Here is a 56,675-nt window from a genome sequence, read left to right on the forward strand (position 1 = left end):
ATGCCGATTCGTAGGGGAGCATCTTCAGATGCTCCCTCTTGTCGGGAGGGTCTGAAGACCCTCCCCTACGCATAATGACCAACATAAACCTTTCAAAAATGGCAAAAGTCGAGCTAAGTCTTTACAACAGTGTGGGCTGGTATCGGACGAACCGCCCCACGCCGAGCTGGACCATCGTCATTGGCACCCGGTCGAGGTTGAAGTGCACAGTGAGAATCACTGGATCGGACGGTTGAAGCGGGCAACGGTCCCATCGACTGCGCTTTATCTCAAGCAATGCTTGAATTCTCGCTCGCGGGCGTTCCGGTGAATCCGGGCGGAATCGAGTCGTGCGCTGCGCCGCTGCCTCGAAATCAGGGGGGGGGGGTGCGGCTGCTTCTTTCCGAAGTCACGGCGTTCGCCCCATGCTTGCGAGGGCTGTTTGTTCCGGCGGTGTTTGGCTTCCCAGAACCTGGCTGAGCGTTTCAGTGAGGTCTATCGGGGAGAACGGTTTGGCAAGAATCATGTTCGTGAGGCTGGATAGAAATCCCCTCGTTTCATCAGACACAATGTCCCCGGTGGAGAAAATAACGCGATCTCTAAGCTTCGGCCGGTGGGTGGCGATCCACGCGTAGATTTCCACACCCCCGACACTGCCCGGCATGGTTAGGTCCGTAATCACCGCATCGAAATCTTTCGAATCCAGCGCGACCAGAGCGGCTTGGCCATCCGAGGCCGTTACCACTTCGTGCTGGTCCTTCAAAATGCGTTTCGTGATCTGCAGGATCATGGTCTCATTGTCCACAACGAGGATGTGGCCCCGTCGGGTCACCTTGGCCGGCTTGGGCTGCTTGGGCTTGGCCTGCGTCATGGTTATGGATTCCACCGACGGCAGCCAAATGCTGATCCGTGCGCCTCCCTCCGCGCGATTGGCGGCGATCATCGTGCCTTCGTGCTCCTTGATGATTCCGTAGCTGACACTGAGCCCGAGCCCCGTTCCGGAGCCCACGGGCTTGGTTGTGTAAAAGGGTTCGAAAGCTCTGGACAGATCCTTGAACCCCGGCCCGTCGTCCTCAAAATCGATTCGGATCCTGCCGTCCTCTGCCTTCGTTCGTATCGCTAGAGTTCCCCCCTTGTTCTTTTCCCGCATCGCGTCGTAGGCATTGCCGATCAGGTTCAGGAAAACCTGAGATATCTGGCAGGGATCTCCCGCCGTGGTGGGGAGAGAAGCATCGTACTCGGGAAGGAGTTTCACGTCGTGGACCGCAAACTCGTATTGGCGGAGCGTGAGGGTTTGGTCGAGAAGCTGGTTCATGTCGACGGGAGTTTTCCTGGGCGGCTCATTGCGCACGAAGCGCAGCAGGTTCTGCACGATCCTCCGACAGCGATGGGCGGCTTGGAGGATGCTGTCCAGCATGTCGTGTGCATCTTCAATCGAGTCAGTCTTCATGAGCAGTTCCGCATTCCCCAGGATGACGGTGAGCGGATTGTTGAGCTCATGGGCCGTGCCGGACATCAGCTCTCCCACGGCAGAGAGTTTCTCGGCTTGTCGCAGTTGCTCCTCAACCTCCTTGCGGCGGGTCACGTCGATGACGAGGAGGAGGAGGCGCTCCTCCTCTGCACTCGAAACAGCGACCGCACACACTTCCATGGGGTAGCCCCGGTACTTGCACAATTGGTATTTCACGGTCTCCCGAGACCGGGCTGCATCGGTGATGAAACCGACGACCGACGCCCCTTCAGCGCCCGGGAACACTTCCCGGATGTTCTTTCCGAAGAGAAAGTCCTTGGCATGCCCGAAGAGTTCACGGAAGGAAGAGCTTGTGGAAACGACGCGCAAGTCCGCATCGAGTACGACCAGCGCGAAAGGGATGGACGTCATGATGTCGCACGTGAGTTGTTTGGCCCTCAGGATCTCGGCTTCACGGCTTCGAGTACGGTTGGTCACAGCCGATATTCTCAATGGGTCCATTTGGGAAGTGTCCGTCTCACCTCGGACGCAGCTCAGGGTGAGCCTCCGGAGGAGGTTGTGTCGGCACAATCAGCTCGCGCATCATCCCATACTTTGACATCGTCTCCACGCTCGCGATGGCCGCGCGTAGCGATACGGCAATCAGAGGGACACCGGCAAGGGAAACGATTAAATCGGCATTGAGAAGGAGCCCCTTGTCCAGGACCCTGTCCAGAAGGTCTATGAGGGTTGCTTGTTCGGCACGAGTAGGTTCCATGCCAATCTCATAGGTTGACAAAACTGTAAGGAGGCCACGGTCCCGTAAAGCGGAGAAAGAACCCCTCGATCCTGCCGATCTTCTCGAGTTCATTTCCCAGGCCCGAGGCGTCTCCCTTCGGCATGAGGCAGGAAAAGTTGGCCAGCATCTGGCGGGGAGGCTGCTCCCTCCTTGCCTTTTCGACCTGGACCTCAAGCGAACACGCCTTGATCCTTTGATAGAATTCCTTGAAATAGATGTCCGCTCCTGCCTCCAGTCTCCTGCGCACAAGGCCCTCAAGTTTTTGCTTCAAGAGATAGGCCGCGCCGGGAGTTTTCCCCTGAATCTCCTGTTCAAGCTTTTGGATCTCCGCGTCGTTCTTTGTCAATCTCGGCCCCACGATCATTGGATCCCAGGAGACTTGGACCCCGTACTCGGCCTTTCCTCTAAGCTTCGCCATCTTTCCCCTGAGGGATTCCGCCTCCAACGCCAACCATTCCCGCAGGTTCTCCTCGGCCGATTTCCCGTCCTTTGGAACAACGACCGCCCCAAAGCTGGAGGGAACCACCGCGCTGCATTTCTCCCACATGGACTCAACCACCGTCTGATGCACCATGACCCACTCGGAAACGCGCCTCGCATCCTCCGTTGGAAGGGGCGCGTCACACTCCTGTACGATGGCCGAAAGGCCTTGAGCGGAAAGAGAGAAAACGGAACCTCCCTCGATTCCCTTGAGGCCCGGGTCGATCTCCTGCGACCCTTCGGCCACACAGTAGACATAGAGTCCTTTTTCACCCCGCACCAATCCTCTCGGCGGCGATTCGATCGCCAACACGTGGAGCCGACAGGCGACTTCGTCGCCCCTGTGTTCGCATGCCGGAGCGCCTTGTTCGGGATTGGTGCGGGGTTCACCCATGGGCCGGACTCCCTTCCTGCATCGAGACACGGCCGGGGTCCGAAACGGTGTGGATCATCCGTGCCACAATGTCGTCCAATCCATCCCGGACGGATCGCACCGCTTCGGAAACCCCCTGTTCCTCCTTGATCGAGTCGATGGCGCGGTCAAGCTCGATCAGGGCGTTGCCCAACCTCTCGATCTCCCGGTCCGTCAGATGCCCTGCATCCATCCGTTTCACCGCTTGGATCTTGAGCGTGTCACGGACCACTTCGACCACCGCAAGAACAAGACCCAGGAGCCCATGTTTGAGCTCCTGATCGTCCATCTCGATCTTCACCCCCCACCTCCCCGGATCTCAAATTTGAAATTTGAAATCTCAAATTGCGTGGAAAGGTGGCGGGGGGTCATGTCTTGACCCGCCCGAATCTCCGCTCAATTTTCTTCCGAATCTCCTTGATCCGGGGACCGAAGGTTCCGGATTTTTCTGCTTTCTTGAAAAAGCCGTGGAATCCGGGGATGATCTTGTCCACGGCGCCGAGGATCTGATCGGAGACTCGTTCCGGTGCGCCCTTTTTTCCTTCTTCCTTCATAAGTCCTCCTTCTCATTTCACCGCTTCCACGGGGGTCCCCATGCGCATATCCGAAGGGAAGGCGAGCCCCCACTTCGCCGCCGTCTCGAATGAGGCCAGTGCGGCCCGGAGCTTGATGGAGAGGAGTTCCGTCTTACATAGAGAAATGACGATATCGGCATTGATCACCAGCCCCTTGTCCAGAACCCGCTCGACCACGTCCGCGAGACTCTCGCCGTGCGTTGCATGTTGGACCGGCATCTCCAGCTCCTTCCCGGAAACCTAGATTTCCTCACGCTCTTCGGTCGCGTAGCTCCGTTCCCTTGAGGCGCTCAGAGCGAAACCCACAACCGCAAGCCCTTCATCAAGCTGAATGCTGTAGATATTCCTGTCGAAGATCACGGGGTAGCCCAGTTTCTGCAAGTACTTGTTTTGCTCCGTCACCTCGACCCTTCCTTCCCAACCCTCCTCCGATCTTGAGAGCTTGATGAGCCGGAATTCCTCCCTTTCTTTTCCAAGCTCCGTGACAAGGAATTCCACCACTTTTTCCTGGACCTCATGTATCCCCGGCATGTCAATCACCTTCTTCCCGTTTCTGTATCTCGGCCAGCCGCTCCAGGAGCTCCTTCTCCCTCGCGTTGTATTCCTCCTCTCCAATTTCCTCCATGTCGAGCTTTGCTTGGAGCGTCACGAGCTCTTCCTGGATCCTGTCCGGATCGTAAAGCTCCTTGTCGGCGAGATCTCGGAGCTTTTCGCCGACCCACGTGATCCCTTTGATGGGGGCGAGGAGGAGATCATCCAGGAGAAACATGTGCAACGTCCTCCAGGGCTTGTCCAGGATCCCTCTGCCATCGGATGGCGATTTCTACGAAATTGAACGGTGGAATAGGACCGAGGTACTTGAAATGCAGCGCGTCTCCATACTTCATCTCCAGTACCTCAACCTTTCCATCAAAAGCCTCCCGTTTTTCTTTTTCCACGAGAAACGCGGCGTTCAGGATCATCGCATCCCCGAGGGTCTTGTTTTGTTTCCTCTCCGCGGCGAGGGGCGAGAGCGCATCCATCAGCGCCCGGCCGACCGCCTCGTTTTTTGCCCGAGCCGCTTCCTGCACCAAGTGGCCGATGTCGATCAGGGCCATCCTCCTCGCTTCCTCGGGCAGGGAAGAAATCCACTCCTTCTTGTGTCGGATCTTCTCATCGTTCGCGCCGATCTCTCGATAAACCCCGTCCAGATCCTTCCACCGTACTCGAAGCCCAACCTCCTCCTTGCCGGCTATCCGGGTGAAGCCTTCTTCAAATTCCCCCACCTTGGCGCGCAGAACCTCTTCGATGATCCTGTCTTGATCCTCCGCAAGGGTGGCGAACTTGACCGGCAGGAGCCGGTGAGTCTGCATCACCCTTTCATTCACGAGCTGATGGGCCATAAGAAAATCACGGACGAGGCGGTACTTTCTCATCGGTTCCTCGGAGACGACGGCGGCAAAATCGCCGTCAGCCACCACAAAGACGGGCCTCGTCCCCTGAATCCCGAGGCAATCCCACTTCATTTCCCCCCTGTTCTCAATGATACAATACATCCACAGGCCCATCCGTTCCGTCATCGTCTTCCCCCATTCCAGTGCATTTGCACATTTACAAAACTGAACGGAGGCATGGGTCCTACGTATTTCACCGCCAACCTCCCGCCATGTTCCTCGCTGATCCGTTCTATCCGGGCATCGAACTCCTGAACCCAGTCCCGGTCCAGCAGGAACACAGCGTTCACGACCATGTTGTCCGTCCTCGATTCGTCTTCTTTGCATTCGACCGAGACCTTTTTGAGGGGCCGCAGGTACTCCCCTCCCTCCACTGCCTTCTTTTCCTCCAAGGCCATCTCCACTAATTGACCCGCATGGGTCAGCGCCTGCTTGCTCCCGCCGGCCGCTCTTGCCTTGAGTTCCCGGATCTTCCGGTTTTCCCCGACAATCTCCTCGTATATCCCTTTCATGCCCTTCCAGAGGATCCGGATGCCGACTTCCACCTTTCCATCCATGTCTCTGAGGAGGTTTCTCAGCTCTCTGTTTCGATCTTCGAGAAGGGCCAGGATCTCGTCGGTGGATTTCGCAACCGTGCAAAACCGCATCGGAAGGATCGTGAATCGCTTCGCCACGGTCTCGATGACCCGGACATGGTTGCTCACATTTTCCCTCGAAATCGCGGGACGATCGGATGATACATTGCTGAGGACCGCGGCAAGCCCACCGGCGCCGACGGTAACCACCTCATCCTGCGTCCCGCCGATTCCGATGGGCCCGAAGTTCATCGCCTCTTCTGTGGCGATGATCCCATAGATGTACTTTCCCTCGTTGTTCACGGGGCCACGCCCCCCCTTTGGGCGTCCAACACTTGGAGGCGAACATGGTGTTCCACGGCTTCTTTTTCCAGGGACCGCGGCCCGTCCTTGCAGTAATCGCCGACGGACTGATAGGCCCTGTTCAGACGTTCGAAAAACACGGGTGAAAGATCGGGATGGGTGTCCGGGTGACACTGTCTGGAAAGCTCCTTGTACGTCCTCTTGACTCCGCTCAGTTCAGCCGTCCCATTCAGATGGAGGATTCCCGCGGCCTCCTGAATCTTTGCGGGATCGAACCTCTTGATCGTCACGGTCCCGAAGCTATATGGCGGGAGGGGACCGATGCACTTGAAGTGGAGTCTACGGAAGATCGCGTCCATCCCTCCCAAGGCCCGGTCGAAGTCCTCCATCCGGTTTCGTCGAACAAGAAAAGAGGCGTTGAAAACCATTGCGTCGTCCAGCACGTCGTGTTCTACGATACCCTCCGCGATGGTCCCCAGCGCCGACGTAAGTTGCCCGCGCCACACCTTCGCTCGCCTTCTCAGGGCTTGCTGAAGGAGCATGCCGATTGCAGCCCGGTCGACGAACTCCCCTCGGGCCATTTTCCCCTTATAGGTGACGATCTGAGGGTCTTCATCCGAAATCTCGCGAAGGATCTCGGGAACCACCCACGTGGCGACGAGGTTGATTTCCGAACAGCCCTCCAGACGGTTGATGAGGTCGCGCAGAAAGGGTCCGCCGTCGGAGAAGATCCGTTCAAGTTCGGAATCGTCCTTCAGCACCGTTCCGAACTTGAACGGAAGGATGAAGAATCTTTTCATCACCTCCTCGATCGTCGCCTGATGGGCGAGAAGAAAACGCACCAGCGCTTCCTTCGGTACTTGGGAGAATTCACGGAGAGGGGCCGGCCCGACCACCGCGGCAAGCTCCCCATGAGGGATGGTCTTGACGCGTCCTCTTTCTCCCCCGATCGCTTCAAACCCGATCGGCCCAAAGTCCATCGCCTCCCGGTGAGGAATGACTCCGTATAGATAAAGACTCATGCGGCGGCCTCCTTCTTCTGCATGTGGAGCGATTCCGTCATGACCCGTTCGATGGTTTCCTTCCGCAGGACGCACCTGTCCGCCATCTCGTTGGCTTTCTCTCCGTAACGTTCGATGAACTCCCGAACCGCCAGAGTCAGGGCCTGCCGGCAGATCGATTCGATGTCCGCCCCGCTTCGGCCTTCGCAGGCTCTCGCCAGTTCCTTCGGGGCGACCGCCTTTTCCACCGGGCGTCCGCGCAAGTGGATTCGGAAGATTTCCTCCCGTGTTGTCACGTCCGGAAGATCCACCTCGATCACGTGATCGAAGCGCCCCGGTCTGATCAGCGCAGGGTCGATCAGATCGCGCCGATTGGTTGCTCCGAGAACCACGACCCCGCGGAGTTTTTCAAGACCGTCGATCTCGGTCAGGAACTGGCTGATGGTCCTGGCCATGACCCCGGAGTCTCCCTCACCCGCGTCCCTCCTCGGGGTCATCGAATCGATCTCGTCAAAGAAAAGGATACAGGGTGCGGCCGCCTTCGCCTTTTTGAAAACTTCCCGAACCCCTTTCTCGGTCTCCCCAACCCACTTCGAAACAAGCTCCGGACCCTTGATGGAAATGAAATTCACCTCTGACTCCGTCGCGACGGCCCTCGCGATGAGAGTCTTCCCCGTGCCCGGGGGGCCCGCGAGAAGAATCCCCTGGGTGGGTTTCAGACCGACTGTTTCAAGAAGCCTGCCATATCGGAGAGGCCATTCCACCGTTTCCCTCAGAATCTTCTTGGTGTCCTCCAGCCCTCCCACCTCCGACCAACGGACGTTCGGAGACTCGATCGACACCTCGCGGATCGCCGACGGCTCCACCTCGTTCATCGCCTGCATGAAGTGGCCCTGGGTCACCTCCAGCGTCTCGATGGCTTCATGGGGAACCTCGTCCAACGTAACCTCACCCCGCTCCATCGACTCGCGAAGACAAGTCATCGCCGCCTCTCGGGCGAGCGCCTCAAGGTCGGCGCCGACGTAGCCGTGCGTAATGCCGGCCAACTTCTCCAAACTCACGTCCTTCGCCAGGGGCATGCCCCGTGTGTGGATCTCCAGGATCTTGAGCCGCCCGTTTCGCTCGGGGATTCCGATCGGGATCTCCCGGTCGAAACGGCCCGGACGTCTCAAAGCCGGGTCCAGAAGCTCCGGCATGTTCGTGGCGCCGATGACGATCAACTGACCGCGGTCTTTCAACCCATCCATGAGGGAAAGAAGCGTGGCCACGATTCTCTTCTCGACCTCCCCTTGAACATTCGCTCTCTTGGGCGCAACGGAATCAATCTCATCGATGAAGATAATGGAGGGGGACTGCCTCGATGCCTCGTCAAAGATCCTGCGGAGGTGGGCTTCGCTCTCGCCGTAGAATTTGTGGACGATCTCGGGTCCGTTGACCGCAAAGAAGTTCGCCTCCGCTTCATGAGCCACCGCGCGGGCAATCAGCGTTTTTCCCGTTCCCGGCGGACCGTAGAGAAGAACCCCCTTGGGCGGATTGATTCCGAGACGGTCAAAGATCTCCGGGAACTTCAGCGGGAGTTCGATCATCTCCCGGACGCGCTGGATCTCCCGGTTCAACCCGCCGATGTCCTCGTACGAGACGAATGGGCTTTTCGCCTCGCCCTTCTCCTGCGACTCCTCGATCCGGATCGTCGTCTGAGGCGTGATCAACACCAACCCCGTCGGCGAGGTCTGGACCACCGCATAGTCCCGGGTCCGGGTGCCGAACAACGTGACCCGCACCTTGTCCCCGGCCATTACGGGAAGACCCTCCACCGTCCGCCCGAGGGACCGTGTCTCGCCGGACCTGTTGACGGGACTGGCCGGCATGGCCCCGCCGGAAATGATCTTGAGATCGATCAACCTGGCGGGACAGGAGACGGCCGGCGTGAGCTTGACCTTCTCGTCGATGCCGACCTTCGCGTTTTCTCGTATGATCCCGTCAATCTGGACCAAGCCCTTCCCCCGGTGTTCGGCAAATGTGGGCATGACTTTTGCCCCGGTCGCTCTTTTCCCCTCAACAAGGAGGATGTCGCCGATCTTGACTCCCAGTTTCTCCATCTCCTCCGGGTCCATCCGGGCAATGCCTCTGCCAACGTCCTTCGGATGGGCCTCGGAAGCCCGCTGGAAGACCGACGGCACGGTCGAACCGGCTGTTTCCTTCCTGGCCGGCATCATCTCATTTTGCTTTCTTGAGCTTGACCTCAAGAACGCCGTTCGTGTAGCTCCGCTCGATGCTCTTGGGGTCAACCTTGGCCGGGAGGAGGACCTCTTTGGAGTACGTCCGCTTCCCGGAGGTCGTGATCTGGATGACATCGTCACCCTGGACCTCGACGGACACATCCGCGTCGCCCACGCCGGGAAGCTCGGCCACAAGTCGGATAAATCCTTCCTCATCGAAGAGATCGATGAGCGGCTCTCTTGCCTCTTCGACAACCGGCCCCTTCGATCGAGCCCGCGCCTTCACTTTGCCGATGTCCCCAAAGGGTTGAACGACAGGCCGCGAACCTCCCCCGGGTCCCGCCATGGTCCGGATGGAAAAGCCATAGACCCCGGTGACGTCCTTGTTTCCCTTGACGGAAAACTCGCCCGTCCTCTTGATTTCCCCCCCCTCCCGGGTCACCTTGTCTGCAAGATCAACCAGGGTGGAAAGCCCCTTGAAGAATCCTCCCAGGAGTCCTCTGCCGCCGATCTCGACGTCCACCTCCGGTTTCCTTCCGGCCTCCTTCTTTTCCTTCCCAGGATTAGGCACGGGGCTGTTCCTCAAAACTTGAGGGAAACCGTGTTGACACGGCGGCCGTTGTCGTGACTCCGTTTGGACACCCTCCCCATTCTCCGGGCGCGGGGTCCTACGAGACCGGAGTACTTCCTCTCCGTATCTCCGATATCCCTCTCGATCCCCTGGAGTTGATCCTTGATCTGCGCAAGTTGAGCCTCGAGGGAACGCATCTTCTTGATCATGCTCTCGCGCCTCACGGTCAATATGTAGAGGCGGTTTGCCTGTTGGGCAACACCTCCCCCGATCGCAAAATGGGCGATGGCTGAAACCCCACGGGTTGCGGTGGACCCTCTCGGGGGTCCTGCGGGTATGGACATCTTATCCCTCCTCCGACGGCCCGGCTCCATTGCCGGCGTATTTCTTGATCGCTTTTTTCACCACTTCCGCCACCTTCGCGGAGGTGGCCAAGCTCCCTATCCGCGACGTCTCCGATGTCAGAACGTCCAGACAAATCCTGGAAAAAAGCGGGTCCGCGGACTTGACGCGGGCCCCACTCCCATACTCGCGCACCGTCCTGGCAATCATGATGCAGGCGCGAATCGTGGGCGTGAATTCGTACTGCCCGTGTTCCCTCAGGTAACGCACGATTCTCACCACCTTTGTGGCTTCACCCACAGGTAGACCCGACTTCCTGGCGGTGATGAACCGCTCCGTCTCCTCGTCCAGCGACTGCAAGTCGAGGGTCACCATCCGGTCCCGCAGGGCGTCCTGGGAGCGGTGAACACCGGCATACTCCTCGGGATTCGATGTGAAGATCGCGCGGAAATCCGGATGGACCTTGAGGTAGCCGGTCCGTTCTCCCTCGCGGTTCAAAGGGAGATCGAGGATCCCCTCTTGAAGGACGGAAAGGAGGACGTTGTTCGCCTCCGGCCGGGAGCGGGTGAATTCGTCATAGATCAGGCTGTAGCCGTTCTCGACGGCGACCGTCAGCCGGTTGTCAACCCACCGCTTCGAGCTCTCCTCTTCGATCTTCAGGACGGAGGAAATGAAATTGTCCCGGACCTTTTTCATATGATAGCCGGTTTCTGCACCGACCAAGTCCGAGGTCGTGAACTCCTCGTCCCCATGGATCATGAGGACGGGCCGGCCTATCAGTTCAGCCAATCGGAGGGCGAGAGTCGTCTTTCCCGTCCCCGAGGCCCCCCGAAAATGGACCGGGAAACCGGCCTTCATGTAGTGCAACGCCCTTGCAACCGTTTCCTTTACAAAGGGGGTCTCCACAAACTCTTTGCCCGCCTGCGGTTGTATCACGGTTGCCTCATGTGCCTGCATCTTCTCCTCCTTCTCCCAGGCAGACCCCCCCCCCCTTGCTCGAAAAGGGACCTGACTTTGGGCTAGTGCGCGCGAGCCGCTTTCTGCTTGGCTGCCGCGAAGGGTCCCTTGAAGTTCTGGCGCTTCGAGGCCATCGTCTTGGCCATTCTCTGCCACGCGAGGTGGGCCTCCTTGCGGTCCCTCTGGTTCTTCCGCCGCAGGCTGCCGACCGTTTCCCTCAGATCGTCGACAAAGGCGCCCAAGTCCACTTCGAGTTTCCTGGCCCGTGCCCTGCCCTGCTTGTGAAATCCCGCGAGCAACCTGTGCGTATCGACGATATGGTTCCGAGTATCGACACGATTCTTCCCAAGGAAGTTCACCCGCGCGTCGAAAGACGCGAGGAAATCATCCCCGAGATTTGTGAACTGTTCTGCCAGTCCCATCGTACTTGCCTCCTTCTTTGTTGGCGTTCAGTGGCTAGCCAACAGCCGACCTCTGAAGGTCGATGGCTGATGGCTCACTTATTTGCAGTTGTGTTTCGAGATCCTGGATGACCCTTTTGAATTCCCGGACCGAGAGGGTTTCCTTCTTGGCCTCGAGACTCGCAAACGTCTCCCGGATCAGGTCCTGCTCATTCTGAAAAGAAACAATCTCGGCCTTCGCCGTCTCGATCGTCTTCTGAAGCTCTCGTGTGATCCGCTCCACCTCCTGAAGGATGCCGGCGTGGAGCGAGCGCCTCAGCCTTGCGGCGAGATCCCCTTGACGCGCCAGAAAGCCCTTGATGAACATCTTGATCTGACTTTCCCGCCGGCACTGAAAGTCAAGGACCCGTTCGGTGAAACCGTCGAAGTCCCTTCGCCGCAGGGAAGTCACGGATGCGAGCGACTCCCGGAGGCTCTCGCGGACCGCTTCATCCACTCTGCCATGGCCGGCGAGGATGTCGATCCCCTTCTCAATCAAGCCGCCGACTTCCCCGATCCCCGCCCCGAACGAGGCAACAACGTCGCCTGTCAAATTTCTGATTTCACTGGATACGGACATTGTTTCTCCTTTCAAGAGTCAGACGGTTTGGCGAGAAGAGCTCTCTTCAAGGTCGCCTCGGCAAACCATCTCCAACCCGTTCCTTCCTTAGGAAGCCGGCTGAGCGGCTGATGTCGTGAGACCGATCGCTTCGGCGTATTTGAGATAGGTCTCAACGCCGGCGACCACGGCTCGCGCCTCCAAGGACAGGAATTCGATTCCGACGAGCGACACGCGCGCCCAGGCATCGATGACGATCCCCTTGTCGAGGATCCGGTCGATAACCTCAGCCAGCGATGAACTCGCCATGGATTTTTGAACGGCCATTTTCAATCACCTCCTCTCTCTTCTGCTATTTTTCCTGTTTCCGTCTCTTTTCTTTGTTTCCTTCACAACGCAGGAAGCATGCCATTCTCTGCGCGCGATGTTCGCCGGCCAGGATCGGAAGTTTGGGACGTGAAAAGACATCCGCCTTTCTCGATGAGGGCGGTTGGACGGACACGGGTGACCACCATGAATGGACAGGGTTCGGCCCGCGGGAGAATTACTGGTGTAATGGCGGGAAAAAGAGAGACGGGTCTCTGCCCATGGATCCTGAACCGGTCCACAAGTCGGCCCCAAGGTTCTTTCGAATGACTCCGTGTAATCCCGAGTAGCCTCGGAAACGGGTCTCTCAAATAGGAAGAGAGTTTCTCAAAACTCTCTGGGCTGACGGTTCAGGCCCCGGAGAACCCCGATCGAATTCCAAGCTCCTTTATTTTATTGTAGAGAGTCCTACGGGTGATCCCCAAGAGATCGGCCGCCTTGCCTTGATGCCCCTTCGTCTTTTGAAGGGCTTCCAGGATCAACTGCCTCTCAACCTGTTCGCTCGCCTTGCGGGCGACTTCCGTGAAGGGAAGGTCATGGGAGATGGGAAGACGGATCTCCGGCGCTAAATCCGATTTCCCGGGATTCCGGACTTCCGGCGGCAGATCCACGAGCTCGACGCAGCCTTCAGCCATCACCATGGCCCTTTTCATGATGTTCCGCAGTTCCCGCACGTTTCCCGGGAAGGAATAGCGATGGAGCCTTTCGAGGGCCTCGGGGGCTATTTTCGAAACTTCCTTCCCCATCTCCGGTCCCATTTGGAGCAAGAACCTGTGGCAGAGGAACGGAATATCATCCCTTCTCTCTCGAAGCGGCGGGAGATGGATCATAAACTCATTCAGGCGATAGAAGAGATCCAGGCGGAAAAGATTCTCCCGCGAAGCTCGGGCCAGATCCGCGTTCGTCGCGGCGATCACGCGAACGGAGGTCCGGATTGTTCTCCTGCCGCCCACCCGCTCGATCTCGTGACTCTCCAGGAACCGAAGAAGCTTGGACTGCACCGGGCCCGGGATGTTCCCGATCTCATCCAGGAAGAGCGTGCCCCCGTCGGCCAGCTCACACTTTCCCTTCACGGTTGAGGTGGCGCCGGTAAAAGCGCCCTTTTCGTAGCCGAACAACTCGCTCTCGATCAGCGTCTCCGGGATTGCCGCACAATCGACCGGAATGAACGAACCTTCGTGCCCATTGGACAAGCGGTGGATGGCTCTCGCAACAAGCTCCTTCCCCGTTCCCGATTCACCCAGGATGAGGACATTCACTTTCGTCGCGGCGACCGAGCGCGCGAGTCGAATCACCTGCTGTGTCTTTTCAGAAGCCCCCATCGACGCCTCAAGATCCCCCACCTCTCCCAAACGCGCCTGCAACCCTTCGATCTGCCGATGGAGACGCCGTTGCTCAATCGCCATTGCGATCAGGACGGTCATTTCCTCCCTGTTGAACGGCTTGGTTGCATAGTGGAAAGCCCCCTTTTTCATGGCCTGCACGGCGGTTTCAACCGTCGGATACCCGGTGAGCATGATCACCGGCAGTCTACTGTCCCATTCCCTGATCTGGCTCAAGACGGTCATGCCGTCGGAATCACCCAGATGGCGATCAAGGAGGACACAAGACGGAGATTCCCGCTGAATAAGCGGAAGCGCCGAATCGGCTGCGGTTGTCCAAGCCGCTCGATATCCCTCTTGCGTGAGGAATTTCCCCAACATGCGGCAGACGTCCTCTTCGTCGTCAATGATGAATATGGTTTCCATCAAGCCACTCGTTTCATTTCGTAGCTGCCGCGGAGTGGGAGGCGATGGATCAAATAACTGATTTCGACGTCCAAGGGTATGAGTTCATCCACCTTGTGAAGGAGGCCTATGAAAAGGATGCCGATCTCTCCAGGTTGGAGCGTTGCAAGAATTCGGTCCCGGATGACCCGATCTCTTCCCTTCAAGAGTTCACCCGCCTCCTTCTCAAATGCACGAATGAGCGTTTCCTTCTCTTGGTGAGTCCTCGCCTCCGCGATGTTCCTGAGATGGCCATATTCGCGCCTGAGTAGCCCGGGGTCTTCCGTCCCGACAAGGGTCGCCCCCTGACAGAGCAACCATTGAACCAGAACGTGGTTGAGACTTCCCCTCTTCGCGAGCTCATCGATGATCTCTTTTTCTTTCCCGCAAATGGGGAGGCCGTCTTGGTAAACCTTCACCTTCTTGAAGGGAAGATGGATGGCCTGGATTCGTTTCTTGATTCCTTCCCACATCTCCTCGACCGCTTCAGCCCGCTGCCTCCATTTCTCCTCTCCCAATTTCTCTACATACGCCTTCCGCATCGATCCCGCCAAAGTTCCCATATCATTCTCCGTGTGCAGGACGGGAACATAGATCAGTTTTCTCCTATCTTGCACGCAGAGCTTCCTTTACCACCGCGTTGACGAGGTTGAGGTCGAACGGTTTTGCGAGGTAATCGACGGCCCCCAGCCGTATCGCCTCGCGGGCGGATGAGGGGCTGCCATGGCCGGTCATAATCACGACAGCCGGAAAGGGTCCCTTCTTTATCGCGCGGATTTTCTCAAGAACCTCAATCCCTCCCATATCGGGCATCTTGAGGTCGAGGAGGAGGAGCTGAACATCCCGTCTTTTGAGGATTGAAACGACTCTCCGGCCGCTCGTAGCAGTGGAAACCTTGTATCCCTCTCTGGTTAAGGCTTTCTTGAGGAGGTTGCAAATCCCGGGCTCATCATCCGCGACAAGGATTGAAGGAGCCTTCATCATGGCGCGGGCATCTTACAACGCCGCTCCGCCCTCGATCAACCCCCATCTATCCTCGACCCTTCCAAGATCGATCCTTCCGGATCGTTTTCTCTTGGGGCGTGTGCATTCCGGTGATTGTGGTGGAATCGTGCGTGGTTGCATGCGTGGGTTGATCCCCGAACTGCGGCCATCCGGATCTTCACAGGTCGCTTTGACCTTGGCGTACGGCCAGGATCAAGTCAAAGCAGAAGCACGAAGGACAACATTTACATCAATCGACCCGTCTATCTCTCAGAATAGGGGCGTGACCACAAGGACCACGTAAGTTCGAGGGTCTGAGGGCCAATAACCGTCATCCTCGGCCTTTCCAGAGCTCTGATTGGGTCGATCATCACCGTCAGTGTGTGCTGTGACCGAGGTTGTACCAGTGCCCATCGACTTCACTATTTCCAAGCGCCATTTAAGATTGTCGGATTTGGGGGGATTTGGGGGTCAGACCCGACATTCTGGTGTGGGTCGGGGGCGGGAGCCCGCGGACGCCTTCAGATTGTTGTGCCGGTCGATCCGCCAAGTCGTGATTGCGAGCCGGCTGATGAATGAAAGGGGGGGTCAGGGGTTCTTCCGAACGATGAAGTTTTCGAGGACGAGGGCGTCCATTCCGCTTCGGGAGAAGGTGCTGTAGGCTTCGGCGGGGGTGTTGACGATGGGTTCGCCCCTGAGGTTGTACGAGGTATTGAGGACGATCGGAACTCCCGTAGCCTGGCCGAACCGATCGATCAATTTCCAGTAGCGCGGACTGGCATCTTTGAACACGGTCTGGAGCCGTCCCGTGCCGTCCACGTGGGTGACGGCGGGGATGATCTCATGTTTATCTTTTTTTACATCCGTAACGTAGAGCATGTAGCGGGCAGGATGGTGTTTTTCGACATTCGGGATTTCGAAATACTCGGAGGCTTTCTCGACGAGCACCGAAGGAGCGAACGGGCGATAGGGTTCGCGAAACTTGATCTTCGTATTGACGATGTCTTTCATGTTCTTCCGGCGAGGATCCGCCAGAATGCTTCGTGCTCCCAAAGCCCGAGGTCCCCACTCGAAGCCGCCGTGGAACCAACCGACCACGGAACCCTTCGCCAGATCCGATACCACACGGTCCAGAAGGCCGTTTTCGTCCGCCACATATTCGTATCGGATCCCGGAATCCTCCAGGAAACGCTGGATGGCGCTCTCCGAGTGCGATTCGCCCCAGTAGCAATGCTCGAACCTGAATTTCCGCGGCTGATTGAGGATGGAATGATACGCGAAGAGCGCCGCGCCGAGGGCCCCGCCGGCATCCCCTGCGGCGGGCTGGATGAAAGCTTCCTCGAATCCTGACTGCTGGATGATCTTCCAATTCGCCACGGAGTTGAGTGCCACCCCCCCCGCCAGGCAGACCTTCTTCAATCCCGTTTCCCTCTGGGCCGCCTTCGCAAGATTGATCACGGACTCTTCGAGGACCGCCTGGATGGAGGCCGCGATGTCGGCGTAGTACTGCTGAATCTTCGCCAGCTCCGTCATGTTTCCCGGCGGCTCACCGAAGTAGGACGGCCAGCCGGAATCCACGGTGAAGAAATGAGAATTGGGATCGCGGGGTTGCCCGAAGAGATCGATGAACTTTTGACTGAAGGTCCGTTTCGTAGAGTGGTGGAATTCAAACCAATCCAGGTCCAGTTCGAAGGACCCGTCTGAATACAACCTGATCAGCTTCCGCACTTTGTCGGCGTAGTTCGGCTTTCCGTAGGGCGCCATGCCCATCACTTTGTATTCTCCTTCATTGACCTCGAATCCGAGGAATGCCGTGAAGGCGGAGTAGAGCAGGCCAAGCGAGTGGGGGAAATGGATTTCCCTCAGGATCTTGATTTCCTGGCCGTGGCCGATACTCACGCTCGCTGTGGCCCATTCACCCACGCCATCCACCGTGAGGACGGCCGCCTCCTCATAAGGTGACGGGTAGAAAGCCGATGCGGCGTGAGAGAGGTGGTGCTCGGAAAACAGGAGCTTTGTGGGATCGATACCGAGCTTTCGTCGGAAGAGGTCCTTGATCCACAACTTGTCCATGAGCCACGTGACCATCGCCTCTCGGAAAACGCCGAGCGACGAGGGGGACGTCCAGAGGATGGTCTTGAGCAGGCGTTCGAACTTGAGGAACGGTTTCTCGTAGAAGACGACGTAGTCGAGATCGCGCGAGGTCAGCTTTCCCTGCCGAAGCACAAATTCGATGGCCCGTTCGGGGTACCCGAAATCGTGCTTCTTTCGGGAGAATCGCTCCTCCTCCGCCATGGCGACCGGCAGCCCATCCACGAGCAACGCCGCGGCGGCATCATGGTAGAAGCAGGAGATGCCGAGAATATTCACGTGACCTGGCCGAGAGCCATGCGGATCAGAATTGTCGCCGATAGTCAGGTGCCGTTGCCGGGGGCTGCTTGGGGATCCAATTTGACGACTTGGATTTGAGGCGGAGGGGGTCGGACACCAGCCGATAGAGGAGTCCGGTCGGCAGAATAATCAAGAGGTAGATGAGAGTCAGGACAACTCGGGCATTGAAGTGTCCGATCTTTTCGGCAAGCGTCTTCCAAAGCGCCCAGGCGCGTTTCAGAGCGTCCAGCATGGGGCGGAGGTCAAAACAGGGTGTAGATGAATGGAGCGACGGCGCTGCTTTGGGCGAAGATCATGAGGATGCCGAACAGCAGGATGACCGATACCATGGGGATCATCCACCAGAGTTTGTTTTCCCAGAAGAAAGTGAATAACTCCCCAATGATGGAAAATCGGTGTCGGTTCTTCCAAAGAAAGGCAAGAAGGAAAACGGCGACCAGTCCACCCATTCCCGCAACGAGGTACTTGAAGAAACTCACGTCTTGAATCCTTGGGCCGGGGCCATGCTAGCTTACATCGTCAGCGTGCTGCAAGCTCCTACCCGAGAAGTCCCATCGCGTGGAGGGTCAGGATGAGGGCGATCTGAGTAGCGTACTCGCTTCGGAAGACATAGGGTCCGAGCGAAGCGCGGCGAAACCCGGCGGCCTCGGAAGCCGTGACATCCTCCTCCGAGAAACCTCCTTCGGGGCCCACGAGGAGAGCGATCCCATCCCCGACGTTCTTCGACTTCAACACTCCGGCCAGGGGTGGGGCGGATCCTTCCCAGAGAATGATTTTCGCGCATGGGCCCGACATCCGCGCGATGAGCGCCACAAGGGAAGTGGGGGCCGAGATGAACGGAGGCGTCACACCGGGCGAAATCTTGCACGCTTGGTTGGCGATCCGTTTCCAGCGTGAGAGTTTCTCGATACCTGGTGCCTGGGCTTGAGCCGCCACCGATCTCGTTGTGACGAATGGATGGATGCCGCGCACGCCCATGGAAGCTGCAAAGCGAATCACTTCATCCAATTTGGATCCTTTGAGGAATCCCACACCCAGCTCGATCGCTGCACTTGCGGGCGGAGCTACGGGACCGGGCGAAAGGTCAAGGTGAGCCACAGCCCGACGGTGGTCGACGGACCTGATCGTCGCGGTGCGGCTGTGTCCTTGTTCGTCATAGAGACTCACCACTTGTCCCGGTCGGGCGCGCAGCACTTTCACGAGATGCCTCCCTTCAGGGCCGACCAGCTTCACCGTTGGGTGGGCAAGTTCGTCTGATGTCAGGAAGAAACGGCGTGGATTCGATCCCGAGGTCATGGGCGGAGGAAGTGGAGGAAGAATTCGCGATTGCCCTTGGGGCCGCGGAGAGAGGACTCCACTTGGTCCTTGCAGAAAAGACCGAGACCCTCCGCGTGCGTCCGGACCTTCTGCACGGCCTCCTGCTGAAGCGCGGCATCCCGAACAACACCCTTCCGATTATCCGCCGGCCGGAGTTCAAATTGTGGCTTGACGAGGATGACGGCATGTCCGCTCTTCTTCAGAGTGGGGAGGACCGCGGGCAGCACGCGCGTGACCGAAATGAACGAGACATCCATGGTGAGCAGGTCGACCGGATGAGGGATCAATTTCAAATCGAAGTACCGTGCGTTGATGCCCTCGATGACCGTAATGCGGGAGTCGCTTCGAAGTGTTGGATCGATGACGTTGCGGCCGACATCCACCGCGTAGATGTGTGCTGCTCCGTGCTGCAGGAGGCAGTCGGTGAAGCCGCCGGTCGAACTTCCGACATCCAGGCAGATCCATCCGTTGGGCCGCAGCCCGAACGCTTCCAAGGCGCCTCGGAGTTTGAGTCCCCCCCGGCTGACATAGGGGTTTGGATCTTCAAGAACCTGGACGGGCGTATCCCTTCCGACCATCAGCCCGGCTTTCGGCTGTGGGATACCCTCGACCTTCACGACTCCCGCCATGATCAAACTCTGGGCCCGCGATCGGGATGGAGCGAGTCCCTTCTCGACGAGCAGATTGTCCAGCCGCTCCCGTTTCGCACTCACCGCACGTAGATCGGATTCGAGTAGATCCAGACAAATTCTTTCTCCGAGAGATTTCGCGAATCGCCGAGGGCCGGGGCCAAATGGGAGGGAATGATCCGAATTTCAATCCGGTAGATCCCGGGCTGGTCGACCGGCCAGCTCACCTGCCGGCCCGGCCCACCGATATCGAGCACCGTCTCATGGCCGGCCGGGATGACGCGGAGGAGTCGTGCCCAGACCTCAGGCTGAGGCAAGGAAGAGGTCAACCCAAACACTTGGGGGATACGGATGACAAGGTTCGGGGAGTGTGCAAACTCCACCTCGGAACCCATCTCCGTGGTCCCGTCCTCCGACTCCGCATGGAGATCGAATCCCACCGGCACTCCCAGTCCCTCGAAGGCGACATAGGCGCGTCCATCCTTCAGGGCCGACTTGATCTCATCGACCGTGATCGATTGGACGAGCACGTGGTTGCTGAACCATCCGAGCACGCGACGATAGCTGTCCCCTCTCTCGCCGTCCTTCATTTCCGTGGGGATTGCGTTTTGGTGCGCATCGCTTCCGGCGATCGCGGTGACCGGTCGTTCGAGAAGCAAAGCCTCCCATTTTCCGAGCGCGTTTCGGTTCTCGTCGAAGAAGGCCAGAAACACGAGATCCGGATGGGGCGAGCCCGCGCCCGATCGCAGGAAGGGCAGGATGTCCGAAAAGAAACCGAGGGGGTCCAGCCCGAGATCCGGCCGGATTTTCGGATCGATATTGGCATGGAGGTTGTAAATCTCCATGCCCTCCACGCGTGTTTCGCGCAGGAACTCCAGCGTCTTGGATTCCGTGTGGACTCCCATGACGAGGGCGCCTCTTTCCCTGTAGAGACCGGCAGATTCGGCATCGTCCCTGTTGTAGCGGGCCTTTCGAGCTTCCGGTGTAGACTCGGCATGTCCGCGCATCCCGATCGGCATCATGTCGAATTCTCCCCCCGCCGCCAGGAAAGGGTGAAACCCATCGCCGCAGTCGATTCGATTGGCGACAAGGGTCCCATCCTGCATGACCGGTTCGTCGCCTTCTCGCAGGAGATACACGTCCTCCCAATTCCGGTCGGTGAGGGAGGCGATGTGTTCCGTCAGGAACGCGAAATCCTGCTGGGTGACGCATAGTCCATGTCGAAGGTCCTGGAGGCACGGCTCGTTGGGAATGCCCCCGGGCAGGGGATTGTTATCGCACGCATCGTGCGAGTGCACGGAATGGAGGTGAATGATTCCCCGCGCCTCGCGGTACCCGCGGCGTGTCCCGAGCTCCGCGGCGGCGACCGGTGTGCCCGGCTCCCATGCCGGGGGGGGGGAGGGGTTCGAGCTGCATCCGGCCCATAGGAGGGTCCCCGCCGCGACACGGGCGAAAGTGTTTCGTCTTCGAGATTCCACGATCGGTATTGTACTACATGGAGGATTCCCTTCCCATGAGGCCGCCGGAAACATTGCTTTTGAGGGTGCGGTGTGATACCGAAGGGCGACCGTGCGTTCCTCGAATTGTGCTCTCCTCATCATCGGCTTGGCACTGCCCATGGCTTTTCCACCCGGTCGGGCGGAGGCGGTAACGGCGGATTTCAGCGGCTATTTTCGCTCGCGTGGATTCTTCTTCAGGGACCGCGATATCGACAACGATCGTGGCCCGAACACCACCGCCTTCATCGATCAGCGGCTAAAGCTCGACACCGAGTTCGCCCTTTCCGACGAAGTGAAAGCCGCGGTTCAACTCGACGTCCTGGACAATCTTGTCTGGGGCATCAATGGACCGGCATTGGTGGATCTTCCCGATCTGGCGCGTGCGGACCAAGCCGATCGGGAGGCCGGTGTCTCGGATGCTCTCTCCGTTCGCCGCGCGTGGGGCGAAATGGTTACGCCCCTCGGCGTACTGGTCGCCGGTCGCCAGCCGGTCCACTGGGGTTTGGGCGTATTTTACAACGACGGAAATTGCTTGAACTGCGACTTTGGGGACACCCAGGACCGGGTGTTCTTCTCGACCCGGGTCGGCCCCGTCGTGGTTTCCCCGTACTACGGCAAAGTGATCGAAGGCCGGGTGGAGACGCGCGCGGCCTCCGGTGTTCTACCCCAGGAGTTTCTGGACGATGGAAAAGTTTCTTTTCGCGACGCGGTGTCCATGGATGCCGATGCGTCCGATCTCGGGGTGGCCGTGCGGTATCAGCCGAAGGGTTACGAAGCGGGCTTCCTCATGAACGGCCGGTTCCAGCGGGTGAGTCCCTTCAAGGGCCGTCTGGTCATCATGGATGGTTATGGGAAAGCGGACCTCGCCTTCCTGCGCGCGGAGGGAGAGTTGGTTTTCATCAACGGCCGCGCGAGCAACGCGGCGTTGCCCACGCCGCAGAGGACGCGCGTGACGCAGCTCGGGCTGTTCGGCTCGGCGTACTGGAACCGCCCTTACCTGCATTTTGGCGGCCAGTATGGTTTGGCGACCGGACCCGGCAAGGACGAATACGATCCGTTCGATCCGGAGCGCTGGTTGGGCCGGCAGCAGAACGAGTTCAAGTTTGATCCCGATTTCAACGTGGACCTCCTGCTTTTCGAGGAGGTCGTGAATCGCCGCGAGGTGCGGGAGAATTTCAGGAGCATCGGGGGCGGGCGGGTTCGGAATGCGCATCTGGCCAAGCTCTTCTGGTTCGGCGATTGGAGTTTCGCCAGACCCCGTGCTAGTATCGAAGCCGGCTTTGCAGCGGACCCCGTTGGGGGCAAGCGTTATCTGGGTGTGGAAGCGGACATGGAGTGCACGTTCAGACTACAAGGGGGGTTTGAGACCCTGGCCCAGGTGGGCATGCTGATTCCGGGGACCGCGGCCCAGGCCATACTCGAATCCCAGCGAAAAAGTCCGGCCTTCGCAGTTCGGCTGGGCGGATTTTTCAGGTTCTGAAAGGACAGGTGCCGGGTGGCGGAATCGCAGGAAAAGCCGGGCGAAGGATTCAGAGTCGTCGATCGCCGATACAAGACTTTTGTGGACGAGGGCAAGTCGTTGGAAGAGGCCCCGAAACCCGCCCCGGCCATGCCTGTTTCGCGTCCCGCTGCCGTGGCCCCGAAATCGGATCCCGTGTCGGTGGTGCAAGCGGCTGCCCGAACGGAACCGGCGACCTCCAGGATGGGGGAAGTGCCGCGGGAGGGCAGGAGCCCGGAGCGGCCCGCGCAGGCGCCTGTGCCGTCGTCGGTTCAGACCCCCGGCTACAAGAGATCCCCCGAGATTACATTCGATGGCTTTGTTCGATCGCTCTACACCCAGATCATGATTCAGTTGGGGCTGGTGGAGAATCCCCTCTCCTCCGAGATGGAGGTTGACGTTGAAGGGGCGAAACAAACCATCGACATTTTGGATCTGCTGAAAGAGAAGACCAAGGGAAACCTGGCCCGACAGGAGGAGCAAGTGATTACGGAAGCATTGACCGCATCGAGATTGGCCTATGTGGAAACAACCAAGCGCCGCCGATAGCCGAATGCGGCCGGAAGGCAGAGGTTCTCGGCGGGTGGGCCATCGCGCCCTCGTGGGCGCCCTGGTCAGTCTCATTTCGTTCGGCGCCTTTACTTCCTGCAAAGACGCCGGATTCCAAAAGGATTTCTGGCCGAAATTCTTGAAACGGGACGGACAGGCGGAACGGCCCTCGTACCTCCCCAAGTCGGAGGCTCGGGCGGAATCGCCGTCCTCGGGGTCCGCAGCGGCTCTGACACTCCCCGATTTTGTGAAGCTGGCCGAAGCACTCGATCCCTGCGTGGTCAATATCAGCAGCACCACGACTGCCAAAGGCGGTCGGAAGCAGTTCCGGTTTCAGGTCCCCGAAAACGATCCGTTCCACGATTTCATGGAGCGCTATTTCAACATGCCGGACATGCCGCCTGAACAACAGAAATCCCAATCGCTCGGCAGCGGGATCATCATCAGCGAGGAGGGATACATCCTGACCAACAATCACGTGGTCGATGGCGCCGACAAGATCCGCGTGCGGCGAAGTGACAATGAGAAGGAAGTGGAGGCGATGGTCAAAGGAACGGACCCCAAGACGGACATCGCGCTTCTCAAGATCGAGGGGAACGGGTATTCGGTTTGTCCGCTCGGGGACTCCACCGGCATGAAAGTGGGCGAATGGGTGATGGCGATCGGCAATCCGTTCGGATTCAGCCATACCGTCACGGTGGGTGTCGTGAGCGCCTTGGGTCGCCACAATCTGGATCTGTCGGGATCGGCGCCCACCTATCAGAACTTCATCCAGACCGACGCGGCGATCAATCCAGGAAATTCCGGCGGTCCGCTGATCAACACACACGGCGAAGTCGTCGGATTGAACACCGCCATTTACACCCGGTCGGGCGGAAGCATGGGCATTGGTTTCGCCATCCCCATCAACATGGCCAAGCAGGTCATTCCCCAGCTTCGAGAGAAAGGGAAGGTGGTTCGGGCGTGGCTGGGGGTTCTCATCCAGCGCGTGACTCCCGAAATCGCGGAGAGCCTTGGGTTGGACAGGCCCGAGGGCGCGCTCGTGTCCAAGGTGATGGACGGCAGTCCCGCCGCGAAGGCGGGAATCCAGCGTCAGGATGTCATCGTCGAGTTTGAGCACGATCGAATCAAGGAGTGGAACGAGCTCCCCAACCGAGTGGCGATGATGGAGGTGGGCAAGAGCGTGTCCGTGCGGGTCGTGCGGAACAAGCGCGAGAAGGATTTCCAGGTGAAATTGGCGGAATTGCCGGATGCCGCACCGGTGGCGGCCCCCGAGGAGGGGAAACCCGAATCGATGCTCGGCCTTCAGGTCGAGCAAATTACGCCCGAGAGCGCTCAGGAGTATGGGTTGGAAGCCGAAGAATCGGGAGTCGGCGTGTTGGAGGTGGAACCGGGCAGTGTGGCCGACGAGGCAGGCCTGCGAAAAGGCGACGTGATTGTGGAGGTCGGCCGTCGAGACATCAAGACCGTGTCCGACCTCAAGCGCGCATTCGATGAGGCCCAGAAATCGGGCAAACCCGCTTTGGTCCTGGTTCGACGCGGAGAGGCTACGCTCTATCTGACGCTGGAGGCCAGGAAGAAGAAATAGTCCGACGCGGGCGACCATGCGTTTTGAGAAACTGACGCTCAAGTCGCAGGAGGCCTTGGCTTCGGCGCGCGAGGTTGCCGAGAGGCACGACCACCAGGAGATCGACGTCGAGCACCTCCTCGACGCGCTCATCGCTCAGAAGGAAGGACTCGTTCTCCCCGTCCTCCGCCAACTCGAAATCGATCCCGACGCCATCCTGGGCGACCTCGAGGGGCATCTCCGAGGGCGGCCGAAAGTGAAAGGCGCCGGCGCGGAGACCTTCATTTCCCAGCGGATGGGGCAGGTTCTCAACGGCGCTCAGCGCGAGGCGGAAAGACTGAAAGATGAGTTCGTCTCCACCGAGCACCTCCTCATCGCCATCGCGGAGGATGCGGGATTCGCGGGCGACCTGCTGCGCCGCCGCCGGGCGAACAAGGAAGTCATCTACCAGGCCCTCACGAAGCTTCGGGGCTCCCAGCGAGTGACGGATGCGAGTCCCGAGGAGAAATATGCGCCTTTGGAGCGCTACGCGCGGGACCTGACCATGGCGGCGGGTCGTGGCAAACTCGATCCCGTCATCGGCCGGGACGAGGAAATTCGCCGGGTCATTCAGGTCTTGTCGCGGCGGACGAAGAACAATCCCGTGCTGATCGGGGAGCCGGGGGTCGGCAAGACCGCCATCGTGGAGGGACTGGCGCAGCGGATCGTGTCAGGCGACGTACCTGAGAGTCTTCGCGACAAGCGCATCCTCGCCCTTGACCTCGGGGCGTTGGTGGCCGGCGCGAAATACAGAGGCGAATTCGAGGATCGTCTGAAGGCGTTGCTGAAAGCGATCGAGGAGGCCTCGGGGAAGATCGTTCTCTTCATCGACGAGCTGCACACGCTGGTCGGCGCAGGGGCGGCCGAAGGGGCGATCGACGCTTCCAACATGCTGAAGCCCATGCTGGCCCGCGGGGAATTGCACTGCATCGGTGCCACGACACTCGATGAATATCGAAAGCATGTCGAGAAGGATGCGGCGCTTGAGCGACGGTTTCAGCCGGTTCACGTGGGCGAGCCGGGCGTGGACGATACGATAGGCATCCTTCGGGGGCTGAAGGAAAAGTATGAAATCCACCACGGCGTCAAGATCACGGACGCGGCGTTGGTGGCTGCGGCCCAACTCTCCCATCGATACATCGCCGACCGTTTTCTCCCCGACAAGGCGATCGACTTGATCGATGAAGCGGCCAGCCGACTCAAGATGGAAATCGACAGCATGCCCACGGAGATCGACGAACTTCAACGGAAGATCAATCAGTGGGAGGTCGAACGCCAGGCCCTCAAGAGGGACAAGGATGCGGATGCGAAAGGGAAGCTCTCCCGGATCGAGAAGGAACTCCAAAAGGCTCAGAAGGAGGTGGGCCGTCTCAAGAAGCACTGGGAGGAGGAAAAAAGGTTCATCTCGGAGATCCGCGGGGCGAAGGAGAAGATGGAGTCCCTCAAAACCGATGCGCAGAAAGCGGAACGGGAAGGGGATTGGAATAAAGCCGCTGAAATCCGGTACGGCCGGCTCACCGAACTTGCCAAGCAACTTGAAACCTCAACGCAGAAACTCACCGAGCTCCAAAAGAGCGGCCGCATGCTGAAGGAGGAGGTGGACCCGGAGGACGTTTCACAGGTTATTGCCAAATGGACGGGGATACCGGTGACCCGGCTGATGGAGACTGAGAAAGAGAAGTTGCTCCGCATGGAGGATCGACTCCGGGAGAGGGTGGTGGGGCAGGATGAGGCACTGGGTGCGGTGGCGGCCTCGATCCGGCGGGCGCGCGCCGGTTTGAAGGACCCGAATCGTCCCATCGGTTCGTTCCTGTTTCTAGGACCGACGGGCGTGGGGAAAACAGAGACCGCCCGCGCACTGGCCGAATTCCTGTTCGACTCCGAGCAGGCCATGGTGCGGCTGGACATGTCCGAGTACATGGAGAAACACACCGTGGCAAGACTCATCGGCGCTCCGCCCGGCTACGTGGGCTACGAGGAGGGAGGCCAACTCACCGAGGCCGTTCGCCGCCGGCCCTACTCCGTGATCCTTCTGGATGAGATTGAGAAGGCGCATGCGGACGTGTTCAATGTCCTTCTTCAAGTGCTGGACGACGGGAGGTTGACCGACGGCCAGGGCCGCACGGTCGATTTCCGGAACGCCGTCGTCATCATGACCTCCAATATCGCCAGCCAGGAGATCGCTGATCTTCACGGTCGGGATCAGGAGTTGCGGAATGCCGTGCAGGTTGCCTTGAAAAACCATTTCCGTCCGGAGTTCCTCAACAGGGTGGATGACGTCGTCACCTATCACGGTCTTGAGCGAAAGGACCTTGAGCGGATCGTCGACATCCAGTTGAGGTCGTTGGGACGGGTGCTCCGACCGAAGGCGATAACAATTGAGTTGACACCCAGTGGGCGCGAACTTATCATGGCCCGAGGCTATGAACCCGCCTACGGAGCACGTCCTTTGAAGCGGGCCATTCAGAAGTGGCTCATGGATCCTTTGGCCGCCGGGCTCATCTCCGGCGAAATCGAGGAGGGATCGGTGGTTCAGGTGGATGCCGATTCCCGACGGGAACGGCTTGTCTTCTCTGCGAAGAAGAAAGGTCGCGGGGGATCTAAACCGGGGGTCGAGGAGTAATCACCATGGTCAGCCCTGAAGCCCTCGGCCGGATTCCCATCTTCAACAACCTCACCCGCGAGCATCTGACCCTGCTCGCCCCGAGCATCAAGGAGCAGGAATTCAAGAAAGGCCGGATCATCGTTCACCAGGATGAAAAGGGATCGATCTTTTTCGTCATGGAGTCCGGCCTGGCGAAAGTCACGATGACCGGCAAGGAGGGGAAGGAGATCACGCTCTCGTACATCAAGCCGGGAGAATTCTTCGGCGAGATGGCCCTCTTGGACGGCCGGCCGCGGTCGGCCAGCGTAGTTGCCGTTGAAGACTCGGTGGTCATGGTTCTCACCCGGGACGAATTCCTGGGCTATGTCCGGCAGAATCCCGAAATCGGGATCAAGATGCTCGAAGTGCTGAGCGAACGGATCCGGTATGCCGACCAGAAGATCGGCCTCCTGACGCTTGCGGACGTGCAGTCAAAATTGGTTCACTACTTCATTCATTTGGCGAGCCGGTTGGGAGTCCCCACCGTGGATGGGATCCTGATCGAGAACCGCCCCACACATGAAGCGATGGCGGCTGAATTGGGAACGACTCGCGAGACCATCACCCGCGTGCTGGGGGATTTGAAGCGGAACGGCTACCTCAAGATCTCCCGCAAGACACTCCTCCTCTCCAACCGCCTCTTCATCAAGAAGTGATCCGCCGCAGGCGCCGTCATCCTGAGCTGGGCGAAGGATCTCAGACTACCCCTGCGGACCGCCCTCCAAGAGTTTCTTCAGGTTTGCCAACCCTTCATCGAAATCCTTCGCGATCATTCTCGGCATGAGAAGCGCGAAATACTTTCCAATCGGATTCTTCCCCACGTCGCCTTCATCCCGCCAAGTCACGGTTGTTCCTTCTCCTCCGGGGGTGAGCGTGAAGGAGCCTTTCATCCGATATTTTCCCTCTGAAATATCGAGGTCATAAACGACCTTCTGGGGCGGAACGGATTCCGTGAGCGTCATCGTTCCTTTTCCCATTTTCGGACTGTCCCACCGGGTGGCGGCGCCGACACCCTCCTCGGGTCCCTCGTAGGACATCGTCATCTGCGGGTCTTTTCCTTCCCAGGGCGACCACGCCTTCCAATTCTTGAAACTGTTGAGGTGGACGAAAATCGCCTCCGGCGGTGCCTTGATGACCGAGCTCCGTTCGACGCTCCACTGAGATGGAAGGAAGAAAGAGACGACGAAAAGGATGGCGACCAGCACGATGATACCCGTTGCGATTCGACGAACGGCATTCATATGGACCTCCCATAAGCTTATTCGAACGGCACTTTGGACCTTTTCCGCAGACCGTCAGTCCGCGATGGGGGCCAATTGCCCGTTTTGGACATTCTTGACACAGCGCGGGAGGGTGTCAACTGAGAATTCGGATAAATTCCCCAACCATTCCGAGATCCTGAAACAAGTTCAGCTGACCTTCTCCCTTTGTTTGGTCCGGTTCGGTGAGCCCATTCGTCCAGCGCCTGGCTGATGAACTCCGGACCGTTGTCGGAAACGATGAAACGGGGTAGAGGTCGGGAGTGGGCGATTTCATCGAGAACGCGGGCGACCCGGTGCCGCCGATCGAGAAATCGACCTCGATCCGGGGGCACTCCCGCGTGAAGTCATCGCCCCGCGTCAGCATCTTGACCCGCTTGTGCGTAGTGAGCACGTCGGCCACGAAGTCCATAGGCTGCCTCAGACGTTTGGCCTCCGACACCGTCATCCCCTTATACTTCTTGCGCCAGGAATAAAAGGACCACCCCAGGTCGGAGTGATGAGCGAAACTCCTAACTCTCTGAAATCACCGTGCCAGGGGACGGAATCGAACCGCCGACGCACGCCTTTTCAGGGCGTCGCTCTACCATCTGAGCTACCCCGGCACCGCAGTAATTCCCGCAACTTAGCCTATTTCTCTCGCTGTGGCCGACTCCGGCACGGAGTAATTGCGGAGTACTTCGCGCACCAGTTATACCTGACCGGGGGGCCTTTTCAAGACCCTTCCGTCACGAATTATCAGTGGCATCAGCCCGGTGTGTATGACTCGAAGTGGCAAATCGATTTGACTTCCCCGTCGCACCAAGCGGTCATTGGCGGCATGAAGCGCGAGGTCGAGAACTCAGAAGCGAAACTGCCGGAGCGGGTTCGATTCGTAGCTTTCACCGACCCCCACGTTTCGGTGGAGTCTGCCCCGAAGATCGTGGTGCCGGCTCGGGAGCGCAAGGACGAATCCCTCGTCTGCGCCGGCGACTTCAGCCAAGAACTCAACAACTGGGATCCCCGCGCCAGGGTACAGGGCAAATTCCGCGACTCAATCTCCACCCAGGGACCCCGGCGAGTCATCCACCATTGCCGAGTGCGATCAGGTGGGGGTGCTCAGCCGCGGGGAACTCGTAAAGAACATGACGGGCGAGGAGTTCCGTCGCCAACTCCCGGATGGCCGGGAAAATCGGCTTTCCATGCCGACCCCGGGCGCGTAGAATACGCGTCCTCCCCATGAACATCATCGTTGCCGGACTGGGCGAGGTGGGATTCCACCTCGTGAGGCGGTTGTACAAGCAGGGGCACAATATCAGCGCGGTGGACGCCGATGAGGAAAAGACCCGCCGCGTAACCGCCGAGATGGACGTTAAGATCGTCCGCGGCCATGCCGCGAGCGCAAAGACGCTCCAACAGGCGGGATGCGCCCAGGCGGATCTTCTCCTCGCGGTCACGGACCACGATGAAGTCAACCTGGTCACCTGCTTCCATGGGAAGCATCTGGGTGCGAAAAAGAGCGTGGCGAGGGTCAAACGCATGGACCGCCTTCTCTCACGCCGAAATACCTATCGGGAAGAAATGGGCATCGATCTCTTGGTCAGCCCGTCGGGACTGACGGTGACCGAAATTCTCAAAATCATCCGCGACCCGGCGGCGGTCGCCGTGGAAAATTTCGCCGAGGGAAAGATCACGGTCCGTCGTTTCAAACTTCCGGAGGATTCGGCGTGGGCCTCCCGGAGGCTGCAGGACATTCAGGAGTTCCGGGACACCATCGTGGCCCTGGTGACCCGGAGCGGGAAGAGTTTCGTCCCGACCGGAACGGATACGTTGAAGGCCGCGGACTACGCCTGCATCGTATCCACCCCGGCCCGGATGCAGGAGCTTGAGAAAGAAGTGGGCTTCAAGAATGGCGGCCCGAACCGGGTGATGATCGTCGGGGGGGGGACGATCGGGGTGGGACTGGCCATGGGGCTGGAGGCCCTCGATGCGCGCGTCAAACTGATCGACAACCAGAAATCCCAGTGCGAAAAAGTTCTGGAGCGGGTCAAGCGCACGGAGGTGATTCACGGGGACGGCCTGGACCTCAGTCTGCTGAAAGAGGAAAACGTCGGATCCATGAATGTATTCGTGGCCTCTACGTCCAAGGATGAGACGAACCTCATGGCGTCCCTTCTCGCGAAACAATATGGCGTGCCCCGGGTGGTGGCCATCCTCCAATCGGTGGACAATGCTGTCATGGGTGAGAAACTGGGAATCGATTGTGCCTTCACACCCGCCGTTCTGGCGGCCGACCGCCTGTATCAATACATCATGCGCGCCCAGGTCCATGGGGTGACGTCCATCGCGGAAGGGGAGGCGGAAGTCCTCGAAATGCAGGTTCCGCCCCGATCCCCGGCCACGCATCATCCGCTCTCGAAGGTGAATTTCCCGAAGGGAAGTCTCGTGGGGGCGGTCATCCGTCACGGCGACGTAATCCTGCCCGGCGGGAGCACCCAGCTTGCCGAGGGAGATACGGTCATTCTTTTTGCCCTCACCGATGTCGCCGAGAAGGCCGAAAAGCTGATCCACGGGTAGCCCCCGCTCTGTAGCTTGACCCCATGAATATTTGGGCGGTAAGCCACCATATCGGAATTCTCCTGGTGGGATTCTGTGTGTTGCCGGCCGCAGGGTTCATTTTCGCGCTTGCGAAAGGTGAGCCGACGGTCGCCCGCGCGTTCGCGCTGACCGGCGCGCTCTCGGCGGGGATCGGCGGGCTTTTGTATCTGCTCTCGCGCCGCCCGGCGGGAAATGAGCCTCTTCGCCGGCGGGAGGCGCTCGCCCTGGTGCCGCTGGCATGGCTGGCAGGCTCCCTCCTCGCCGCGGTGCCTTTCGTGGCCTCCGGGCACACGGGATGGGTGGATGCAATCTTCGAAACGGTGAGCGGATTCACCACCACCGGGGCGAGCATTTTCCGCGATGTGGAAATCCTGCCCTCCGGCATCCTTCTCTGGCGGGCGTTGCTCCAATGGGTCGGGGGCATCGGGATCGTCGTCTTGTTCGTCGCGGTTTTTCCCGGCCTGGGTGTCGGCGGGAAGCATATGTTTCTTGCGGAGGCTCCCGGACCCGAGCAGGAAGGGTTCCTTCCGCGCATTCGTTCAACGGCGATACGTGTGGGGTGGGTCTACCTGGCCATCAGCGTACTCGGGGTGTTCGGCCTCTGGATGGCCGGAATGGGCGTGTTCGATGCGATCTGTCACATGATGGCCACACTCTCGACCGGCGGATACTCGACGCGGAACGCCAGTATCGGCGGGTTCCCAGGACCGTGGATTCCCTGGGTCACCATCCTGATCATGGCAGCCGGGGGAACCAACCTGGGTCTCTTCTATCGTATGGCCACTGGCGCCAAGCGGGTCTTCGCCGGCAATTCTGAGTTCAAATGGTACTTGGGAATCCTTATCACGGCCTCTCTTCTTCTCGCGGGCGACAACTGGCTCAAGGGGCACAACGACGGATTTGGGAGCGCACTGACGGACGGAGTCTTCACCGCCGTGTCCATCCAGACCACATCCGGATTCGCCACAAGCGACTTCCACCTCTGGTCCTCCTTCGGGAAGTGCATTCTCCTGGTGCTCATGTTCATCGGGGCCTGCTCCGGTTCGACGGGCGGCGGGTTCAAGGTGCTGCGCTTGGCCGTGGTGGTCAAGGCCGCATTTCATGAAACCCTCCGCTCCCTGAATCCCAACAAGGTGACTCTCGTCAAGATTGATGACCACGGCATCAGCCCCGAAATCCGTGAGGCCGTCCTTGGGGTGCTTGTTTTCTACCTTGGCACAGTCGCGCTGTCGATGCTCCTGGTCTCGGCGGCCGGCCTCGACCTGGAATCTGCCATCAGCGGCACGTTCGCCACGGTCGGAAATGTGGGCCCGGGTTTCGCCGTGATCGGACCTGCGTCAAACTATGCCGACGTGCCGGTGGCGGCCAAGCTGGTCTTTATTGTGGACATGCTGCTGGGTCGATTGGAATTCTATCCCCTGCTGGTTCTTTTCCACCCGGCGCTCTGGAGGAAATGACCTGCCGGCGGCAGGCGAGTCATTCTGAGCGCAGCGAAGGATCGCGTATCATTTGGTCAACGGAGTGCGACGGGAGTAGAATCGCCCGCATGTCGGATTCAGGCTGCTACCAATGCGGAGAAGCGCTCGACCCGGATCGCACGGGCCGGCTTGAGACATGCGGCAAATGCCACGCCCACGTCCGGGTCTGCTACAACTGCCGATTCTACGGCCGTGCGGCGGCGAACGAATGCGCGGAACCGGCGGCCGAGCCGGTACACCGGAAGGACAAGCCCAACAACTGTGATTTCTTCAGGCTCAGCGGGGGGAAAGCGTCTTCCGGAATATCCGAGGCCGCGGCCCGGGAACAGTTGAAGAACCTCTTTAAGAACTTCTGATCCCTGAACCATGGCGACGAAAGTAGACTACAAGTCCACGCTCAACCTCCCGAAAACGGAATTCCCGATGAAGGCGAATCTCCGCGAGCGGGAGCCCGTGATGCTCAAGGAGTGGGACGGCAACCGGATCTATGAAAAGGCCGTCGCGGCGGGGGAGGGGAAGCCGCGTTTTGTCCTTCACGACGGGCCGCCCTACGCCAACGGCCACATCCACATGGGTCACGCCCTCAACAAAATCCTGAAGGACATCGTGGTGAAGAGCAAGCTCCTGTCGGGTTTTCAGGCCCCCTACGTGCCCGGTTGGGACTGCCACGGACTACCTATCGAGCTTCAGGTTGAGCAGGAACTCGGTGAAGCCGCCAAGAAGAACCGGTCGGAGTTTGTACGTCAATGCAGGGAATACGCCCGGAAGTTCATCGAGATCCAGAAGGATGAATTCCGAAGATTGGGGGTATTCGGCGCATGGGAACGGCTCTACCAAACGATGGACCCTAAGTACGAAGCGCAGATCATCCGGGAATTCGCCGTCCTCGTGGAAAAGGGTTTCGTATCGCAACATTTGAAACCGGTCTATTGGTGCATTTCATGCCGGACGGCTCTAGCCGATGCCGAGGTGGAATACGCGGACAAGACATCTTCGTCCATCTTCGTGAAGTTTCCCATGGTTTCTTCTCCTGAACCTGAAAGGCTGGGTCTGAGTGGGGGTGCCTATGCCATTGTGTGGACGACGACCCCATGGACGCTTCCGGCCAACGTGGCGTTGTGCTTCCATCCTGACAAGGACTACTCCAGCGTCGCTGTGGGTGGAGAGGCATGGATCATCGCGACGGACCGTACTGCTTCATTGCAAACCACGCTGGGGGTCAAGGATTGGGATGCCGTTGCTGGAACCATTGAGAAGTTCCGAGGGAGTGAGTTGATGGGTACTTCATTCCGGACTCCCTTGCGGGATGAGAATGTGCCGATTGTGTTTGACGATTCAGTGAGCATGGAGGAGGGGACGGGCATAGTTCATATTGCACCGGGTCACGGAGAGGAGGACTACCGAATCGGCCGGAAACCGGAAAATCGGCTGCCGATCCTGTCTCCCGTCAACGAAGCCGGAATATTTACTGCTGACGCCGGTGAATTCGCCGGGAAGCAGGTCTTCAAGGCGAATGGTGACATCGTGGAGCGATTGAAATCAAAAGGCCTCCTGGTCCATGGCGGAAGCATCACGCATTCCTATCCGCACTGCTGGCGATGCCACCAGCCCGTGATCTTCCGGGCCAGCAAGCAGTGGTTCATGAGTCTTGAGCAGGACGGTCTCAGGGAGAAAGCCGGTTCGTGGATTCATGGAAAAGTGAAATGGATTCCTTCCTGGGGGGAGGATCGAATCGGAAACATGGTCAAGACGCGGCCGGACTGGTGTCTTTCGCGGCAACGCCTTTGGGGTGTGCCCATCGTGGCCTTGGTCTGCCCTGAGTGTCCGGGCTACTACCTCGATGCCGATTTCGCTCGAAAAGTGGCGAGCGAGGTCGAGCAACATGGACTGGAAATTTGGTTTGATCGCCCCGTAGAGCACTGGTTCGGCGGGCCGAAGGTATGCGAGGTATGCCGGAAGGGTCACCTCCGCAAGGTGGACGACATTCTGGACGTGTGGGTCGATTCCGGCCTCAGCTACGCGGCGGTGCTCGAAAAGCGCAAGGAATTGGCGTTTCCGGCCGATCTCTACCTCGAAGGGAGCGATCAACATCGCGGGTGGTTCCACAGCGCACTTCTCCTATCGCTCGCCACGCGCGGGAAGGAGCCTTACAAGAGCGTGCTCACCCACGGATTCGTGGTGGACGGCGAAGGGAAGAAAATGAGCAAGTCGGCGGGCAATGTGATGGCGCCGCAGAAAATCATCGACCGATACGGAGCGGAGATCATCCGGCTGTGGGTGGCCTCGGAGGACTACTCGGAAGATATCCGTTTGTCTGAGGAAATCCTGAGCCGACTCGCGGACGCGTATCGACGCATCCGGAACACCTGCCGGTTCATGCTGGGCAATCTGTACGATTTCTCGCCGGATGGGCCGGGAGTGAAAGAGAGCGACCTGACGGAGCTGGATCGCTGGGCGCTCCATCGGACGGCGGAATTGTCGGCGCAGCTCCGGGAAGCCTACGCATCCTACTCGTTCCATACCGTCTACCACGCCCTCCACAACTTCTGCGTTGTGGATTTGTCGGCGATCTACCTCGATGTGCTCAAGGATCGCCTTTATTCCGACGCCCCGACGGGACGCGTCCGGCGATCCGCACAACGGGCGCTCTTCGAAATCGTGCGGTCGCTTTCCCGGCAGATGGCGCCCGTGCTCTCATTCCTCGCGGATGAAGTATGGCGGCACCTCCCGGCGTGGAGCGGCAAGCCGGAAAGCGTTTTTCTCTCGGGGGCCGACGATCCTGTTGTGGCCTACCGCGACGATTCACTGGGGCGACGCTGGGAGAACCTGATCGCTCTGCGAAAGGAGGTCATGAAGGCCTTGGAGGCGAAACGGGCCGCCAAGGTGATCGGGAGCGCCCAGGAAGCGCAGCTTCGTTTGTGCCTCCCCGGTCAACCGGCGCTCGATCCCTCACACGCCTCGGAATCGTTTCTCGCTTCCCTTTTCATCGTGAGCGGGGTTACATTGGAGACCGAAATGGGGCCGGGGCCGGACGTGTTTGAGGGAACCGAGTCCTTCAAGGGCGTCAAGGTGCGGGTGGATCGCGCGACGGGGCAGAAATGCGTTCGTTGCTGGCGGTGGACCGAAGATGTCCGTGCCTCATCCGGCCTGTGCGGTCGATGTGAAATAGTTCTCCAGGAGCGAGGAGGTTCCATTGGGAATTGAAAAACGCAGACATCCGCGGGTGGACGTGGATTGGCCCGTCACCTACAGCGTTGAGGCGCAATTCGTCGAGAAGATCACCAACATCAGCGCGGGCGGGGCCTACATCCAGTCCCATCGGCCGTTGTGGGCCGATACGGTGATCCACATGGCGTTCACGCTTCCGGGGCAGTCCACGCCCATCCCGGTGAAAGCCAAGGTGATGTGGGTGGTGGAGACTTCCATCGATGACAACGGGGACATCGTGCCCGGCGGCATCGGCGTGCAGTTCCTTGAAGTCCTCGAAAAAGACCGGAAGGCGATCGAGGACTTCGTGGAAAAGTCGGACAACAAGAGCTAGTCGAGCATGCGTCTCCGCCCATTGGGGGTTGTCATCGCGCTCGCAGCAAGCGTGTTCGCATGCGATCAGGTGACGAAGAAGTCGGTTCAGCGGAACATGGAGCACCTGTCGGCCACTCCCGTGGTTTCATGCTGTCTGAATCTCACCCACGTCCACAATCGGGGAGGGGCCTTTGGGATGTTCTCGGAGACTCGCACCCGATGGGGTCGCCTGGCGTTCACCGCATCCTCCTTTCTCGCGCTCGGCTTCCTGCTCTACCTGCTCGCCGTGGCCCCCGCTGAGGCTCGGTTCCAGCGCGTTGCGCTCTCGATCATCCTTGGGGGAGCGGTGGGAAACCTCTACGATCGGATGGTACAGGGGTTTGTGGTGGATTTTGTCGATGCCCATTGGCGCCACTACCATTGGCCGGCCTTCAACGTGGCCGACATGGCCATTACCGTGGGAATCCTGGCCATCCTGGGTGAAATGGTGCTGCAGAAGAGAAGCCCGAAGGCGGCGGGTTGAAGCTGAAGGGAAAAGTTGCGCTGGTTACCGGTGCAAGCCGGGGGATCGGCCGAGCCATCGCCGAGGCGTACCTGCGTGAGGGCGCCGAAGTTTTTGCGTGCGCTCGCGGAGAATTGGACCTGACCTCCGCGGTGCGGGAGATGAGTCGAGAGGGAACGATTCGCTCGCGGGCGGCGGATGTAAGTCAACCGGACCAAGTGGGACGATTACTGGAAGAGGTGAGCCGTGCGGCGGGTCGATTGGACGTGGTGGTCAACAATGCGGGGGCGGCCGGCGTTCGAGTGCCCATCGAACGGTATCCTGCGGACGTTTGGGAAGAGGTGGTCCGGGTGAATGTGATGTCGGTGTTTCTGGTGTCGCGTGAAGCCCTGCCGTTGATGCGGAAATCCGGGGGGGGGTCGATCATCAATGTGAGCTCTGGCGTGGGGCGCAAAGGCAAGGCGCTCTGGGGAGCCTATGCCGTATCCAAATTCGCAGTCGAAGGGTTTACGCAGACGCTGGCCGAAGAGATAAAACCCGACGGCATCCGGGTCAACTCCGTCAATCCCGGCGCCACCCGTACCCGAATGCGCGCCCAGTCCTATCCGAACGAGGACCCCATGACCCTCCCCACGCCGGAATCGTTGGCGCCGATGTTCGTCTATCTCGCGTCCGACGACAGCCGGGAGACGGGCCAGTACTTCGAGGCGCGCGAGTGGCTGCTCACACACGGCCCTTCGGCCCACGCCGCCTGATGGAAGGGCCGGCTTGAAAAGCTACGGACGATCGACGCTGTGGGGTGGGGTGAGCCGCAAAGCGGTGCTGCGCGAGGTGGCGAAGTTCGCCAACTCCTTTTCGTTCGATTCCGTTCTCCTCCCGCAGGATCTTGCCCTGAATCGGGCATGGGCCGAAGCCCTCCGAAACATCGGCATCCTTTCGCGGACGGAAGAACAGAAAATCGTCCGGGGCTTGGATCGAATCGGACGAGCCGGTCGTTCCGGGCGTGCCGCCCACTCCGGCGATTGGGAAGACGTCCACAGCTACGTGGAGATTACGCTGCACAAGCTTATCGGTGACGCCGCGAAAAAACTTCACACGGGCAAGAGCCGCAACGATCAGGTGGCAACCGACCTTCGAATGTACGTCATAGATCGCCTCACCGTGTTGGACAGGGCCTTGAGTGGGGCGATGCGGAGCCTGTTGGTCCTGGCTGATCGAAACGTGAAGGTCATTTTTCCTTCCTACACTCACCTTCGTCAAGCCCAGCCGGTTCTTTTCGCCCATATTGCCCTCGCGTACTTCTCCATGCTCAAGCGTGATCGGACGGGTCTCGGAAATGTGTTTTGCCTCGCGGATGAACTGCCTCTCGGTTCGGCCGCCGTGGGGGGAACGGCCTATGCCGTGGACCGTAAGCTGTTGGCGCGCCGTCTTGGATTCAGCCGAATCAGCTCGAACAGTATCGATGCCGTGGGCGACCGCGATTTTGTCATTCAATTCCACGCGTGGGGAGCGCAGCTCATGGCCCACCTGTCACGAATATCGGAGGACCTGATTTTGTGGTCGTCGGACGAATGGGGGTTCATCCAGCTTCCTGCTGAATACTGCACGGGTTCGAGCCTGCTTCCGCAGAAACTGAATCCGGACGTCCTCGAACTGATCCGGGGGAAAACGGCGCGCGTCGTGGGCAATGCCGTCCAGTCACTGGCGCTCGTTAAGGGCCTCCCCACGTCCTACAGCCGCGACTTGCAGGAGGACAAGGAGAGTCTGTTCAGTACGGCCGAAACGGTCGAATCGTGTTTGAAACTGATCTCGGGACTTCTCGGTGGACTCCGGGTGGATGCCCGGCGTTCAGTGGCCGCGATGAGCAAAGGTTTTGTGCTGGCAACGGATCTGGCTGACGCCTTGGTGGAAAGGGGCGTCCCCTTCCGCGAGGCGCATGGCGCCGTCAGCGCCATGGTCAGGTGGTGCATCGAGAACGATCGCGGAATGAAGGAGGTCCCCGAGGCGGTCCTTCGGGAGATTTCAACCCGGCTCGATCGACGTCTTGTACAAGGCCTGTCTCTGGAAGCGTCCGTCAGACGCCGTTCCAATATCGGCGGAACGTCACCCTCGGAGGTTCGCAGACAGATCCGCGAGGCACGAAAGGATCTTCTGAAGGGATGACCCCCTCACCCTTCGACGCGCTCAGGGTGAGCGGTCTACTGCACCGTTCGTGGTGAGCCTGTCGAACCATGAACGGGGGCCGGTTGCCTCTCACTTTCTTGACAAGACCGCTGTCTTCCTCGCAACCGGCTGCGGTGTAGGCTTCATTCCCTGGGCGCCGGGAACGTGGGGGACGTTCGCCGCCGCCGCACTTTTCGGATTCCTCCTCCGTGGACTGTCGAATGGGGCCTATGTGGGTCTTGTGGCCGGCCTCTTCGCGGCTTCCATCTGGATCAGCCAACGGGCGGCGCTGGCGATGGGGAGAATCGACCCGAAGGAAGTGGTTATTGACGAGTTTGTCGGGTTCTACGTGACCATGTTCTTTCTTCCCAGCGATTGGATGACCATTGCGGCGGGAGTCCTGTTCTTCCGAATCTTCGACATCACGAAAGTGTTTCCGGCCCGTCCGCTCGACAAGAAACTTCCGGGCGGCTGGGGGATCGTCGTCGACGACGTCGTGGCAGGCGTCTACGCCAACCTCAGTGTGCGCCTCATCCTCGCGATAACGTGATCCGAACGATCCTGCTCCACATCGGCAACGAACTCCTTCGCGGAGAAACGATCAACACCAACGCCTCGACGATCTCACGAATTCTCTTCGAGTCGGGGTATCCGGTCCTGCGGCAGCTCGTGGTGAGCGACACCCCGTACGACATCCAGAAGGCGCTGCTCGATTCCTGCGCCGAGGCGGATTTCGTGATCTGCACGGGAGGGCTGGGCCCGACGACGGACGACTTGACGGCGGAGGCCGCGGCGCAGGCCTTCGGGATGCCGCTGAAAGAAAATCCGAAGGCGTGGAAGATGGTGCAGGACCGTTTCGCGTTTCTGGGGCGGGATCCCACCGGCAAGGATCGGAAGCAGGCGTTGCTCCCTGAAGGGTCTGTCGTGCTGGAAAACGCCTGGGGCACGGCTCCCGGTTTCTACGTGCGGCACAAATCGGCCACGGCCTTCTTTCTCCCGGGCGTTCCCCGCGAGATGGAACCGATGTTGAACATGCACGTCCTTTCGGTCATGCGGACGAGCAAACCGCCGAAGGAGGAGATTCATTCCCTTTCCTTGCTGGTATTCGGGATTCGCGAAGCGCGGATGAATGAGATCCTCGATCCGGTCATTCGGGAATTCTCGGATCTCCAGGTCGCCTTTCTGCCTCGCTATCCGGATATCACCTTGAGATTGACGGGTATCGGTGTTCCGCCGGAGCGAATCAAGACGGCGGCGGACGGCATTCGAAAACGCCTGGGAACGCACATCGTCGGGGAGGGGGAGACAACGATTGAGGGTACCGTGGCGAAACTCCTCAGGGAGAAGGGACTGACGATGGCGGTGGCGGAATCCTGCACGGGCGGTCTGATCGCAAAACGGCTGACCGACATCCCGGGCAGTTCGGAATACTTCGAACGCGGTATCGTCAGCTACAGCAACGAATCCAAGATCAAGGCTTTGGGAGTCTCGGCGGACATTCTGGCTGAGCACGGCTCGGTCAGTCGCGAGACCGCCTCCGAAATGGCCCGGCGAATCCGATTTCTGTCGGGGACGCGCATCGGCCTTTCCGTGACGGGCATCGCAGGACCGACGGGTGGATCACCCGAGAAGCCCTTGGGGCTGGTGTACATCGGCCTGTGCACGGGCGATGAGCCGAGTGTCGTCGAACACCGGCTCAAGGGCACGCGGGAGCAGATCCGGCTGCTTGCCTCCAGCCTGGCGTTGGACCTGCTTCGGAGGTACCTCCTCGGAAGTGGGGATGTGGTGAAGTAATCATGTAGCCATGTGGGAGGATCAAGCCCCGTGCGCTTTGCTCCTGATGACCCGATGACTATATGGCTACTTGATTACATTCCCCCATGCGCTGCTTCATTGCCATCGAGATTGACGCCGCCGTCCGCGAGCGCCTTGCCGCAGCCCAGGACGACCTCCGGCCGCACGTGTCGGGAGTGAGCTGGACGAAGCCGGACAATATCCACCTGACGCTGAAGTTTCTCGGAGAGATCGAAGACAAACGCGCCAATCGCGCCATGCGCGTGCTGACGGAGCTTGCGCTGCGTCTCACGGGGGGAAACGTCGAATCGAAAGGGGTGGGCTGTTTCCCCAATTTGAAAAATCCCCGGGTCATCTGGGCCGGACTGGCGGACGAGGCGGGTCTCCTCCATTCCACGGCCCAGGCCATCGAGGGTGAACTCTCAAAAATCGGGTTCCCGCGCGAGCGCCGGCCCTTTCGTGCCCATCTGACGTTGGGTCGCGTCCGTGAGAGCTTTCGTGCGCCGGATTTCCCGAACCAACTCGCGCGTAATGGCAACCGGCCGTTCGGCCCGACCGTTGTCCGCGAGCTCACCTTCTTCCAAAGCCGGCTCGATCCCAAGGGTTCCATCTACACCCCCCTCGGCCGGTTTCCGCTCCAAAGGAATCCTGGATGAAAAGCTGTCCCAACGGGAGTATAATCGGTGACAGTATACTCTATTACGACTAATTAGAGTATACTGTCACCGAATACTAGCGGCCGGCGCCGGTCACGCTGTTGGGGTTGACGAGTTGGCTCGCCTTGCCCTTCGGTACCATCCAGGGAGAGGGGAGGGCGAGGAGTGACGCGATGAAAGCGATCCAGAACACGCCGTGGAGGGCATAGCTGAGGGCGCCCTTCAACCGTTCGCGGGCTTCCGGTGGAAGCGAGGACTCGCCATTTCCGTTGTGTGAAAGAATCAACTGAAGCTCATGGAGGTTGGCCCCCTGCATGGCAGGGTCCTTGGAGGTCAGCCGTTCGTTCATCACGGCTCCCATGATCGAGAGACCGATCGTGGCGCCGACGTTTCGGAAAAAGACGATACCCGAAGTGGCGATCCCGAGTTCACTCCGCACCACTCCGCTCTGAACCGCGATCAGCATCGGAACGAATCCGAAACCCATGCCGGTCCCGGCCACCGCGAGACTGCCAACCACCTCCTTCTTTGTTGTTCTGGTGTCCATCCCGCGAAGGGACAGGAAGCCGACGGCGAGGAGTGCCACGCCGGCAATGAGGACTTTCCGATACCCGACCGAAAGGATGAGCCGCGCGCTGATCACGGATGAAAAAACCCACGTCAGGATGAACGGCGTCAGGAGTTGCCCCGCCTGCATGGCCGTGGTTTTCATCACGCCCTGGGCGAACAGCGGAACGAACGAGAGCGAGCCGAACATCGCCATGGCTGAGAAAAAGCCATGGAAAATCGCCGCCCGGAAGATGCGGTTCCTCCACAGTCCGAGAGGGATCAATGGAGAGGCGCTCCGGCGTTCCGAGCGTACGAAGAGGACAAGCAGGCCCGCCGAAATCACCGGCATACCCCACAGAAGCCGCCTGACGCCGCCGCCGTGGGCGCCGTACTGCAGCAAAAAACCGACCAAGAGCGTAATCGATGCCGCGAAGAGAAAAAGATTCCGGAGGTCGAGTCTCGGTCGTCCCACGGGAGCAGCGGATCCCCTCCACGTGGCCACGATTACGGCGGCCGAGAGCGCGCCCAGCGGAATGTTGATGAAAAAAGCCCAACGCCAGAGTCCCAGATCGGCGAGTGTCCCGCCGATGATCGGTCCCACGAGGCTGGCCAGGCCCCAGATTCCGCTGATGATGCCTTGGAGGCGCGCGCGTTGTTCGAGCGGGAAGGTCTCACCGACCATCGTCATCCCGATCGGCATGAGCCCGCCACCTCCCAGGCCCTGAAGGAATCGGAACACGCAGAGTTGCACCATCGTCGTCGCGAAACCGCACAGGGCGGATCCGGTGATGAAGATGGCAATCGCAAACAAGTAGAAACGTCCCTTGCCATACAGATCGGATAGCCGGCCCCACACCGGTCCGGCGAGCGTGGCGGAGAGGACGTACGCGGAGAAGACCCAGCTGAACAGATCGATTCGGTGAAGCGATGCGATGGCTGTGGGCATGGAAGTGCTGATGACCGTCGATTCCATCGCCATCAGGAAAATACCGAGCGACACGCCGACCATCAGGGTGGTCTTTTGCCTCCGCGTCATGACTTCCAGGGACGACGCCAGGACTTCTGCGTTAGCCGACATGTTTCAAGACGGTATCGTACAGCTTCTGCTCTCGGTCCGCCTGCGCGCGTACTCGTCCGGCGATCGATTCGAACGCATCCGGCCGCTCCTTCTCACTCTCCTGCTTGAGGAGTTGGGAGATATCGCTCCACTCCTGACCGATCTCCTGCATCAGGGCGGACAGACGCAGGGGCCGCAGCGCGGGGAGGATCCGCTCCGCCTCGCGGAGGAATTCGGCGTACAGGAGTCGAAAAGCTCCGCCGCCCGTCCCACGCTTCTCGATGATCTGATAGGTAAATCGGGCACACCACTTCCAATCGGCGACTTCGCCCCAGCCCGGGAGATTGTCCGCCAGGGTCCGAATGGCGGCGACCCCCTTGTTCGCGGGGAACTGGCTGTCTTCCAGCATGTCCGATGCCTGCTTGCGGAGTGCGGGGGCGATCCAATCGACGGGGCCGCCTTGGAGCGAATCCACCCGTCCACGGAACCAGTTGTAGGCGACCGGCATCGGGAAGGCCTGGGAGCTTCGGGCCTTGGCCATGTCGTCGAACGAAACTTCCTGGAGTCCGGGAAACTGTGTGTCGCCGACGTAACAAAGCCGTTTTTCGTCGTCGAACCCCCACAACACGATGACATGACCGGAAAATGAAGTCTGCGTCTTGTAGTAGTGGAGATATTTCAGATCGCACTGGATGAGCAATGGCACACCGGCGGATATTTCACGTCGCATGATGTCGAAGGCGGTCTCGCGCCCCTCTTCGATGTTCCAGACAAACGGCTGCCCGATGGCGTGGAAGAAGTTCGGTTCGAGGCCCGCACTGCGCGTGGCGACCATCCGTGAAGGGCTGAGCCCGTCCATGGGGATGAAGAAAAACCCGAGTCCCGATCCCAATCCGAAACAGAACGCTTCGGAAAAGGGGTGCCCGCTGAATGTCATCAGATCCGAAAGCGAGGTCGATCCGCAGTGCCGCCCCGGATTGTGGACCCATCCGGGAATGATGTTGGAGGGCATGAAGCTAACGCGGTTCGACCATGAAGATCATCGCCGGCCGACTCTCCCGCCCCTCGACTCGGAAACGCGGGAGTGTTCAGCCGGCAAGGTGAAAGCGAATCAGACTTTGCCCTGGAGGAGGAACGTGACGACGAAGGAAAGCAGGACGAGCGATTCGACGAAGGCGATGCCGAGAATGAATGGGACGAACATTTGCCCGGAGGCGGCGGGGTTCCGCGAAATGCCTTCGAGGGCGGAGCCGGCCACCTTGCCCTGTCCCAGAGCGCCGCCGAACGAGGCCAACGCCACGCCGATCCCCGCGCCGAGAGCGATCAAGCCTCGACCCGGCGTGGCAGCGCCGGCTTCCTCCGCCATTGCGAGTGCGGGAATCATCCAGACGGCCGCAGCCACCATCGTTTGACCCAGAATCCGTTTCACCATGTTGTTCCTTCCTTTCGGTTGAAGCCTAGTGCTCGTGCGATACGGCAAGGCCGATGTATACAGCAGAAAGCAGGGCGAACACAAATGCCTGAATGATCGAAACCAGCGTCCCGAGCAGGAGCATGGCCACGGGCAGGACGAGGGGCACCAGCCCCGAAATCGTTTCGAAGGCCATGTGATCGGCCGTCATGTTGGCCATGAGACGAATGGTCAGCGTCACCGGACGGACCCCGTGGCTGAAGGCCTCGATGATGAGCATGAGCGGGGCGATGTAGATGACCGGCCCCATGAACTGTTTGACGTATTTCCAGCCGTGGGCACGGATCCCCACGGCGTTGTAGTAGATGAAGGAGATCAGCGCGAGTCCCATGTTGGTCGCGAAGATGCGTGTGGGAGGGAGAAAGCCGGGGATCAGTCCCAGCAGATTCGAAACCAGGATGGCGAGGAAGAGCGAACCGATAAAGGGGACATATCGGTCTCCGTCGTGCCCGATCAGCCCGCGGAGAAAATTCCGCAAGGCCCGCACGGCAAGAAGGACAATATGGGCGAGGGTGCCCGCCTTCTTGGGATTGCCATTGACGTGGGCGATTTCGGATTTGATCCACACCCCTGCAAGAACCAGAAGACAGACGACGATGCCGAATGTAACCGTGTTTTCGGGGAAGTCCTTCAGCAGGGGGATGTGCTCGACGTAGGTGAATGGCTTGTGCTCGGCGGTCATTCCTGAACCTTCCTCCCGTACAGGCATGCGGCCACCGTCAGGGATGCCGGAAGAGTCAGGAACCCTGCTGCGAAGGAGAGGGGCTCAAGCCGGAGCCCTCTCATGCAAGCCCACACGATGCCGAAGAAAACCAGCGGTTTGACCAGAATGAGCGCCCTCGCGACCATGACGCGCCGGCGGGTCGACTCCGAGGGAGCCACGAAGAGTGGATAGGCGGCCCGCAGGAGAGCCCAGAAGAAAAAGGCGCCCAGCGCCCCGCCGCAGAGAAGGGAGAAGGCCGCATCCGTGGAGAGCGCGACCGTGCCCAGAACGGTGGCGGCAAGACCCAAGGCGTGCGTTCGTTGAAATCGGCGGGAGATGAGTGTGAAGGAATCGGCGGTCATCCCGCCACCTGCGACAGGCGCGAAAGCGCCTCGTTCCGAGTCGGTCGCAGGTGGTGGGATCATGTTTCGGACCTAAATTTCTTGTTCAACCTGAAGAGATTCAATAGACTGACGGCGAACCCCGCGACCACCCCCAGCATCAGCCCCCACGGGGAGATCGAGGTTGAGCGGTCGATCCACATTCCACCCAGGGCGCCGGCCAGGATGGGCAACGTCGACTCGATGGCCATCGCGTAGTAATAGGTCCAATTCTTCCATGGTCCGCTTCCCGGGTCCGGTTTCGGTGGTTCCTCTAACATAGGCACGGCGAGAAATCAAAACAGCGCATTGCGGAATTATACGGCAAGGGAAGGATCTTCTCGACTTGTCCGGCGATTGTCTCTACAATCGGGCGGCCTGTTGTCCCGGCCATCCGGGAAGATGACCCGAAGGAGGTTTGGCATGAAACTCATTGCACGAACAACGGCTCTGGCCCTCGTAATTTTCCCCGCCCTGGCGGCATCGGCCGACGCGAAGGACATCAAGATCGGATACGTGGATCTGCAACAGATTCTGTTCAATTCCGAGCGGGGAAAACAGGCGAAGGAGGCGCTCTCTTCCGAGTACGAAGAGCGCAAGACGCTGCTGAAAAAGCACTACGACGAAATTCAGCAGATGGAAGAGGACATCCAGAGCAAAGGCTCGCTTCTCTCGGAGGATGCGAAGAAGAAAAAGGAAGAGGCCTACTGGGACAAACGCCGCGATTTTCAGAGCCAGACGGAGAAGCATGAAACCGAGCTTCGGAAGAAAGACATGGAACTGACGCAGAAGATTCTTGTTGAAGTTCAGGCGTTGCTTCAGGATCTGGCGAAGAAGAAGGGCTACACGCTCGTGATCGAGAAGAATGAAGGCGCGGTGCTGTATGCGGCGGACAGCGAGGATCTGACGAAGGACGTCCTCGGCGTGTACGACGCGGCGGGCAAGAAGCCGAAGAAATAGTCTTGGGCGGGCACACGCTCGAGGAGTTGGCGCGGCACGTCGGAGGCCGCGTGGTGGGGGACGGATCTTTCGTTGTCCGCGGCGTAGCGCCGATCGACGAAGCGGGTGGGGGCGACCTGACGTTCATCGCCAATCCGAAGTATCGCAAGCATGCGGAGACCACCTCCGCGGGAGCCCTGGTCGTGCATTCCGCTGAGGAGGCGGCCGGTCGAAACGCGATTGTGATCGACAATCCGTATCTGGCCCTCGCCAAGATCCTGGAGATCCTGATTCCCGAGACCCGGCCCACGGCGGGGATTTCGTCCATGGCCTACGTGGATCGAACGGCAACGGTCGCCGAAGACGCGTGCGTTTTCCCCTTTGCCTACGTCGGTCCGGGCGCGCAGGTGGGGCATCGGTCGGCCTTGTACCCCTTCGTGTTCGTGGGTGAGGGGGCCTCCGTGGGTGATGACAGTGTGTTATATGCGGGCGTTTGCATTCAGCACGGATGCAAAGTGGGGAATCGGGTGATTCTTCAACCGGGTGTGGTGATCGGGGGAGATGGATTTGGATATGCGCCGGATGGGGTGCATTACCGGAAGGTTCCTCAGGTGGGGCGGGTGGTGGTCGATGATGACGCGGAGATCGGCTCGAATACGACGGTGGATCGGGGAAGCGTGGGGCACTCAAGAATCGGAAAAGGAGTCAAGATCGACAATCTTGTCCAGGTCGGCCACAACGTCGAAGTGGGGGATGACACCGTGATTGTGGCCCAGACGGCGATTGCAGGCAGTACCAAACTAGGCCGCTCGGTTCAGGTCGGAGGGCAGGCGGCGTTCGTCGGACATCTGAAGATCGGGGATCGGGCGCGCATTGCGGCGCGGGCGGGCGTGTCGAGCGATCTCGAGGAGGGGGTCACCGTGGGGGGGAGCCCGCATCAGCCGCACGCCCAATGGCTGCGGTCGTGCATCGTCTTTAGCCGCCTTCCGGAGATTCAGAGCGCTTTTCGTGAACTTCAGAAGAAAGTCGAAGCGCTGGAGAAACGAACTCCCGTGCCCAACGGGCCGAAGCGCGGATCAACCGTTCGCCCTCGGCACGCGCGGAGAAAACAAGCAAAGAGGAGGTAGCGGTGGATAGCGTCGACATCCTGGGAATTCTGAAGCGGTTGCCGCATCGCTATCCCTTTCTTCTCATCGATCGGGTGGTGGAATTGGAGAAGGGCAAGCGGGCAGTGGCGATCAAGAATGTGACGGTGAACGAACCGATCTTTACCGGCCACTTCCCGGCGGAACCGATCTTTCCCGGAGTCCTTATCGTCGAGGCGACGGCCCAAGTGTGCGGGATTGTGGCCTCGGAGGACGGTTTCAGGAAATTCTACCTCGTGGGCGTGGACGGCTGGCGGTTCCGACGGCCGGTGCGGCCCGGCGACCAGATCCGCATTGAAGTCCATCTGGAGAGGCACAAAGGCAAGATGTACAAGTTCAGGGGCGCCGCGACGGTGGATGGAGAAACGGCGGCGGAAGGCGAAATTCTGGCGGTGACGGCCGACGACGAGCCGGCCGCCTGAGGAGACAAGACCGTGGCGAAGATCCATCCGACTTCCATCGTTCACCCGAAAGCGCGCCTGTCCGAGGACGTCGATGTCGGTCCGTTCTGCACCATCGGTGAGAAAGTCGAACTGGGCGCCGGCACGCGGCTCATCTCGCACGTGGTGGTGGACGGCCCGGCCACGCTGGGAAAGAACAACGTGATCTTCCCCTTTGCATCGGTGGGACTGATTCCGCAGGACCTGAAGTTTGCGGGCGAAGAGACCCGCCTGATCATCGGCGATGGAAACCGAATCCGGGAGGCCGTCACCATTCACCGGGGAACGGCCGGGGGGGGGGGGTGACCACGGTGGGCGATGAATGCCTGTTCATGGCCACAAGTCATGTCGCGCACGATTGTCACGTGGGGTCGCGCGTCGTCATGGCGAACGGCACGGCGCTGGCCGGTCACGTGACTCTGGGTGATGGATGCATCCTGGGCGGCCTCGTGGGCATCCATCAGTTTGTGAAGGTGGGCCGCCTGGCCTTCATCGGAGCCGGCGCGATGGTGGCGCAGGACGTGCCCCCGTTCATGATGGCCGTGGGGGACCGCGCGCGTCTGATCGGTGTGAACACGCTCGGACTGGAACGGGTGGGATTGAACGTTGATCAGATACGCGTTCTGAAGACGGTCTATAAGCTCCTCTGCCTGAGCGATCTCAAGTTGGTTGAGGCCCTGGACAAGATTTCGACTGAGCATGGCGACACCGCGGAAGCGCGCGAGGTGCTCGAATTCGTCCGCGCCTCCGAGAGGGGCATCTGCCGGTAGCCGGCGTGAATCCGCATCGCCGGACTGATCGCCGTCCCCGAAGCGAAGCGGAGCGGGGAAAAGTGGTCCGGGTTGGGTTGGTGGGCGCGGGCACATGGGGGGCGAACCACCTTGAGAAGTTGAGGCAACTGCCCGACGTCCAGTTGGTCGGCATTCGCGATACGGATGAAACAAGGGCCAGGGAACTTTGCGCTCGATTTCGCCTGGCTGCCCTGGAGCAGGGCCCGCTGACGGCGAAATCCCTGGATGCTGTGGTGGTGGCGACTCCCACGGCGGCCCACCATGGTGTCGCGGCGGAATGCCTCCGGAACGGAATCCACGTCTTCGTGGAGAAACCGATGGCGGCCACTCCGGAGGAGGCCGAGGAACTCGTCGATCTTGCGCGCAAGGCCGGCTGCGTCTGCCAGGTGGGTCACATCGAGCGGTTCAACCCAGCCTGGAGGAACGTGGAGCCGAAACTGAACCGGCCCATGTACGTGGAGGGTCAAAGACTCGCGCCGTTCCGGGAGAGGGGGACGGATGTGGACGTGGTTCTCGATCTGATGATTCATGATGTGGACCTGGTGCTCGCTGCGGCAGGGGCTGAGCCGGTGCGGGTGGATGCGGTGGGAGTGCCTGTGCTCAGCCGGGAAGTGGACATGGTGAACGTCCGCCTGGAATTCAAAAGCGGCATGGTATGCAATCTGACCGCCAGTCGAGTCTCCCCGGAAACCGTACGCAAGCTCAGACTTTTCCAGCGGGACGGCTATTTTTCAGTCGACCTTCTGACGGGAAGCGTTCGCCTCTGCAACCTCGGTCCGGACGCTGAAGAGAAGCGGATCTACGAAATGAAGGAGAGTGTCGAGGGGAGCGATCCGCTTAGGTCCGAGCTGGAGGAGTTTCTGGCCGCCATTCGGGAGAATCGGCCACCCAAGGTGACAGCGGAGGACGGATTGAGATCCCTCCGCGTGGCGATCCGGATCAAGGAGAAGGTGGGCGAGTTTATGAAACGTCTGGTCTGACCCCCGACCGGTTTGGACGCCAAAGAGATCCTTATTGTTGCAGGTGAATCGTCGGCCGACGGGCACGCCGCCGCACTGGTCCGGGAACTTCAGGCCACTCATCCCCAGTGGAAGTTCTACGGCGTGGGCGGCCCGCGGCTTCGGGAGGCCGGCGCCGACATCGTTGTTCCGATGAGCCAAGTCACCTTGATGGGCTTCGGCGAGGTGATTCCCAAGCTCAAAGCGGTAAGGGATGCGATGCAATTGCTGGCGGAGAGCGTTCTCCGGAGACTCCCCGATGCGGCCATCCTCCTCGATTTCCCGGACTTCAATCTTCGGCTGGCGAAACGGTTGAGGAAATTCCCGATTCCGATCCTGTACTACATCAGCCCCCAGTTGTGGGCGTGGAGGGAAAGTCGGGTCGAACTCGTCCGACGACGGGTGGACAAGATGCTGGTGATTCTGCCGTTCGAAAAGGAGTTCTACGCGATGCACGGAATTGAGGCCGAATACGTCGGCCACCCGCTGCTGGATCAGGTCGCGGGGTTCCCCCCGGCTCTCTCCTTCCCCGTGAAGAGGGAGGGGGCTGTCATTGCGAGCGGAGCGAAGCAATCTACGCCCCTCCTCGCCCTCCTCCCCGGCAGCCGCCTGCAAGAGGTGCATCGATGCCTCCCTGTCATGCTGAACGCAGTGGAATTGTTACAGTCGCGAGGAATCCGGTTGGAACCCTGCGTCTGCCTGGCCGATGCGGTTCGAGAGTCCGCGGAAGGCGTCTGCGCCGCGCGCGGGATGAAGACGGCTTCTCAAGACCGGATTGGGGAGGTACTATCCCGAGCGGAGGCGGCCCTCGTGGTTTCGGGCACGGCCACGCTCCATTGCGCTCTATATGATGTACCGATGGTCATCCTTTACAAGACGTCATGGCTCAACTATGCCATCGCGCGGATGTTCGTGCATGTTCCGAATATCGGCCTGGTGAATCTCGTGGCCGGTCGGACCGTGGTGCCGGAACGGATCCAGAACGAGGCAAGTCCGGCGCGCGTGGCGGATGCGATGGAGCCGATCCTCCGCTCCTCGGACCTTCGCAGGGAGATCCGCTCAAAGCTTGCTGAAGTCCGGGGAAAACTCGGCCCTGCCGGCGCGAGCCGCCGCGCCGCCGAGTCCATTTCAGGCTTCCTCACTCGCGGGGGCTGAGGGATGAACGAAATACGGTGGCTGCTGGGATATGTCCGCGTCCAGGCAAGGCCTATTACGTTGGGTCTGACCGCTGCTGCGCTGATCTCCCCCATCCCCGGAATCATGGCGTGGCTCGTGAGGCCATTCATGGACGGCGTCGTCATCAGCCGCAGCACCCAGCTTCTCGTGACAATTCCTTTGATTCTTGTAGGGCTGGCGATCTTCAAAAGTCTTATGACCTATTATTACAGTTATTCATTAAATGCAGCCGGGCAAAGACTGGTGGCGGAAATCCGCAACGATCTCGCCGGCCATTACCACCGGTCATCGATGAGTTTTTTCGACCGAAGCATGTCAGGCGAACTTCTTTCGAGGGTCAGCTATGACGTTTCGCTGATCGAACGGATCGTCCCGGCCCTGGTGGACCTCATCGCCGCGCCTCTCACCGTTTTCTGGCTGCTCGGGGTGGCGTTCTGGCAGGACTGGAGAATTACGGCGTTTTCTTTGATCGTGTTTCCCGTGGTTGGATGGGGACTGGCCGTGGCGGCGAAGAAGGTGAAGGCCCGAAGCGGCGTGATCCAGACCAAGGTGGGCGAACTTCTCAGTCTCCTGGACGAAACGGTGGTGGGGGCGCGGATCGTGAAAGCTTTCAACATGGAACGCGAAGAGACAGATCGGTTTCGCGCGAAAAACGAAGAAGTCCTGGGTTCCGGCCTCCGAGCTTTGCGCATCGGGGTGCTGACTTCGCCGGCGGCGGAGCTTCTGGGCACGGCGGGTTTCGTGCTCGCCTTGGCATTCGGAGCTTGGCGCGTGATCGAAGGGGCGACCACGCCAGGGGCGTTCTCATCCTGCATCACGGCTTTGGCCCTTGTCTACCAGCCGCTCAAGAAGGCCAGCCGGCTGAACAACGTATTCCCGCCGGCGTTCGCGGCCGCGTCGAGAATTGAGAAATTCCTGAAGATCGAGCCGGAGGTGAAGGAACGGCCCGACCCCGTCGAGAAGCGAAGTTTCGACCGGGAAATCGTTTTCGAGAACGTTTCCTTCCGGTACGGGGAGCAATGGGCGCTTCAGGACTTCAACCTCAGGATTCGGAAGGGAGAAGTCGTGGCGCTGGTCGGGTCGAGCGGCGCCGGAAAATCGACGATGGTGAATCTACTTCTCCGATTTTACGACCCGACGCAGGGTCGGATTCTTTTGGACGACACCGACCTCCGCGATCTCTCGTTCGGATCCCTCCGGGCCCTCGTGTCCCTCGTGACGCAGGATCCGTTCCTCTTCAACACGACCATCGCCAAGAACGTCTTGTACGGCAGTCCGTCGAAATCAGAGGCCGATCTCCTTGAAGCTTCGAAAGTTGCGCAGTCGCATGGGTTTATCGAAAAACTCCAGAGAGGCTATGAGACCCTGGCCGGCGAGCGGGGCGGCCGACTCTCCGGCGGAGAACGCCAGAGGATCTCGGTGGCCCGGGCGATCGTGAAGGGTTCGCCCGTTCTTGTGATGGACGAGGCGACTTCCTCGGTCGATCTCGAAGTTGAGTCCGAAATCCAAAGATCCCTTGCGCCCGTTTTGGAGAGCCGGACAGCGATCATCATCGCACACCGGCTCTACTCCCTGCGGAATGTCGGTCGGATCATCGTTCTCGATCACGGGCGGCTCGCAGAGCAGGGATCGCACGAGGAACTCATGGCCCGACAAGGAGTCTACTTCCGTCTCTACCGTTCCCAACTCGCGGAGGACGAGCGCCTCACGCTCTTCCAGCCCCGGTAAACCTTCCTACCCGGCCCGCTCGTCAAGACGCAGGCTGAAGCCTGCGGCTACCGGCGATGTGAATCCTCGGTAGGCGCGGGCTTTAGCCCGCGGAAGACGCTCACCGGTTGCCGATGATGCTCCAAGATTCATGATGTTCGCGCCGACGATTGTGGACTCCTGCCGTTCACCATGTGCCGCCTCAATGCGGCGGGAAAAGCCGACTGTGATTTAGGTCACAGACAGCCTTTGACAACCCGTGTAGATTTCACCACACTATGCGCATGACCCCGAATCGCCTCTCGCCTTTCTTTCTGCTCACGACTTGCCTCTCGCTACTCATCATTCTTTCCTCCTGCTACCGCAAGTCCTCCGACCTGCCTCCCCGCAAGAGTGCCGGGATCTCCACTTTGGTTCCCCTGGACATTGCCGTTCCGCTCTCGCCCGAGGTGGCGGCGGCCCTCAACGGGGTGGCGGACGTGGACGGACTGGCGGCGAACGTAACGGTGAACGGTTCGCCCATGGCGGAGGGAGTGCGCGGAGGTGTGCGAGGTGGAGTTCGCGGCGCCGAGCAGGGCGGGGTGCGCGGCGGAGTGAGAGGCGGCGTTCGAGGAGCGGAACAAGGGGGTGTGCGGGGAGGCGTCCGCGGCGGAGTAAGGGGGGTGCCGGAGAGGGTTGACGCGGTAGCCGCACCCTTTACGGGTGCGTCCTCGGACGCGGGCATAAAGCCCGCGCCTACCAAGAAATCCCGTCACGTAGCCAAACGTCAGGCGTCGGGCGCTCCCGAACTCGAATATTTCTTCGAAGTGTCGATTGACATCCCGCCCGAGGGCTTCCTGGATGGCAAGAACGATTTCAAGACCACGATCCGTCCGGCGAGCGAGGACGTGCCGCTCGTGGAAGTCAGCACGCCGGTAACGATCAAGATTCCCGCGCCCTCCGAGGATGGTGCCCCTCCTGCCGCGGGTGGGGGTGGTTTCCCTCTCGAGGTTGAGGAGACCCCCATCGCCGCCAAGGACATCCAGCTTCCCAAGTCCGAGGGATCGACGGTCTCGACGCTGGTGAAGGTCTCGGTGGCCATCCAAGAGGCGAAGGCGAGCGGGGCGACGGGGAAGGACCTCTTTTCCCAGGCAATCACCAAGACGAAGGACGTGAGTTACAAGCCCTCTGAGGAGCAGGTGAAGGCCACGTTCAAGACCCTCGCCCAGGACCTCAAGGCGACGGTGATCGCGCAGATCAAGGCGGAGATGGCGGAGCTTGAGGCGCTGGGAGTCGAAGGCTATACGTTCTCCGTCGAAGAGCTGGAGTCTGTCGAGATCGACGTGGAGGTGGACCTGACGGCGCCCGAGACCATCGCCTCCATCAGTCCCGACGCCGCCGAGGAGGGGGTTCCCATCACCCTCACCGCCTCCTGTTTTGACTCCTCCGAGATTCAGTCCGTAGGGGCGCGGCATGCCGCGCCCGTCCACCGCCAGGCTGAGACGGACGAGTCCTGCACCTTTGTATGTTCGGTGAACGGCGAACCCTTCGAGTACTGCGCCTCCGGCGAGTCGGTGACGCTGCCGGCGGGAACCTACACCCTTCTTGTGGCCGCGGAGGACGAGCTGGGGAACCGGGACGAATCGCCCGTCGAGATCACCTTCACCGTGGTTCCGGGAGGCTCCTTCACCTGCGGGAACGACCTCTGCGAGCCGGGCGAGAGCGAGACGACCTGTCCCGCCGACTGCCTGGCCGTCTGTGGGGATTCCATCTGCGAGGACGACGAGACGGTGGAGACCTGTCCCCAAGATTGCGACGTGACCGCCCCTGAGACGGAGATTACCGTGAAGCCCTTCCTGATCTCGAACTCCACCTCCGCCGCCTTCGAGTTTACCTGCGCTGACGCGGTAGGCGCACCCTTTACGGGTGCGTCTTCGGACGCAGGCGTAAAGCCTGCGGCTACCTGCGTTTTCTTCTGCCAACTCGACATCGGCACCCCCGAACCGTGCACCTCGCCCTTCAGCGCCACCGTCGGCGAGGGATTCCACACCTTCGCCGTCTACGCCGAGGACGAATCGGGCAACGCGGACGACTCCTGGGCGTACTACGACTGGACGGTGGACCTCACCGCGTCCGACACCCAGATCCTCACCGGTCCCGCCGGTTACACGGACGAGACGACGGCCACGTTCACGTTCAAGAGCGCGGACACAGGCGTCATCGGTTTCGAGTGCTCGTTGGACGGGGGCGCCTGGCAGGGCTGTTCCTCGCCGTACACCGCCCCGTACTCCCTCGATGCGGGGGAGCACACGTTCTTCGTTCGTGCCTACGACTCGGCGAACAACCCGGATGCCTCCCCGGCGGGGTACGCGTGGACCATCGATCTGACGCCCCCCGGCGTCTTCTTCTACAGCGGTCCCGATACGGTCACGAACGCGAGCACGGCCACGTTCGACTTCGATTCGACGGATACAAGCGTGGAGTTCTTCACCTGCTCCCTCGACGACGGTCCCGAGATCGACTGCGATGCGCCCTACACCGTTCCGGTGACGCTCACCGAGGGCCTCCACTGGTTCATCCTGATCGGGTACGACGTGGCGGGCAACCCGTCGTCCGCCGTGGGCTACCTCTGGATCGTGGACCAGACCCCGCCCGGCGCCGTGATCGGCTACCCCGCGAACGCCGGGAGCTACGCCTCGGCCTCCGTCACCTCCATCACCGGCACGGCGAGCGACACGGACTCCAGCGTCCTCTTTGTCGAGATCAGCCTCAAGAGCTCAGACAACTATTACTTCGATGGATCGAGCTGGGTGACCCCCGAAACGTGGCTGATGGCGGACATCACGCCCGACCCGTCTGGGACGGATACCTGGTCCTACGACCTCCTCAGTTCGCTCTCGCCCGACAGCTACACCCTCAAGGCCGTCGCCACGGACGAGGCGTACAACGAGCAGGCCACTCCGGATCAGATCACCTTCACCATCAGCGGGGGAGGGGATACCACCGCGCCGACCTTCGCCGGCCTCGATTCCACCAGCACCGTTTCATCGACCGAGCTCAATCTTGCGTGGATCGCCGCGTCGGACGCCGTGAGTCTTCCGGGCAACATCAGCTACGACATCTGCGAATCCACCACGCAGGGCGCCTGCGTCAGCACCTTCACGGTGAACGCCAGCGTCGTCGGCGTCACCACCACCAACCGCACTGGATTGACCCCTTCGACCACCTACTACTACGTCGTCCGCGCCCGCGACGAGGCAGCCAACACCGACACGAACGTCGTCGAACTGGGCGCCGTCACCGCCGCCGGAGGCCCGCCCACCGGCGTCGCCGTGGCGATCACCAACCACCTTGGCGACCACACCTGTAGCCTATCCGCCTCAGGCGGAGTCCAATGCTGGGGACTCAACGGTAATGGTCAGCTCGGGGACGGGACAGTGGTCAACAAGTCGACTCCGGTGGCTGTGTCCACGCTGACCGCGGCCGCCGCCGTCGCGGCTGGGCAATATCACACCTGCGCGCTGGGATCGGACGGCACGGTCCAATGCTGGGGATTCAATACTTCGGGTCAGTTAGGGGACGGGACGACGCTGAACAAGACAACCCCCGTGGCTGTCTCGACGCTCAGCGGTGTCGTCGCCTTGGCGGGAGGGAACGCTCACACTTGCGCGCTCGGCTCGGATGGCACGGTCAAATGCTGGGGATACAACACCTATGGTGGGCTAGGGGACGGAACGACGGTGAACAAATCCACGCCCGTGGCTGTGAGCCCAGTCACGAACACCTTGGCCGTCGCCCTCGCGTGCGGGAACACCCACACCTGCGCGCTCGGCTCGGACGGGACGGTCCGATGCTGGGGATACAATGGCAACGGTCAGATTGGGGACGGGACGACAGGCGATAAATTGACTCCCGTGGACGTCTCCTCGCTCAGCGGTGCCATCGCCGTCGTGGGAGCGGACTTTCACACTTGCGCGCTCGGCTCGGACGGCACGGTCAAGTGCTGGGGTTTCAATGGTTCGGGTCAGCTAGGGGATGGGACGAC

The 56,675-nt window shown here is 60.1% G+C and carries 62 protein-coding genes and 1 tRNA gene (1 of these 63 running past the window's edge); 25 read left to right on the top strand and 38 right to left on the bottom strand.

The features are described from left to right. Positions 1 to 388: 388 nt before the first annotated feature. From HYT87_10905 to HYT87_11035, 27 genes are all read right to left on the bottom strand, one after another. Positions 389 to 1,927, bottom strand: coding sequence for a response regulator (locus HYT87_10905; GenBank protein MBI2060268.1), 1,539 nt, complete (start codon positions 1,925 to 1,927; stop codon positions 389 to 391). 40 nt (positions 1,928 to 1,967) lie between these two features. After that, positions 1,968 to 2,207 carry a gas vesicle protein gene (locus HYT87_10910; protein MBI2060269.1) on the bottom strand — a complete coding sequence of 80 codons (240 nt, stop codon included), beginning with the start codon at positions 2,205 to 2,207 and terminating at the stop codon, positions 1,968 to 1,970. A gap of 7 nt (positions 2,208 to 2,214) precedes the next feature. Continuing rightward, positions 2,215 to 3,102 (bottom strand): GvpL/GvpF family gas vesicle protein, encoded by an 888-nt coding sequence (locus tag HYT87_10915; protein MBI2060270.1) that lies wholly within the window; start codon positions 3,100 to 3,102, stop codon positions 2,215 to 2,217. After that, positions 3,095 to 3,421 (bottom strand): gas vesicle protein K, encoded by a 327-nt coding sequence (locus HYT87_10920; GenBank protein ID MBI2060271.1) that lies wholly within the window; start codon positions 3,419 to 3,421, stop codon positions 3,095 to 3,097. The genes HYT87_10915 and HYT87_10920 overlap by 8 nt, the downstream gene beginning before the upstream one ends. 67 nt (positions 3,422 to 3,488) lie before the next feature. Next, the gene (locus HYT87_10925; GenBank protein MBI2060272.1) at positions 3,489 to 3,674 is read right to left on the bottom strand and encodes a hypothetical protein; all 186 of its coding nucleotides are present in this window, start codon (positions 3,672 to 3,674) and stop codon (positions 3,489 to 3,491) included. Between the two features lie 12 nt (positions 3,675 to 3,686). Then, positions 3,687 to 3,914, bottom strand: coding sequence for a gas vesicle protein (locus HYT87_10930; protein ID MBI2060273.1), 228 nt, complete (start codon positions 3,912 to 3,914; stop codon positions 3,687 to 3,689). 21 nt (positions 3,915 to 3,935) lie between these two features. After that, positions 3,936 to 4,226, bottom strand: coding sequence for a hypothetical protein (locus HYT87_10935; GenBank protein MBI2060274.1), 291 nt, complete (start codon positions 4,224 to 4,226; stop codon positions 3,936 to 3,938). Between the two features lies 1 nt (position 4,227). Then, a complete protein-coding gene (locus HYT87_10940) occupies positions 4,228 to 4,464 on the bottom strand; it encodes a gas vesicle protein GvpG (protein MBI2060275.1) in 237 nt (78 codons plus the stop codon). Then, positions 4,448 to 5,200 carry a GvpL/GvpF family gas vesicle protein gene (locus HYT87_10945; GenBank protein ID MBI2060276.1) on the bottom strand — a complete coding sequence of 251 codons (753 nt, stop codon included), beginning with the start codon at positions 5,198 to 5,200 and terminating at the stop codon, positions 4,448 to 4,450. Before HYT87_10945 ends, HYT87_10940 begins: the two co-directional genes overlap by 17 nt. A 50-nt stretch (positions 5,201 to 5,250) precedes the next feature. Continuing rightward, positions 5,251 to 6,006, bottom strand: a complete 756-nt coding sequence (locus HYT87_10950) for a GvpL/GvpF family gas vesicle protein (protein ID MBI2060277.1) — start codon at positions 6,004 to 6,006, stop codon at positions 5,251 to 5,253. Continuing rightward, positions 6,003 to 7,028, bottom strand: coding sequence for a GvpL/GvpF family gas vesicle protein (locus HYT87_10955; protein ID MBI2060278.1), 1,026 nt, complete (start codon positions 7,026 to 7,028; stop codon positions 6,003 to 6,005). Before HYT87_10955 ends, HYT87_10950 begins: the two co-directional genes overlap by 4 nt. Further along, the gene (locus HYT87_10960; protein MBI2060279.1) at positions 7,025 to 9,220 is read right to left on the bottom strand and encodes a CDC48 family AAA ATPase; all 2,196 of its coding nucleotides are present in this window, start codon (positions 9,218 to 9,220) and stop codon (positions 7,025 to 7,027) included. The genes HYT87_10955 and HYT87_10960 overlap by 4 nt, the downstream gene beginning before the upstream one ends. Positions 9,221 to 9,224: 4 nt before the next feature. After that, positions 9,225 to 9,797, bottom strand: coding sequence for an Hsp20/alpha crystallin family protein (locus HYT87_10965; GenBank protein MBI2060280.1), 573 nt, complete (start codon positions 9,795 to 9,797; stop codon positions 9,225 to 9,227). Positions 9,798 to 9,808: 11 nt separating this feature from the next. Continuing rightward, positions 9,809 to 10,141: a hypothetical protein gene (locus HYT87_10970; protein ID MBI2060281.1), complete on the bottom strand. Its 333-nt coding sequence runs from the start codon at positions 10,139 to 10,141 to the stop codon at positions 9,809 to 9,811. Between the two features lies 1 nt (position 10,142). Beyond that, positions 10,143 to 11,096: a gas vesicle protein GvpN gene (gene gvpN, locus HYT87_10975; GenBank protein ID MBI2060282.1), complete on the bottom strand. Its 954-nt coding sequence runs from the start codon at positions 11,094 to 11,096 to the stop codon at positions 10,143 to 10,145. 62 nt (positions 11,097 to 11,158) lie between these two features. Beyond that, a complete protein-coding gene (locus HYT87_10980; protein MBI2060283.1) occupies positions 11,159 to 11,518 on the bottom strand; it encodes a hypothetical protein in 360 nt (119 codons plus the stop codon). Between the two features lie 34 nt (positions 11,519 to 11,552). Next, on the bottom strand, positions 11,553 to 12,116 hold the full coding sequence (locus tag HYT87_10985) for a hypothetical protein (protein MBI2060284.1): 564 nt from the start codon (positions 12,114 to 12,116) through the stop codon (positions 11,553 to 11,555). Between the two features lie 87 nt (positions 12,117 to 12,203). Beyond that, positions 12,204 to 12,422, bottom strand: coding sequence for a gas vesicle structural protein GvpA (gene gvpA, locus HYT87_10990; GenBank protein ID MBI2060285.1), 219 nt, complete (start codon positions 12,420 to 12,422; stop codon positions 12,204 to 12,206). 389 nt (positions 12,423 to 12,811) lie between these two features. Then, a complete protein-coding gene (locus HYT87_10995) occupies positions 12,812 to 14,209 on the bottom strand; it encodes a sigma-54-dependent Fis family transcriptional regulator (GenBank protein ID MBI2060286.1) in 1,398 nt (465 codons plus the stop codon). Next, a complete protein-coding gene (locus tag HYT87_11000) occupies positions 14,209 to 14,844 on the bottom strand; it encodes a hypothetical protein (protein MBI2060287.1) in 636 nt (211 codons plus the stop codon). Before HYT87_11000 ends, HYT87_10995 begins: the two co-directional genes overlap by 1 nt. Then, a complete protein-coding gene (locus HYT87_11005; GenBank protein ID MBI2060288.1) occupies positions 14,834 to 15,211 on the bottom strand; it encodes a response regulator in 378 nt (125 codons plus the stop codon). The genes HYT87_11000 and HYT87_11005 overlap by 11 nt, the downstream gene beginning before the upstream one ends. Before the next feature lie 588 nt (positions 15,212 to 15,799). Next, entirely contained in the window at positions 15,800 to 17,581 is a 1,782-nt protein-coding gene (locus HYT87_11010; protein ID MBI2060289.1) for a hypothetical protein, read from the bottom strand. 25 nt (positions 17,582 to 17,606) lie between these two features. Beyond that, positions 17,607 to 17,834 carry a hypothetical protein gene (locus tag HYT87_11015; protein ID MBI2060290.1) on the bottom strand — a complete coding sequence of 76 codons (228 nt, stop codon included), beginning with the start codon at positions 17,832 to 17,834 and terminating at the stop codon, positions 17,607 to 17,609. 10 nt (positions 17,835 to 17,844) lie between these two features. Continuing rightward, positions 17,845 to 18,051 carry a hypothetical protein gene (locus HYT87_11020; GenBank protein MBI2060291.1) on the bottom strand — a complete coding sequence of 69 codons (207 nt, stop codon included), beginning with the start codon at positions 18,049 to 18,051 and terminating at the stop codon, positions 17,845 to 17,847. An 88-nt stretch (positions 18,052 to 18,139) separates the two neighbouring features. Further along, positions 18,140 to 18,898, bottom strand: a complete 759-nt coding sequence (locus HYT87_11025) for a 16S rRNA (uracil(1498)-N(3))-methyltransferase (GenBank protein ID MBI2060292.1) — start codon at positions 18,896 to 18,898, stop codon at positions 18,140 to 18,142. Next, positions 18,895 to 19,632: a TlyA family RNA methyltransferase gene (locus HYT87_11030; GenBank protein ID MBI2060293.1), complete on the bottom strand. Its 738-nt coding sequence runs from the start codon at positions 19,630 to 19,632 to the stop codon at positions 18,895 to 18,897. The genes HYT87_11025 and HYT87_11030 overlap by 4 nt, the downstream gene beginning before the upstream one ends. Then, positions 19,629 to 21,026, bottom strand: a complete 1,398-nt coding sequence (locus tag HYT87_11035) for a hypothetical protein (protein MBI2060294.1) — start codon at positions 21,024 to 21,026, stop codon at positions 19,629 to 19,631. Before HYT87_11035 ends, HYT87_11030 begins: the two co-directional genes overlap by 4 nt. A gap of 139 nt (positions 21,027 to 21,165) precedes the next feature. Here HYT87_11035 and HYT87_11040 point away from each other — a divergent pair, with 139 nt between their 5' ends. Genes HYT87_11040 through HYT87_11060 form a run of 5 tightly spaced genes read left to right on the top strand, consistent with a single transcriptional unit; the run spans position 21,166 to position 28,000 of the window. Continuing rightward, positions 21,166 to 22,527 carry a hypothetical protein gene (locus tag HYT87_11040; protein ID MBI2060295.1) on the top strand — a complete coding sequence of 454 codons (1,362 nt, stop codon included), beginning with the start codon at positions 21,166 to 21,168 and terminating at the stop codon, positions 22,525 to 22,527. Positions 22,528 to 22,542: 15 nt separating this feature from the next. Further along, on the top strand, positions 22,543 to 23,094 hold the full coding sequence (locus tag HYT87_11045) for a DUF1844 domain-containing protein (protein MBI2060296.1): 552 nt from the start codon (positions 22,543 to 22,545) through the stop codon (positions 23,092 to 23,094). A gap of 4 nt (positions 23,095 to 23,098) precedes the next feature. After that, positions 23,099 to 24,682, top strand: coding sequence for a DegQ family serine endoprotease (locus HYT87_11050; protein ID MBI2060297.1), 1,584 nt, complete (start codon positions 23,099 to 23,101; stop codon positions 24,680 to 24,682). 16 nt (positions 24,683 to 24,698) lie between these two features. After that, positions 24,699 to 27,323, top strand: a complete 2,625-nt coding sequence (clpB, locus tag HYT87_11055; protein MBI2060298.1) for an ATP-dependent chaperone ClpB — start codon at positions 24,699 to 24,701, stop codon at positions 27,321 to 27,323. A gap of 5 nt (positions 27,324 to 27,328) precedes the next feature. Then, positions 27,329 to 28,000, top strand: coding sequence for a Crp/Fnr family transcriptional regulator (locus HYT87_11060; GenBank protein ID MBI2060299.1), 672 nt, complete (start codon positions 27,329 to 27,331; stop codon positions 27,998 to 28,000). Positions 28,001 to 28,045: 45 nt separating this feature from the next. Here HYT87_11060 and HYT87_11065 read toward each other — a convergent pair whose 3' ends face one another. From HYT87_11065 to HYT87_11085, 5 genes are all read right to left on the bottom strand, one after another. Then, positions 28,046 to 28,585 (bottom strand): SRPBCC family protein, encoded by a 540-nt coding sequence (locus HYT87_11065; GenBank protein MBI2060300.1) that lies wholly within the window; start codon positions 28,583 to 28,585, stop codon positions 28,046 to 28,048. 115 nt (positions 28,586 to 28,700) lie between these two features. After that, positions 28,701 to 29,051 (bottom strand): hypothetical protein, encoded by a 351-nt coding sequence (locus tag HYT87_11070; protein MBI2060301.1) that lies wholly within the window; start codon positions 29,049 to 29,051, stop codon positions 28,701 to 28,703. Between the two features lie 84 nt (positions 29,052 to 29,135). Continuing rightward, positions 29,136 to 29,208: transfer RNA gene (locus HYT87_11075), tRNA-Phe, on the bottom strand. A gap of 236 nt (positions 29,209 to 29,444) precedes the next feature. Next, on the bottom strand, positions 29,445 to 29,585 hold the full coding sequence (locus tag HYT87_11080; GenBank protein ID MBI2060302.1) for a hypothetical protein: 141 nt from the start codon (positions 29,583 to 29,585) through the stop codon (positions 29,445 to 29,447). Between the two features lie 79 nt (positions 29,586 to 29,664). Beyond that, positions 29,665 to 29,823, bottom strand: a complete 159-nt coding sequence (locus HYT87_11085) for a hypothetical protein (protein ID MBI2060303.1) — start codon at positions 29,821 to 29,823, stop codon at positions 29,665 to 29,667. On the opposite strand from HYT87_11085, the gene trkA reads away from it, so the two are divergent. The 11 genes from trkA (at position 29,822) to thpR (ending at position 41,295) form a co-directional block, all read left to right on the top strand. Further along, the gene (gene trkA, locus HYT87_11090) at positions 29,822 to 31,159 is read left to right on the top strand and encodes a Trk system potassium transporter TrkA (GenBank protein MBI2060304.1); all 1,338 of its coding nucleotides are present in this window, start codon (positions 29,822 to 29,824) and stop codon (positions 31,157 to 31,159) included. The two genes, HYT87_11085 and trkA, sit on opposite strands and share 2 nt — an antisense overlap. Before the next feature lie 23 nt (positions 31,160 to 31,182). Further along, positions 31,183 to 32,637: a TrkH family potassium uptake protein gene (locus HYT87_11095; protein MBI2060305.1), complete on the top strand. Its 1,455-nt coding sequence runs from the start codon at positions 31,183 to 31,185 to the stop codon at positions 32,635 to 32,637. An 89-nt stretch (positions 32,638 to 32,726) separates the two neighbouring features. After that, on the top strand, positions 32,727 to 33,014 hold the full coding sequence (locus HYT87_11100; GenBank protein MBI2060306.1) for a hypothetical protein: 288 nt from the start codon (positions 32,727 to 32,729) through the stop codon (positions 33,012 to 33,014). 10 nt (positions 33,015 to 33,024) lie between these two features. Further along, complete coding sequence (ileS, locus tag HYT87_11105) at positions 33,025 to 35,862, top strand: isoleucine--tRNA ligase (protein ID MBI2060307.1); 2,838 nt, start codon at positions 33,025 to 33,027, stop codon at positions 35,860 to 35,862. Next, on the top strand, positions 35,852 to 36,199 hold the full coding sequence (locus tag HYT87_11110; protein ID MBI2060308.1) for a PilZ domain-containing protein: 348 nt from the start codon (positions 35,852 to 35,854) through the stop codon (positions 36,197 to 36,199). The genes ileS and HYT87_11110 overlap by 11 nt, the downstream gene beginning before the upstream one ends. Positions 36,200 to 36,205: 6 nt before the next feature. Next, positions 36,206 to 36,703, top strand: coding sequence for a signal peptidase II (lspA, locus tag HYT87_11115; protein MBI2060309.1), 498 nt, complete (start codon positions 36,206 to 36,208; stop codon positions 36,701 to 36,703). Next, a complete protein-coding gene (locus tag HYT87_11120; protein ID MBI2060310.1) occupies positions 36,700 to 37,437 on the top strand; it encodes an SDR family NAD(P)-dependent oxidoreductase in 738 nt (245 codons plus the stop codon). Before lspA ends, HYT87_11120 begins: the two co-directional genes overlap by 4 nt. 13 nt (positions 37,438 to 37,450) lie before the next feature. Then, the gene (gene argH / locus HYT87_11125; protein MBI2060311.1) at positions 37,451 to 38,845 is read left to right on the top strand and encodes an argininosuccinate lyase; all 1,395 of its coding nucleotides are present in this window, start codon (positions 37,451 to 37,453) and stop codon (positions 38,843 to 38,845) included. A 49-nt stretch (positions 38,846 to 38,894) separates the two neighbouring features. Then, complete coding sequence (locus HYT87_11130; protein MBI2060312.1) at positions 38,895 to 39,395, top strand: phosphatidylglycerophosphatase A; 501 nt, start codon at positions 38,895 to 38,897, stop codon at positions 39,393 to 39,395. Beyond that, positions 39,392 to 40,639 carry a competence/damage-inducible protein A gene (locus HYT87_11135; protein ID MBI2060313.1) on the top strand — a complete coding sequence of 416 codons (1,248 nt, stop codon included), beginning with the start codon at positions 39,392 to 39,394 and terminating at the stop codon, positions 40,637 to 40,639. The genes HYT87_11130 and HYT87_11135 overlap by 4 nt, the downstream gene beginning before the upstream one ends. Before the next feature lie 86 nt (positions 40,640 to 40,725). Then, positions 40,726 to 41,295, top strand: coding sequence for an RNA 2',3'-cyclic phosphodiesterase (gene thpR / locus HYT87_11140; GenBank protein ID MBI2060314.1), 570 nt, complete (start codon positions 40,726 to 40,728; stop codon positions 41,293 to 41,295). 76 nt (positions 41,296 to 41,371) lie between these two features. Here thpR and HYT87_11145 read toward each other — a convergent pair whose 3' ends face one another. The 6 genes from HYT87_11145 to HYT87_11170 all read right to left on the bottom strand — a co-directional run bounded on the left by HYT87_11145 (position 41,372) and on the right by HYT87_11170 (position 45,736). Then, entirely contained in the window at positions 41,372 to 42,922 is a 1,551-nt protein-coding gene (locus HYT87_11145; protein ID MBI2060315.1) for an MFS transporter, read from the bottom strand. Next, the gene (locus tag HYT87_11150; protein ID MBI2060316.1) at positions 42,912 to 43,913 is read right to left on the bottom strand and encodes a BtrH N-terminal domain-containing protein; all 1,002 of its coding nucleotides are present in this window, start codon (positions 43,911 to 43,913) and stop codon (positions 42,912 to 42,914) included. Before HYT87_11150 ends, HYT87_11145 begins: the two co-directional genes overlap by 11 nt. 99 nt (positions 43,914 to 44,012) lie before the next feature. Further along, a complete protein-coding gene (locus HYT87_11155; GenBank protein ID MBI2060317.1) occupies positions 44,013 to 44,330 on the bottom strand; it encodes an ATP synthase F0 subunit C in 318 nt (105 codons plus the stop codon). A 28-nt stretch (positions 44,331 to 44,358) separates the two neighbouring features. Further along, entirely contained in the window at positions 44,359 to 45,054 is a 696-nt protein-coding gene (gene atpB / locus HYT87_11160) for a F0F1 ATP synthase subunit A (GenBank protein ID MBI2060318.1), read from the bottom strand. After that, entirely contained in the window at positions 45,051 to 45,500 is a 450-nt protein-coding gene (locus HYT87_11165; GenBank protein ID MBI2060319.1) for a hypothetical protein, read from the bottom strand. Before HYT87_11165 ends, atpB begins: the two co-directional genes overlap by 4 nt. Next, positions 45,497 to 45,736: an AtpZ/AtpI family protein gene (locus HYT87_11170; GenBank protein MBI2060320.1), complete on the bottom strand. Its 240-nt coding sequence runs from the start codon at positions 45,734 to 45,736 to the stop codon at positions 45,497 to 45,499. The genes HYT87_11165 and HYT87_11170 overlap by 4 nt, the downstream gene beginning before the upstream one ends. Positions 45,737 to 45,878: 142 nt before the next feature. Here HYT87_11170 and HYT87_11175 point away from each other — a divergent pair, with 142 nt between their 5' ends. The 9 genes from HYT87_11175 to HYT87_11215 form a co-directional block, all read left to right on the top strand. Then, positions 45,879 to 46,415, top strand: coding sequence for an OmpH family outer membrane protein (locus HYT87_11175; GenBank protein MBI2060321.1), 537 nt, complete (start codon positions 45,879 to 45,881; stop codon positions 46,413 to 46,415). Between the two features lie 2 nt (positions 46,416 to 46,417). After that, positions 46,418 to 47,521 carry a UDP-3-O-(3-hydroxymyristoyl)glucosamine N-acyltransferase gene (gene lpxD, locus HYT87_11180; GenBank protein MBI2060322.1) on the top strand — a complete coding sequence of 368 codons (1,104 nt, stop codon included), beginning with the start codon at positions 46,418 to 46,420 and terminating at the stop codon, positions 47,519 to 47,521. A 2-nt stretch (positions 47,522 to 47,523) separates the two neighbouring features. After that, on the top strand, positions 47,524 to 47,961 hold the full coding sequence (fabZ, locus tag HYT87_11185; protein MBI2060323.1) for a 3-hydroxyacyl-ACP dehydratase FabZ: 438 nt from the start codon (positions 47,524 to 47,526) through the stop codon (positions 47,959 to 47,961). 12 nt (positions 47,962 to 47,973) lie between these two features. Continuing rightward, positions 47,974 to 48,285, top strand: coding sequence for a hypothetical protein (locus HYT87_11190; GenBank protein ID MBI2060324.1), 312 nt, complete (start codon positions 47,974 to 47,976; stop codon positions 48,283 to 48,285). A 26-nt stretch (positions 48,286 to 48,311) separates the two neighbouring features. Beyond that, positions 48,312 to 48,749, top strand: a complete 438-nt coding sequence (locus HYT87_11195; GenBank protein ID MBI2060325.1) for a hypothetical protein — start codon at positions 48,312 to 48,314, stop codon at positions 48,747 to 48,749. 5 nt (positions 48,750 to 48,754) lie between these two features. Beyond that, a complete protein-coding gene (locus HYT87_11200) occupies positions 48,755 to 49,750 on the top strand; it encodes a Gfo/Idh/MocA family oxidoreductase (protein MBI2060326.1) in 996 nt (331 codons plus the stop codon). A gap of 12 nt (positions 49,751 to 49,762) precedes the next feature. Beyond that, a complete protein-coding gene (lpxB, locus tag HYT87_11205; GenBank protein MBI2060327.1) occupies positions 49,763 to 50,923 on the top strand; it encodes a lipid-A-disaccharide synthase in 1,161 nt (386 codons plus the stop codon). Positions 50,924 to 50,926: 3 nt separating this feature from the next. Continuing rightward, entirely contained in the window at positions 50,927 to 52,672 is a 1,746-nt protein-coding gene (locus HYT87_11210; protein MBI2060328.1) for an ABC transporter ATP-binding protein, read from the top strand. A gap of 263 nt (positions 52,673 to 52,935) precedes the next feature. Then, positions 52,936 to 56,675: the 5' portion of a hypothetical protein gene (locus HYT87_11215; protein MBI2060329.1), read on the top strand. The gene runs 1,459 nt beyond the window's last position; only the first 3,740 of its 5,199 coding nucleotides appear in the window; its start codon is at positions 52,936 to 52,938; its stop codon lies beyond the right edge, outside the window.

The sequence above is a fragment of the Nitrospirota bacterium genome (assembly GCA_016180645.1).
In the GTDB taxonomy this organism is placed as follows: Bacteria; JACPQY01; JACPQY01; order JACPQY01; family JACPQY01; genus JACPAV01.

Excerpts from the sequence above, each read along its gene's own strand:
- HYT87_11210 (MBI2060328.1), top strand. The coding sequence starts at position 50,927 with ATGAACGAAATACGGTGGCTGCTGGGATATGTCCGCGTCCAGGCAAGG.
- thpR (MBI2060314.1), top strand. The coding sequence starts at position 40,726 with ATGCGCTGCTTCATTGCCATCGAGATTGACGCCGCCGTCCGCGAGCGC.
- HYT87_11065 (MBI2060300.1), bottom strand. The coding sequence starts at position 28,585 with ATGAATGCCGTTCGTCGAATCGCAACGGGTATCATCGTGCTGGTCGCC.
- HYT87_10925 (MBI2060272.1), bottom strand. The coding sequence starts at position 3,674 with ATGAAGGAAGAAGGAAAAAAGGGCGCACCGGAACGAGTCTCCGATCAG.
- HYT87_11025 (MBI2060292.1), bottom strand. The coding sequence starts at position 18,898 with ATGACCTCGGGATCGAATCCACGCCGTTTCTTCCTGACATCAGACGAA.
- HYT87_11020 (MBI2060291.1), bottom strand. The coding sequence starts at position 18,051 with ATGGGTGGACTGGTCGCCGTTTTCCTTCTTGCCTTTCTTTGGAAGAAC.
- ileS (MBI2060307.1), top strand. The coding sequence starts at position 33,025 with ATGGCGACGAAAGTAGACTACAAGTCCACGCTCAACCTCCCGAAAACG.
- trkA (MBI2060304.1), top strand. The coding sequence starts at position 29,822 with ATGAACATCATCGTTGCCGGACTGGGCGAGGTGGGATTCCACCTCGTG.
- HYT87_10940 (MBI2060275.1), bottom strand. The coding sequence starts at position 4,464 with ATGTTTCTCCTGGATGATCTCCTCCTCGCCCCCATCAAAGGGATCACG.
- HYT87_10980 (MBI2060283.1), bottom strand. The coding sequence starts at position 11,518 with ATGGGACTGGCAGAACAGTTCACAAATCTCGGGGATGATTTCCTCGCG.
- gvpN (MBI2060282.1), bottom strand. The coding sequence starts at position 11,096 with ATGCAGGCACATGAGGCAACCGTGATACAACCGCAGGCGGGCAAAGAG.
- HYT87_11145 (MBI2060315.1), bottom strand. The coding sequence starts at position 42,922 with ATGTCGGCTAACGCAGAAGTCCTGGCGTCGTCCCTGGAAGTCATGACG.
- lspA (MBI2060309.1), top strand. The coding sequence starts at position 36,206 with ATGCGTCTCCGCCCATTGGGGGTTGTCATCGCGCTCGCAGCAAGCGTG.
- HYT87_11040 (MBI2060295.1), top strand. The coding sequence starts at position 21,166 with ATGGCTTTTCCACCCGGTCGGGCGGAGGCGGTAACGGCGGATTTCAGC.
- HYT87_10970 (MBI2060281.1), bottom strand. The coding sequence starts at position 10,141 with ATGTCCATACCCGCAGGACCCCCGAGAGGGTCCACCGCAACCCGTGGG.
- HYT87_10985 (MBI2060284.1), bottom strand. The coding sequence starts at position 12,116 with ATGTCCGTATCCAGTGAAATCAGAAATTTGACAGGCGACGTTGTTGCC.
- HYT87_11150 (MBI2060316.1), bottom strand. The coding sequence starts at position 43,913 with ATGCCCTCCAACATCATTCCCGGATGGGTCCACAATCCGGGGCGGCAC.
- HYT87_10945 (MBI2060276.1), bottom strand. The coding sequence starts at position 5,200 with ATGAAGTGGGATTGCCTCGGGATTCAGGGGACGAGGCCCGTCTTTGTG.
- HYT87_10915 (MBI2060270.1), bottom strand. The coding sequence starts at position 3,102 with ATGGGTGAACCCCGCACCAATCCCGAACAAGGCGCTCCGGCATGCGAA.
- HYT87_11170 (MBI2060320.1), bottom strand. The coding sequence starts at position 45,736 with ATGTTAGAGGAACCACCGAAACCGGACCCGGGAAGCGGACCATGGAAG.
- clpB (MBI2060298.1), top strand. The coding sequence starts at position 24,699 with ATGCGTTTTGAGAAACTGACGCTCAAGTCGCAGGAGGCCTTGGCTTCG.
- gvpA (MBI2060285.1), bottom strand. The coding sequence starts at position 12,422 with ATGGCCGTTCAAAAATCCATGGCGAGTTCATCGCTGGCTGAGGTTATC.
- HYT87_10995 (MBI2060286.1), bottom strand. The coding sequence starts at position 14,209 with ATGGAAACCATATTCATCATTGACGACGAAGAGGACGTCTGCCGCATG.
- HYT87_10955 (MBI2060278.1), bottom strand. The coding sequence starts at position 7,028 with ATGAGTCTTTATCTATACGGAGTCATTCCTCACCGGGAGGCGATGGAC.
- HYT87_11095 (MBI2060305.1), top strand. The coding sequence starts at position 31,183 with ATGAATATTTGGGCGGTAAGCCACCATATCGGAATTCTCCTGGTGGGA.
- HYT87_10910 (MBI2060269.1), bottom strand. The coding sequence starts at position 2,207 with ATGGAACCTACTCGTGCCGAACAAGCAACCCTCATAGACCTTCTGGAC.
- HYT87_11100 (MBI2060306.1), top strand. The coding sequence starts at position 32,727 with ATGTCGGATTCAGGCTGCTACCAATGCGGAGAAGCGCTCGACCCGGAT.
- HYT87_10930 (MBI2060273.1), bottom strand. The coding sequence starts at position 3,914 with ATGCCGGTCCAACATGCAACGCACGGCGAGAGTCTCGCGGACGTGGTC.
- HYT87_11060 (MBI2060299.1), top strand. The coding sequence starts at position 27,329 with ATGGTCAGCCCTGAAGCCCTCGGCCGGATTCCCATCTTCAACAACCTC.
- HYT87_11015 (MBI2060290.1), bottom strand. The coding sequence starts at position 17,834 with ATGCTGGACGCTCTGAAACGCGCCTGGGCGCTTTGGAAGACGCTTGCC.
- HYT87_11050 (MBI2060297.1), top strand. The coding sequence starts at position 23,099 with ATGCGGCCGGAAGGCAGAGGTTCTCGGCGGGTGGGCCATCGCGCCCTC.
- HYT87_11195 (MBI2060325.1), top strand. The coding sequence starts at position 48,312 with ATGGCCACAAGTCATGTCGCGCACGATTGTCACGTGGGGTCGCGCGTC.
- HYT87_11175 (MBI2060321.1), top strand. The coding sequence starts at position 45,879 with ATGAAACTCATTGCACGAACAACGGCTCTGGCCCTCGTAATTTTCCCC.
- HYT87_10960 (MBI2060279.1), bottom strand. The coding sequence starts at position 9,220 with ATGCCGGCCAGGAAGGAAACAGCCGGTTCGACCGTGCCGTCGGTCTTC.
- atpB (MBI2060318.1), bottom strand. The coding sequence starts at position 45,054 with ATGACCGCCGAGCACAAGCCATTCACCTACGTCGAGCACATCCCCCTG.
- HYT87_11165 (MBI2060319.1), bottom strand. The coding sequence starts at position 45,500 with ATGATCCCACCACCTGCGACCGACTCGGAACGAGGCGCTTTCGCGCCT.
- HYT87_11005 (MBI2060288.1), bottom strand. The coding sequence starts at position 15,211 with ATGATGAAGGCTCCTTCAATCCTTGTCGCGGATGATGAGCCCGGGATT.
- HYT87_11070 (MBI2060301.1), bottom strand. The coding sequence starts at position 29,051 with ATGACGGTGTCGGAGGCCAAACGTCTGAGGCAGCCTATGGACTTCGTG.
- HYT87_10935 (MBI2060274.1), bottom strand. The coding sequence starts at position 4,226 with ATGCCGGGGATACATGAGGTCCAGGAAAAAGTGGTGGAATTCCTTGTC.
- HYT87_11085 (MBI2060303.1), bottom strand. The coding sequence starts at position 29,823 with ATGGGGAGGACGCGTATTCTACGCGCCCGGGGTCGGCATGGAAAGCCG.